57 protein-coding genes and 1 CRISPR repeat array are annotated in these 57,671 nt (G+C 30.5%); of the genes, 25 read left to right on the top strand and 32 right to left on the bottom strand.

Going from position 1 to position 57,671, the window contains the following annotated elements; all coding sequences use genetic code 11:
• Positions 1–238 precede the first annotated feature (238 nt).
• Positions 239–721, top strand: coding sequence for a prolyl-tRNA synthetase associated domain-containing protein (locus AC5LAX_RS02545; RefSeq protein WP_288908880.1), 483 nt, complete (start codon positions 239–241; stop codon positions 719–721).
• A gap of 45 nt (positions 722–766) precedes the next feature.
• On the opposite strand, the gene AC5LAX_RS02540 is transcribed toward AC5LAX_RS02545, so the two are convergent.
• Positions 767–1,987 carry a class I SAM-dependent rRNA methyltransferase gene (locus tag AC5LAX_RS02540; protein WP_008538524.1) on the bottom strand — a complete coding sequence of 407 codons (1,221 nt, stop codon included), beginning with the start codon at positions 1,985–1,987 and terminating at the stop codon, positions 767–769.
• Positions 1,988–2,118: 131 nt separating this feature from the next.
• Here AC5LAX_RS02540 and AC5LAX_RS02535 point away from each other — a divergent pair, with 131 nt between their 5' ends.
• The 8 genes from AC5LAX_RS02535 (at position 2,119) to AC5LAX_RS02500 (ending at position 9,177) form a co-directional block, all read left to right on the top strand.
• The gene (locus AC5LAX_RS02535; protein ID WP_288908879.1) at positions 2,119–2,565 is read left to right on the top strand and encodes a GNAT family N-acetyltransferase; all 447 of its coding nucleotides are present in this window, start codon (positions 2,119–2,121) and stop codon (positions 2,563–2,565) included.
• Between the two features lie 164 nt (positions 2,566–2,729).
• Entirely contained in the window at positions 2,730–3,488 is a 759-nt protein-coding gene (locus AC5LAX_RS02530) for a class I SAM-dependent methyltransferase (protein WP_288908877.1), read from the top strand.
• Between the two features lie 29 nt (positions 3,489–3,517).
• Positions 3,518–4,255: a class I SAM-dependent methyltransferase gene (locus AC5LAX_RS02525; protein ID WP_167624761.1), complete on the top strand. Its 738-nt coding sequence runs from the start codon at positions 3,518–3,520 to the stop codon at positions 4,253–4,255.
• A gap of 46 nt (positions 4,256–4,301) precedes the next feature.
• A complete protein-coding gene (locus AC5LAX_RS02520) occupies positions 4,302–5,237 on the top strand; it encodes an ABC transporter permease (RefSeq protein ID WP_117584944.1) in 936 nt (311 codons plus the stop codon).
• 1 nt (position 5,238) lies between these two features.
• Complete coding sequence (locus tag AC5LAX_RS02515) at positions 5,239–6,048, top strand: ABC transporter permease (protein ID WP_288908875.1); 810 nt, start codon at positions 5,239–5,241, stop codon at positions 6,046–6,048.
• Between the two features lie 19 nt (positions 6,049–6,067).
• On the top strand, positions 6,068–7,609 hold the full coding sequence (locus AC5LAX_RS02510; protein WP_288908874.1) for an ABC transporter substrate-binding protein: 1,542 nt from the start codon (positions 6,068–6,070) through the stop codon (positions 7,607–7,609).
• An 18-nt stretch (positions 7,610–7,627) separates the two neighbouring features.
• Positions 7,628–8,401, top strand: a complete 774-nt coding sequence (locus tag AC5LAX_RS02505) for an ATP-binding cassette domain-containing protein (RefSeq protein ID WP_288908873.1) — start codon at positions 7,628–7,630, stop codon at positions 8,399–8,401.
• A 20-nt stretch (positions 8,402–8,421) separates the two neighbouring features.
• Complete coding sequence (locus tag AC5LAX_RS02500; RefSeq protein ID WP_288908872.1) at positions 8,422–9,177, top strand: ABC transporter ATP-binding protein; 756 nt, start codon at positions 8,422–8,424, stop codon at positions 9,175–9,177.
• Positions 9,178–9,270: 93 nt separating this feature from the next.
• Here the strand turns inward: AC5LAX_RS02500 and AC5LAX_RS02495 are convergent, their stop codons facing one another.
• The 22 genes from AC5LAX_RS02495 to rnhB all read right to left on the bottom strand — a co-directional run bounded on the left by AC5LAX_RS02495 (position 9,271) and on the right by rnhB (position 30,300).
• On the bottom strand, positions 9,271–10,779 hold the full coding sequence (locus AC5LAX_RS02495; protein WP_018999146.1) for an IMP dehydrogenase: 1,509 nt from the start codon (positions 10,777–10,779) through the stop codon (positions 9,271–9,273).
• Between the two features lie 161 nt (positions 10,780–10,940).
• Positions 10,941–12,770, bottom strand: coding sequence for a glutamine--fructose-6-phosphate transaminase (isomerizing) (gene glmS, locus AC5LAX_RS02490; protein WP_008538534.1), 1,830 nt, complete (start codon positions 12,768–12,770; stop codon positions 10,941–10,943).
• A 347-nt stretch (positions 12,771–13,117) separates the two neighbouring features.
• On the bottom strand, positions 13,118–14,467 hold the full coding sequence (glmM, locus tag AC5LAX_RS02485) for a phosphoglucosamine mutase (RefSeq protein WP_008538535.1): 1,350 nt from the start codon (positions 14,465–14,467) through the stop codon (positions 13,118–13,120).
• 18 nt (positions 14,468–14,485) lie between these two features.
• Entirely contained in the window at positions 14,486–16,087 is a 1,602-nt protein-coding gene (locus AC5LAX_RS02480) for an NAD(P)/FAD-dependent oxidoreductase (protein ID WP_288908871.1), read from the bottom strand.
• A gap of 30 nt (positions 16,088–16,117) precedes the next feature.
• The gene (locus AC5LAX_RS02475; RefSeq protein WP_288908869.1) at positions 16,118–17,065 is read right to left on the bottom strand and encodes a CdaR family protein; all 948 of its coding nucleotides are present in this window, start codon (positions 17,063–17,065) and stop codon (positions 16,118–16,120) included.
• On the bottom strand, positions 17,062–17,883 hold the full coding sequence (gene cdaA / locus AC5LAX_RS02470) for a diadenylate cyclase CdaA (protein ID WP_008538539.1): 822 nt from the start codon (positions 17,881–17,883) through the stop codon (positions 17,062–17,064). The genes AC5LAX_RS02475 and cdaA overlap by 4 nt, the downstream gene beginning before the upstream one ends.
• 93 nt (positions 17,884–17,976) lie before the next feature.
• Complete coding sequence (locus tag AC5LAX_RS02465) at positions 17,977–18,498, bottom strand: type 4a pilus biogenesis protein PilO (RefSeq protein WP_278849590.1); 522 nt, start codon at positions 18,496–18,498, stop codon at positions 17,977–17,979.
• Position 18,499: 1 nt separating this feature from the next.
• The gene (locus AC5LAX_RS02460) at positions 18,500–19,720 is read right to left on the bottom strand and encodes a PilN domain-containing protein (protein ID WP_493263628.1); all 1,221 of its coding nucleotides are present in this window, start codon (positions 19,718–19,720) and stop codon (positions 18,500–18,502) included.
• A complete protein-coding gene (locus AC5LAX_RS02455) occupies positions 19,686–20,135 on the bottom strand; it encodes a hypothetical protein (RefSeq protein WP_288908867.1) in 450 nt (149 codons plus the stop codon). The genes AC5LAX_RS02460 and AC5LAX_RS02455 overlap by 35 nt, the downstream gene beginning before the upstream one ends.
• A 24-nt stretch (positions 20,136–20,159) precedes the next feature.
• Positions 20,160–20,768 carry a hypothetical protein gene (locus tag AC5LAX_RS02450; protein ID WP_278489326.1) on the bottom strand — a complete coding sequence of 203 codons (609 nt, stop codon included), beginning with the start codon at positions 20,766–20,768 and terminating at the stop codon, positions 20,160–20,162.
• Positions 20,710–21,084, bottom strand: a complete 375-nt coding sequence (locus tag AC5LAX_RS02445) for a hypothetical protein (RefSeq protein WP_288908865.1) — start codon at positions 21,082–21,084, stop codon at positions 20,710–20,712. The genes AC5LAX_RS02450 and AC5LAX_RS02445 overlap by 59 nt, the downstream gene beginning before the upstream one ends.
• Complete coding sequence (locus AC5LAX_RS02440) at positions 21,081–21,500, bottom strand: hypothetical protein (RefSeq protein WP_493263627.1); 420 nt, start codon at positions 21,498–21,500, stop codon at positions 21,081–21,083. Before AC5LAX_RS02440 ends, AC5LAX_RS02445 begins: the two co-directional genes overlap by 4 nt.
• A gap of 30 nt (positions 21,501–21,530) precedes the next feature.
• Positions 21,531–21,968, bottom strand: a complete 438-nt coding sequence (locus AC5LAX_RS02435) for a prepilin peptidase (protein WP_493263630.1) — start codon at positions 21,966–21,968, stop codon at positions 21,531–21,533.
• A 78-nt stretch (positions 21,969–22,046) separates the two neighbouring features.
• Complete coding sequence (locus AC5LAX_RS02430; RefSeq protein ID WP_181805616.1) at positions 22,047–22,451, bottom strand: prepilin-type N-terminal cleavage/methylation domain-containing protein; 405 nt, start codon at positions 22,449–22,451, stop codon at positions 22,047–22,049.
• A gap of 32 nt (positions 22,452–22,483) precedes the next feature.
• Positions 22,484–23,641 (bottom strand): type II secretion system F family protein, encoded by a 1,158-nt coding sequence (locus AC5LAX_RS02425; RefSeq protein WP_288908863.1) that lies wholly within the window; start codon positions 23,639–23,641, stop codon positions 22,484–22,486.
• 68 nt (positions 23,642–23,709) lie between these two features.
• Entirely contained in the window at positions 23,710–24,726 is a 1,017-nt protein-coding gene (locus AC5LAX_RS02420) for a type IV pilus twitching motility protein PilT (RefSeq protein ID WP_193525586.1), read from the bottom strand.
• Positions 24,686–25,987 (bottom strand): GspE/PulE family protein, encoded by a 1,302-nt coding sequence (locus AC5LAX_RS02415; RefSeq protein WP_117584929.1) that lies wholly within the window; start codon positions 25,985–25,987, stop codon positions 24,686–24,688. Before AC5LAX_RS02415 ends, AC5LAX_RS02420 begins: the two co-directional genes overlap by 41 nt.
• A gap of 94 nt (positions 25,988–26,081) precedes the next feature.
• The gene (locus AC5LAX_RS02410; protein ID WP_288908862.1) at positions 26,082–26,942 is read right to left on the bottom strand and encodes a shikimate dehydrogenase; all 861 of its coding nucleotides are present in this window, start codon (positions 26,940–26,942) and stop codon (positions 26,082–26,084) included.
• Between the two features lie 24 nt (positions 26,943–26,966).
• Positions 26,967–28,496: a YifB family Mg chelatase-like AAA ATPase gene (locus AC5LAX_RS02405; protein WP_117463485.1), complete on the bottom strand. Its 1,530-nt coding sequence runs from the start codon at positions 28,494–28,496 to the stop codon at positions 26,967–26,969.
• A gap of 83 nt (positions 28,497–28,579) precedes the next feature.
• Complete coding sequence (locus tag AC5LAX_RS02400; RefSeq protein ID WP_018999129.1) at positions 28,580–29,173, bottom strand: UbiX family flavin prenyltransferase; 594 nt, start codon at positions 29,171–29,173, stop codon at positions 28,580–28,582.
• Positions 29,170–29,523 carry a YraN family protein gene (locus tag AC5LAX_RS02395; RefSeq protein WP_288908861.1) on the bottom strand — a complete coding sequence of 118 codons (354 nt, stop codon included), beginning with the start codon at positions 29,521–29,523 and terminating at the stop codon, positions 29,170–29,172. Before AC5LAX_RS02395 ends, AC5LAX_RS02400 begins: the two co-directional genes overlap by 4 nt.
• A gap of 9 nt (positions 29,524–29,532) precedes the next feature.
• Positions 29,533–30,300, bottom strand: coding sequence for a ribonuclease HII (rnhB, locus tag AC5LAX_RS02390; RefSeq protein WP_117976361.1), 768 nt, complete (start codon positions 30,298–30,300; stop codon positions 29,533–29,535).
• Between the two features lie 199 nt (positions 30,301–30,499).
• On the opposite strand from rnhB, the gene fba reads away from it, so the two are divergent.
• Together fba and guaA are read left to right on the top strand one after the other, a co-directional pair.
• A complete protein-coding gene (gene fba / locus AC5LAX_RS02385; RefSeq protein WP_008538557.1) occupies positions 30,500–31,465 on the top strand; it encodes a class II fructose-1,6-bisphosphate aldolase in 966 nt (321 codons plus the stop codon).
• 139 nt (positions 31,466–31,604) lie between these two features.
• On the top strand, positions 31,605–33,125 hold the full coding sequence (gene guaA / locus AC5LAX_RS02380; protein WP_033405513.1) for a glutamine-hydrolyzing GMP synthase: 1,521 nt from the start codon (positions 31,605–31,607) through the stop codon (positions 33,123–33,125).
• 104 nt (positions 33,126–33,229) lie between these two features.
• Here the strand turns inward: guaA and AC5LAX_RS02375 are convergent, their stop codons facing one another.
• Entirely contained in the window at positions 33,230–34,288 is a 1,059-nt protein-coding gene (locus tag AC5LAX_RS02375) for a site-specific integrase (RefSeq protein WP_288908860.1), read from the bottom strand.
• 664 nt (positions 34,289–34,952) lie between these two features.
• Complete coding sequence (locus tag AC5LAX_RS02370) at positions 34,953–35,561, bottom strand: helix-turn-helix domain-containing protein (RefSeq protein WP_493263626.1); 609 nt, start codon at positions 35,559–35,561, stop codon at positions 34,953–34,955.
• A gap of 173 nt (positions 35,562–35,734) precedes the next feature.
• Here AC5LAX_RS02370 and AC5LAX_RS02365 point away from each other — a divergent pair, with 173 nt between their 5' ends.
• From AC5LAX_RS02365 to AC5LAX_RS02335, 7 genes are all read left to right on the top strand, one after another.
• Positions 35,735–35,938 (top strand): helix-turn-helix domain-containing protein, encoded by a 204-nt coding sequence (locus tag AC5LAX_RS02365; RefSeq protein ID WP_288908858.1) that lies wholly within the window; start codon positions 35,735–35,737, stop codon positions 35,936–35,938.
• 31 nt (positions 35,939–35,969) lie between these two features.
• Entirely contained in the window at positions 35,970–36,659 is a 690-nt protein-coding gene (locus tag AC5LAX_RS02360) for a Rha family transcriptional regulator (protein WP_288908857.1), read from the top strand.
• 104 nt (positions 36,660–36,763) lie between these two features.
• Positions 36,764–36,934, top strand: a complete 171-nt coding sequence (locus AC5LAX_RS02355) for a hypothetical protein (RefSeq protein ID WP_270381622.1) — start codon at positions 36,764–36,766, stop codon at positions 36,932–36,934.
• A gap of 196 nt (positions 36,935–37,130) precedes the next feature.
• The gene (locus AC5LAX_RS02350; RefSeq protein ID WP_288908856.1) at positions 37,131–37,331 is read left to right on the top strand and encodes a hypothetical protein; all 201 of its coding nucleotides are present in this window, start codon (positions 37,131–37,133) and stop codon (positions 37,329–37,331) included.
• Between the two features lie 63 nt (positions 37,332–37,394).
• A complete protein-coding gene (locus AC5LAX_RS02345) occupies positions 37,395–37,595 on the top strand; it encodes a DNA-binding protein (protein ID WP_118035770.1) in 201 nt (66 codons plus the stop codon).
• A 33-nt stretch (positions 37,596–37,628) separates the two neighbouring features.
• On the top strand, positions 37,629–39,872 hold the full coding sequence (locus AC5LAX_RS02340) for a phage NrS-1 polymerase family protein (RefSeq protein WP_288908855.1): 2,244 nt from the start codon (positions 37,629–37,631) through the stop codon (positions 39,870–39,872).
• 336 nt (positions 39,873–40,208) lie between these two features.
• On the top strand, positions 40,209–40,373 hold the full coding sequence (locus AC5LAX_RS02335; RefSeq protein ID WP_181972812.1) for a hypothetical protein: 165 nt from the start codon (positions 40,209–40,211) through the stop codon (positions 40,371–40,373).
• Positions 40,374–41,335: 962 nt separating this feature from the next.
• Positions 41,336–41,829: a CRISPR direct-repeat array (repeat unit 30 nt; unit sequence GATAAATATCAACAGATGCTGTACGAATAC).
• A gap of 361 nt (positions 41,830–42,190) precedes the next feature.
• On the opposite strand, the gene AC5LAX_RS02330 is transcribed toward AC5LAX_RS02335, so the two are convergent.
• Together AC5LAX_RS02330 and AC5LAX_RS02325 are read right to left on the bottom strand one after the other, a co-directional pair.
• Positions 42,191–42,463, bottom strand: coding sequence for a type II toxin-antitoxin system RelE/ParE family toxin (locus AC5LAX_RS02330; protein WP_117584923.1), 273 nt, complete (start codon positions 42,461–42,463; stop codon positions 42,191–42,193).
• Positions 42,456–42,722, bottom strand: coding sequence for a type II toxin-antitoxin system RelB/DinJ family antitoxin (locus AC5LAX_RS02325; protein WP_115151144.1), 267 nt, complete (start codon positions 42,720–42,722; stop codon positions 42,456–42,458). The genes AC5LAX_RS02330 and AC5LAX_RS02325 overlap by 8 nt, the downstream gene beginning before the upstream one ends.
• A 537-nt stretch (positions 42,723–43,259) precedes the next feature.
• Here AC5LAX_RS02325 and mscL point away from each other — a divergent pair.
• Positions 43,260–43,742, top strand: coding sequence for a large conductance mechanosensitive channel protein MscL (mscL, locus tag AC5LAX_RS02320; protein WP_493263625.1), 483 nt, complete (start codon positions 43,260–43,262; stop codon positions 43,740–43,742).
• A gap of 55 nt (positions 43,743–43,797) precedes the next feature.
• Here the strand turns inward: mscL and AC5LAX_RS02315 are convergent, their stop codons facing one another.
• Positions 43,798–45,417 (bottom strand): glycoside hydrolase family 13 protein, encoded by a 1,620-nt coding sequence (locus tag AC5LAX_RS02315; RefSeq protein WP_117584922.1) that lies wholly within the window; start codon positions 45,415–45,417, stop codon positions 43,798–43,800.
• Positions 45,418–45,495: 78 nt separating this feature from the next.
• On the opposite strand from AC5LAX_RS02315, the gene AC5LAX_RS02310 reads away from it, so the two are divergent.
• From AC5LAX_RS02310 to AC5LAX_RS02290, 5 genes are all read left to right on the top strand, one after another.
• Positions 45,496–46,356 (top strand): AraC family transcriptional regulator, encoded by an 861-nt coding sequence (locus AC5LAX_RS02310; RefSeq protein WP_008538563.1) that lies wholly within the window; start codon positions 45,496–45,498, stop codon positions 46,354–46,356.
• A 159-nt stretch (positions 46,357–46,515) separates the two neighbouring features.
• The gene (locus tag AC5LAX_RS02305) at positions 46,516–48,744 is read left to right on the top strand and encodes an alpha-galactosidase (RefSeq protein WP_117584921.1); all 2,229 of its coding nucleotides are present in this window, start codon (positions 46,516–46,518) and stop codon (positions 48,742–48,744) included.
• 509 nt (positions 48,745–49,253) lie between these two features.
• On the top strand, positions 49,254–50,102 hold the full coding sequence (locus AC5LAX_RS02300) for a MurR/RpiR family transcriptional regulator (RefSeq protein WP_117584920.1): 849 nt from the start codon (positions 49,254–49,256) through the stop codon (positions 50,100–50,102).
• Positions 50,103–50,236: 134 nt separating this feature from the next.
• A complete protein-coding gene (locus tag AC5LAX_RS02295; protein ID WP_117584919.1) occupies positions 50,237–51,223 on the top strand; it encodes a Gfo/Idh/MocA family protein in 987 nt (328 codons plus the stop codon).
• A 49-nt stretch (positions 51,224–51,272) separates the two neighbouring features.
• On the top strand, positions 51,273–51,929 hold the full coding sequence (locus AC5LAX_RS02290; protein WP_075555256.1) for a YczE/YyaS/YitT family protein: 657 nt from the start codon (positions 51,273–51,275) through the stop codon (positions 51,927–51,929).
• Positions 51,930–51,951: 22 nt separating this feature from the next.
• On the opposite strand, the gene AC5LAX_RS02285 is transcribed toward AC5LAX_RS02290, so the two are convergent.
• On the bottom strand, positions 51,952–52,863 hold the full coding sequence (locus tag AC5LAX_RS02285) for a LysR family transcriptional regulator (RefSeq protein ID WP_117584918.1): 912 nt from the start codon (positions 52,861–52,863) through the stop codon (positions 51,952–51,954).
• Between the two features lie 136 nt (positions 52,864–52,999).
• Between AC5LAX_RS02285 and AC5LAX_RS02280 the strand changes: the two genes are divergently transcribed.
• The gene (locus AC5LAX_RS02280) at positions 53,000–54,316 is read left to right on the top strand and encodes a sodium-dependent transporter (RefSeq protein WP_008538569.1); all 1,317 of its coding nucleotides are present in this window, start codon (positions 53,000–53,002) and stop codon (positions 54,314–54,316) included.
• A gap of 76 nt (positions 54,317–54,392) precedes the next feature.
• On the opposite strand, the gene AC5LAX_RS02275 is transcribed toward AC5LAX_RS02280, so the two are convergent.
• The 3 genes from AC5LAX_RS02275 to AC5LAX_RS02265 form a co-directional block, all read right to left on the bottom strand.
• Positions 54,393–55,640, bottom strand: a complete 1,248-nt coding sequence (locus AC5LAX_RS02275; RefSeq protein WP_288908854.1) for an MFS transporter — start codon at positions 55,638–55,640, stop codon at positions 54,393–54,395.
• 121 nt (positions 55,641–55,761) lie between these two features.
• Positions 55,762–56,658, bottom strand: a complete 897-nt coding sequence (locus AC5LAX_RS02270) for a LysR family transcriptional regulator (RefSeq protein ID WP_167625465.1) — start codon at positions 56,656–56,658, stop codon at positions 55,762–55,764.
• A 139-nt stretch (positions 56,659–56,797) separates the two neighbouring features.
• Positions 56,798–57,514 (bottom strand): DUF169 domain-containing protein, encoded by a 717-nt coding sequence (locus AC5LAX_RS02265; protein WP_288908853.1) that lies wholly within the window; start codon positions 57,512–57,514, stop codon positions 56,798–56,800.
• Positions 57,515–57,671: the final 157 nt, after the last annotated feature.

The following is a 57,671-nucleotide window of genomic DNA, read 5'->3' as shown; positions in this document are numbered from 1 at the left end:
AATATTTAATAATATAATCTATATTAACAAAAACATTCTATAATGTATTTGAATATCTATTTTATTTGGTATTCTAAAGTATTAACTGTAACATTTGATGTTTTCTATGTTCTAAACTATATATCCTACTAAAACTTTTAAGTTTGGCACGATATGACAAAAAAACTGTAATAATTTGAGAAAATACTCAATTATTACAGCTTTTTTATATCTAAATTCAATTAAAGGAGATTTTATTTTGAATAAGGCTGAAATCTTACAATATCTTACTGATAAACAAATACCTTTCACTAAATATGAACATGAACCTATATTTTCTGTAGAAGAAGGCGATAAATCTAATCTTCCTAATCGTGAAAAAGTCATTCGCAATCTATTTTTATGTGATGCCAAAAAGAAAAATTTCTATCTTGTTTCTTTATTTGTGCATAAAAATATCAACCTCAAAGAATTAAGTGAAAAAATTCCTAGTAAACGTCTTAGTTTTGCTAAGCAAGAAGCTATGGAACAAATGCTAGAAGTAAAACCTGGTAGCGTTACACCACTTGCCATATTAAATAACAATGATAAAAATATCTTAATGATATTTGACAGTGAATTACAAAATCAAACAATAGGTATGCACCCTATGGAAAATACAGCCACTGTATTTTTAAAATTTGAAGACTTATATAACCTATTACTACCTCATGGCAATGAAATTCGCATTATTGATTTATAACAAAAAGAGACAAATATTTTTTAATATTTGTCTCTTTTACTTTAATTATACAATCTGGAATAAATAGAATTTAAGATAATAAGTTTCTGGGATACCAAATACAATTGGGTGGTCAGGAGATTGCTGACGTGCTTCAATCTGACGAAGTGTTACTTTGGCATCACTTGCTGCTTCATTCAACATTTTTAAGAATAAATCTTCTTTCATGAAATGAGAGCAAGAACAAGTTGCTAAATATCCGCCACGTGGCAACAATTTCATTGCACGTAAATTGATATCTTTATATCCACGATAAGCATTTGTTACAGTCGCATGAGATTTTGTAAATGCTGGTGGATCTAAGATGATAAAATCATAATCTTTATTTTTTTCTTCGATAAGTTTTGTTAATAAATTAAATACATCAGCTTTAATCGCTTTAGCATTATCAAGCCCATTCATTTCAATATTTTTAGTAGTCATATCTACTGCTTCTTGAGAAATATCTACAGCTGTTACAGATAATGCACCGCCACTAGCAGCATTTAAAGCAAATGCTCCTGTATGAGTGAAGCAATCTAATACTTTTCTGCCTTTTGCCAAATGAGCTACAGCTCTACGATTGTATTTTTGGTCTAAGAAAAAGCCTGTTTTTTGTCCGTTTTCTACATCAACATTATATTTAATATTATTTTCAGTAATAACTAAAGTTGTATGTTCCTTACTTTCGTCTAATAATGGATGTTTATAAAATCCTTTGTATTCTTCCATACCTTCAAGTTTGCGGATTTTAACATCATTGCGTTCATAAAAGCAATTTATTTCTTCGCCATATTCACGCATAATTTCAATTACTTTGCTAAAAATAACATCTTTGCGAACTTCGATACCTAAAGATAAAACTTGTGCTACTAATACATCTTCAAAACGGTCAATTGTAAGCCCAGGGAAACTATCTGCTTCACCAAAAATCAAACGACAGCAGTTGAAGTCTTCACCCATTACTTGACGGCGATAATCTATAGCATAACGCACGCGACGTTCCCAAAATGCTTCATCAAATTTATCATTAGCATTTGTGGAAATAATTCTTATGCGAATTTTAGAATTATCATTGATAAAACCTGTACCTAGGTATTTGCCTTTGTTTGTAAGTACATCAACTAAATCGCCATTTTCATAAGTGCCATCGATGTCGATTACTTCATCGCCAAAAACCCATGGATGACCATGTTTTACAGAACGTTCTCCTTTTGGTGTAATTTTTATTTTTGTAAATTCTCTCATTTTCTTCGTCCTTTTCTTTAAAACTACAAATAAAATATTATGCTCTATTATATCAATTCTTATTAAAGCCTTCAAATATAATCTATAATAAATTAAAATATATTTATCACCTTAGTGAAAGGAGTTTCATTATGTATCTAAAAGAAATAGATTATTCTTTGCGAAATGAAACACTCATAGATAAATTGACAATTATTTGGCAAAAATCAGTTGAAGCTACACATTTATTTCTTTCTCCTCAAGATATAAAAGATATTTTGCCTCAAGTAGTCATAGGATTAAAACAAATTCCGATTTTACTCGTATCATTTACAGATGATGATGAGCCTATCGGTTTTGCTGGAATTGCTGATGATAAATTAGAGATGTTATTTTTAAGTCCTGATTATTTTCAACAAGGTATCGGCTATAAAATGATTTCCACTGCCATACAAGATTATCAAATTAAATATGTTGATGTAAATGAGCAAAATCCTAAAGCTCTAAAATTTTATTTGCGACAAGGTTTTACTATTTTTAAACGTTCACCTGTAGATAGTGATAACCGCCCCTTCCCCATATTACATCTAAAAAAATAAATCTAAGCTATAAAGAAAATCTTTCCTAGCCCTGTATTTTCAAGGAATAATCTTCTTTATAGCTTTTTTTATTTTTCGCTTATTTATATCCCCTAGTAGAGCTTGTGGCTGAATATTTATCGTTTTATACTAATTTACATAATCATACAATGGTGAGGATAATTATGACAAAATTATTACAAGAAATACAAACTTATTGGACAAATCGTGCCGAAGGATATTCTCAAGTCAATCAAGGCGAATTACATAGTGAACAAAAACATAAATGGCAACAAACTTTATTACAATACATTCCTTTTAAAGCTAATAAAAATATAAAAATCTTAGATATTGGCACTGGGCCAGGTTTTTTTGCCATTATTTTAGCTCAATTAGGTTTTGATATCACAGCTATTGATTACACTGAACAAATGCTTTTAGAAGCTAAACAAAATGCAGGTAAACTCAGCGAACAAATCGACTTTCAACAGATGGACGCTCAAAATTTAAATTTTCCTGATGAAAAATTTGATGTCATCGTTACACGCAATCTGACATGGAATTTAGAAAATCCACAACAAGCTTATAGTGAATGGCATCGCGTCTTAAAAAAAGATGGCGTTTTATTAAATTTTGATGCTAATTGGTACAACCATTTATTTGATGAGCAAAAAAGGCAAGCTTATGAAGAAGATAGAAAAATAGTTGCCAAAGCTCACATAGATGACCACTATACTTGCACCGATATTGATGCCATGGAAAATATCGCCAGACAAGTTCCTTTAAGCAGTATAAATCGACCTGATTGGGATAGAGAAATTTTAACTAAAATCGGTTTTACTACGATAAATATTATTCCAGACATCTGGCAACAAGTATGGAGCGATGAAGAAAAATTAAATTATGCTTCTACACCAATGTTTTTAATCAAAGCAATCAAATAATCTAAATCAACATTAAATGGGGAATTTTTATGGAAACAAAAATCAAAGATAGAATTATTAATTATTGGACAAAACGCAGTGAAAATTTTGCTCAATTGCGACAAGAAGAATTGCATAGTTATATGTCTGAATTATGGCTCACTGAAATCACTAAATATTTACCACAAAAACCTTGCAAAATCCTTGATGTCGGCACAGGTACTGGCTTTTTTGCCAATCTACTTGCCCAATATCATCACGAAGTAGAAGGCATTGATTTAACAGCTTCCATGATTGAGCAAGCTAAACAATCTTTAACTAAACTTCAACAGCATGATTATAAAATCAATTTTCAAGTGATGGACGCTGAAAATCTTTATTTTGCAGATAATACTTTTGATGTCGTTATCTCTAGAAATCTCACATGGACTTTGCCCAATCCACAAAAAGCGTATAGTGAATGGTATCGCGTATTAAAACCACAGGGAATTTTATTAAATTTTGATGCTGATTATGGCAATGAGCAATTTTATCAAACTAAAATAGAAAATCTACCTTTAAATCATGCTCACCGCCAAGTGAAACCAACACTCATGCAAGAATGTGATTTAATCAAAAATAGTTTAGAAATATCTTCAAAAATACGTCCTGATTGGGATTTACGCATTTTAAAACAACTTCAATTCAAAGATGTATTTGCTGATACAAATATCGGTCAACGTATTTACAAACATCAAGATAAATTCTACAATCCTGCTCCTGTATTTTTAATCTACGCACAAAAATAAATTAATTATTTGCTATTACTCTATTTATATTTTATATAGGAAAATCATGAAAAAATATATACTACATCGTTTACTTTATTTAATACCCATTTTATTAGGTATTACTTTATTCACTTTTATTTTATTGCATTCAACTAATGATATTGTCGATATCATGGAACTAAATCGTGGAGTCGTTTATTCAGAAGCCACTAAAACACAAATTCGTCAAGATTTAGGCTTAGACCAGCCGATATTTATTCAATATCTAAATTGGCTATTATCCATATTATCTGGCAATATGGGAACTTCTTACCTTTCTGGAAAAGATGTTTCTTCTCTGTTTTTTGATAAATTACCACAGACTTTATATCTGACACTTAGCTCTATTTTATTGACTTTATTGATATCTTTACCACTTGGTATTTTATCAGCGATTAAACAAAATAAAATAATTGATTATATAATTCGCCTATTTAGTTTTATCGGCAATTCCTTACCTGGATTTGTGGTGGCTTTAATTTTAATTTATATTTTCTCCGTACAATTAAAATTAATTCCTGTTTTAATTGATAATAATTTTATCGGTCTTATTTTGCCTTCCATAGCACTTGCCCTGCCTATGAGTGCAAAGTATATCCGCCAAATCCGTATTGTAGTCATTGAGCAACTTCATCAAGATTATGTACGCTGTGCTAAAGCTCGTGGTTTGAAATTATCTACAATTTTAATTCACAGCATTTTAAAAATGATTACACTTCCACTTTTAACGCTTATCTGTCTATCTATTGGTTCACTTTTGGGTGGCAGTGCCATCATTGAAACTATTTTCCGCTGGGACGGTGTCGGCAAATTGGCTATTGATGCTATCAACCTTCGCGATTATCCTATCGTTTTAGCATATGTATTTTATCTCTCTCTTATCTATATGTTTATCAATCTGATTGCAGATATCTTATATCATTATTTAGATCCTAGAATAAAACAACAATGGAAAGCTTAATATGAATACTAATTTTAAATTTTATTTATTAACTTGTGCTATTTGCATTTTACTATTCATCACTATCCTAGCACCATATATTGTACCGTTTGATCCTTATGAACAAAATTTAGCTAATACACTACAAGCACCTAATACCATACACTTACTCGGTACAGATAAATATGGTCGCGATATCTTTTCTCGCATCTTAATCGGTGCTCAAACAACTATTTTTTCTTCATTATTTCTCGTCATTATATCAAGTGTTTTCGGTTCTTTAATCGGTGTTATCTGTGGTTATTTTGACAAAAACTTAGACAATCTTTTAATGCGAATTACAGATATTTTTCTTGCTTTTCCGGGAATTATCTTTGCTATCGCTTTAGTTGGTATTTTAGGTGGTAGTATTTTCAATGCCATACTGGCACTTTCATTGATTTCCTGGCCCAAATTTGCCCTACTTGCTCGCAGTCAAACTTTAGTTTTAAAAAATTCTCTATTTATCAAAGCAAGCATTATCAATGGTTCTAGTGATTTCAAAATTATCTACAAACATATTTTACCCAATATATTCCCCATTTTACTCACTACGGCCACTTTAAATATCGGCACTATGATTATGGAAATTGCTGGTCTATCTTTTTTAGGCTTAGGTGCTATGCCTCCATCAGCAGAATGGGGTGCTATGATGAGCAGTGGTCGTATTTTTTTACAAATTGCTCCATGGATGATTTTAGCTCCTGCTGCTGCTATTTTTCTCACAGTATTACTATTTAATCTATTCGCTGATGTACTTAATGATAAACTAGACCCTAAACAATTATCCTAAAATAAAATAGGAGGTTTTCATGTCTTTTTCTAAAGTCCTAGCATTATGTTTATTTTTAATAAATTTTTATTTAACAGGTTGTACTTCCGATAACACTACTTCTTCCACAGAAAAAGTATTTCATTTCGGCACTACTGCCTATGGTATTGAAATGGGCAATACTGGTCTAAATCCGCACCATGATTATTCCGGCTGGTCAGCAGTCCGCTATGGTGTTGGCGAGACCTTATTTAAATTTAATGATAAAATGCAACTTGAACCATGGCTTGCTAAAAGCTATGAACAATTAGATGATTATACTGTAAAAATCACTTTAAAAGATAATATTAAATTTTCTAGTGGTAGAGCCTTAGATGGTCAAGCTGTCAAAGAATGTCTAGAAGATTTAATCAAAAATCATGACAGAGCTCCTTTTGATTTAAAAATTGCCTCAATCACAGCTGATGGTCAAGATGTCATCATTAAATCACAAGAAAAAGTCCCTGCCCTTTTAAATTATCTTAGCGATCCTTATGGTGCCATTATCGATATGCAATATGGTATTACTGCTGATAATAATGTAGCTGGCACTGGCCCCTTTGTCGCTACTAAAATATCAGATAAACAAATTGAACTTGTAAAAAATCCTAATTACTGGAACGGCAATGTAGCCATGGATAAAGTAATTATAACTGAAGTAATAGATGGCGATACGCTCACTATGGCATTACAAACTGGAGAATTTGATGCTGTCCAGGGGCTTCCTTATGCTAATTTAGATTTATTCCAAAATAATCCCGATTATCATGTGAGTTCAATAGCTACTTCTCGCTGTTTTTTTGCCCAAATAAACTATAACAATCCTATACTTCAAGATTATAATATTCGCAAAGCTATAGCTATGAGTTTAGATAAACAAGGTTTTACGCATAACCTACTCCAAGATAATGGTTCTATAGCCATTGGTGCTTTCCCAGATAATTTCACCTTTGGTGGCGATAAATTACAAACTATAAATTACAATCCAACAGAAGCTAAAGAACTATTAGCCCAAGCTGGCTGGATAGATAATGACGGTGATGGCTATGTTGATAAAAATGGACAAAAACTCATACTTCGCTGGCTGACTTATCCTGGTCGCCAAGAATTGCCCTTACTTGCAGAAATCGCTCAAGCCAATCTAAAAACCATCGGCATCGACTTAAAAATCAACAATACTATCAATCAACAAGAATTTTTAGCTAGTGGAAACTGGGATATTTATGCCAGTGCCTTTGTAACTGCACCGACTGGCGATCCAGAATATTTCTTCACTACACATTGTCTCCAAAATTCAGCCAAAAATCGTGGTAAATATTATAACGATAAATTAGAAATCTTAGCTCAAAAACTGCATAATGAATTCGATAGTCAAAAACGAGCTGACTTAGCAGTGCAGATGCAACAGATTTTATTAGATGATTATGGCTTTATCTTCGCTTCTCATTTAAAAATGTCTTTTGTCTCTAAGTCCAAGGTCATAAATTTTGTAGCTCATCCTAGTGATTATTATGAAATCACTGCCGATTTAGATTTTAAATAATAAATAGGTAGGTCAATCATGTCCTTATTAACTATTCGAGATTTAACTATTTCCCATAATAAACAAAATATCTTAAATAACATCAATCTAAAATTAAATACTGCTGAAATAATTGGTATTGCTGGCGGTTCTGGTTCTGGAAAAAGTACTTTATTAAACAGCATTTTACATCTATTGCCAAAAGATTTTAATATTCAAGGTGAAATCCATTGGCAAGATAAAAATTTATATGACTTAAAAACAAAACAATTAACTCATATCTATGGTAAAGAAATAGCCTTTATTTCGCAAAACCCGCAAACATTTTTTTGCCCTGTCCGCACTATAAAAAGTCAATTCATTGAAACCATATCAGCGCATCAAAAAATCACAGCTGATGAAATCATCGCTCAAGCATTAGATATTTTTACCAAAATAGGTTTAAATGACGGCAAAAATATTTTAAATGCCTATCCCTTTATGTTATCTGGTGGCATGAACCAACGCATTAATATCGCTCTGACAATGATGTTAAAACCTCAATTATTAATTGCTGATGAGCCTACTTCTGCTTTAGATGTCATGTCCCAAGCTAAAGTTTTACAAGAATTATTATTGATGAAACAAAAATTAAATACGAGCATTTTATTCGTATCTCACAATTTAAAAGTTTTAGCCAAAATAGCAGATAAAATCATCATCATGCACCAAGGCAAAATAATTGAACAAAATCCCACAGAAATTCTTTTAGCCAATCCCCAAGAAGATTACACTAAAAAATTATTACAAGCCGTTATCACACTAAAAAAATAAACACCTAAAGAGGTGCTTTTATGCAAGAAATTTTAAAAGTCATTAATTTGACTAAAAACTATCTAAAAAATGACCATGATTTTAAAGCTTTAGATGATATAAATTTCACCCTACAAAAAGGCGATAGCCTTGCCATTGTCGGCGAAAGTGGCTGTGGCAAATCTACATTAGCCAATATTTTAATAAGACTTGAAACGCCAACTATAGGAGAAGTATTATTTAAAGATAAAAATATCCATCAATATTCTAGACAAGAATTAAAACAATTTTATCGCCAAGTACAAATGGTCTTTCAATTACCTCAAGAATCATTTAATCCGCGTCAACGTCTAGGCGATAGTATTATTGAGCCACTAATTAATATTGGTACAAACAAAGCTCAAGCAAAACAAATTTTAGATGATTTATTAACTAAGGTAGCTTTACCCTTGGAGATAAAAAATAAATATCCTCATCAAATAAGTGGTGGTCAATGTCAGCGTTGTGCTATAGCTAGAGCAATTTCTATTAAACCCCAAGTTTTAATCTGTGATGAAATAACATCTGCATTAGATACGATAACGCAAATGGAAATTTTGAATTTACTATTAAAACTTCGCCAAGAATTAGATTTAAGCATTATTTTTATCTCTCATGATTTAGCTTTAGTCCAAAAATTATGTAATAAAATATTGATTATGTATCAAGGAAAAATCATTGAACGAGGCTTAACCTCAGAAATTCTAAAAAATCCCCAAGAAGAATACACAAAAGAATTAATCAATATTTGCAGTTAAAACAAATATATAAAACAAAAAGATTGCACTAGAAAATTTTCTAATGCAATCTTTTTTATTTACTGCAATAATATCATTTAAATTTAATTAAAATCAATCATTACCTCTAAATTTATCTTTAAGAATAACATCATGTGAACCGCCTTCAACAATACTTGTTGCGGAAACTAAAGTAAGTTTTGCTTTATCTTGGAATTCTTTGATGTTTAATGCACCACAGTTGCACATTGTAGAACGCATTTTGCTAAGAGTTAACATAACGTTATCATGTAATGGTCCTGCATATGGAACGTAGGAATCAACGCCTTCTTCGAAGGATAATTTTTTATCTCCACCGAGGTCATAACGTTGCCAGTTACGAGCACGATTAGAACCTTCGCCCCAATATTCTTTTAAGTAAGTACCATTGATACGAACTTTATTTGTTGGGCTTTCATCAAAGCGGGAGAAATAACGTCCAAGCATGAGGAAATCTGCACCCATAGCTAATGCAAGAGTCATATGATAGTCATGTACAATACCACCATCAGAACATACAGGAATATAAATACCTGTTTCTTTATAATATTCATCACGAGCTTCAACTACATCAATTAAAGCTGTAGCCTGTCCACGACCAATACCTTTTGTTTCACGAGTGATACAGATAGAACCACCACCGATACCAACTTTTACGAAGTCAGCACCTGCTTCAGCTAAGAAACGGAAGCCATCTTTATCTACTACGTTACCAGCACCAACTTTTACATCTTCGCCGAAGTTTTCATGAATATATTTTAATGTCATTCTTTGCCATTCAGAAAAACCTTCAGAAGAGTCGATACAAAGTACATCAGCACCAGCTTTTAAAAGTGCAGGAACGCGTTCTGCATAATCACGAGTGTTAATACCAGCACCTACTAAATAACGTTTATTGTTATCTGTAAGTTCTAATGCATGTTCTTTGTTATCTGTATAGTCTTTTCTAAACACCATGTAGCGTAAACGTTGATTTTTATCAACAAGAGGTAACATATTTAATTTATGTTGCCAAATGAGGTCATTTGCCATAGACAATGTAGTAGTATCTGCATCAGCATAGATTAATTTGTTAAATGGAGTCATGAAAGTTTCAACTTTTGTATCCATGCTCATACGACTAACACGATAATCACGGCTAGTAACAATACCTACTAATTTTCCTGTTGGTGTACCATCTTCAGTAACAGCCATTGTAGAATGTCCAGTTTTAGCTTTTAATGCTAATACTTCGCCTAAAGTAGTAGAAGGCATAATATTAGAATCACTACTTACAAAACCAGATTTATAATTTTTTACACGACTAACCATTGCGGCTTGGTCTTCAATGCTTTGAGAACCGTAAATAAAGGAAATACCGCCTTCTTTTGCAAGTGCAATAGCCATTGTATCATTAGATACAGCCTGCATGATAGCGGAAGTCATTGGAACATTAAGCTTTATTTTTGGTTCTTCACCTTTTCTGAATTTTACAAGTGGAGTTTCAAGAGAAACATTTGCAGGAATGCATTTTTCAGAAGAATAACCTGGAACTAATAAATATTCCCCAAAAGTATGAGATGCTTCTTTAAAATAATATGCCACGACAATACCTCTTTCCTTATTTTTTATAGTACTAGTATAACGCAAAATAAAATGTAATAAAAGTATTTTCTAGATAATAGTATTATTTTTCTTATTTGTCAACTACTATTAAACAAAATTAATAAAAACGGCTGCAGTTTCTACAGCCGTTTTACACTTTTTTATTCTACTGTTACAGATTTAGCAAGATTACGAGGTTTATCTACATCACAACCACGAGTAATTGCTGCATAATAAGCAAGTAATTGTAAAGGTACTACAGTTAAAAGTGGAATTAATAATTCATCTGTAGCTGGAACTTTGATTACATGGTCTACATATTTTTCAAGTTCATTATCATCTTCAGCCGCAATACCAATCATAACTGCATCACGAGCTTTTACTTCTTTAATATTGCTTAAAGTTTTTTCATATACACTTTTTTGAGTTGCAAGAGCAATAACAGGCACACCAGATTCAATCAATGCAAGTGTTCCATGTTTTAATTCACCAGCTGCATATGCTTCAGCATGAATATAGGAAATTTCTTTTAATTTTAAAGAACCTTCAAGTGCTACATTATAGTCTAAAGAACGACCAATGTAGAATACATCATTGTTAAATGCATAATTTTTAGCAAAAGTTTTGATTGGTTCTACATCTTCTAAAGTACGATTTATTTCATCTGGAAGTAAACGAAGCTGTGTTAAAAGTTCATGAGTTCTTTCAGTTGTAATAGTACCTTTTAAGCCAGAAACATACATAGCAAATAAGAACATTGTTACAAGCTGAGTTGTATATGCTTTCGTAGAAGCTACAGCGATTTCTGGGCCAGCCCATGTGTACATTACCTGATCAGCTTCACGAGCGATAGAAGAACCTACTACGTTTGTAATAGCTAAAGTTTTTGCACCAAGACGTTTAGATTCTTTAAGTGCTGCAAGTGTATCACTTGTTTCACCAGACTGACTGATAACAATTGTAAGTGTGTGTTCATCAATAATTGGATCACGATATCTAAATTCAGAAGCAATATCGATTTCTACTGGTATACGAGCTAATTTTTCAATGTAATATTTACCTACAAGACCAGCATGATAAGCTGTACCACAAGCTACAATATAGATTTTATTAAAGTTTTCTACATATTCTTTAGTCCATTTTAATTCATCTAAAACAACTTGTGTATTTTCTTTATTGATACGTGGAGAAATTGTATCTCTTACTGCTTTTGGCTGTTCATGAATTTCTTTCAACATGAAATGTTCATATCCGCCTTTTTCAGCAGCTTCAGCATTCCAATTTACTTCAAATACTTTTTTAGTGATAGGATTACCTTTTCTATCTGTTACCCAAATGCTATCTTTTTTAACTACTGCAATTTCGCCATCATTCATAATATAAGTACGACGAGTATAAGCAATGATAGCAGGAATATCAGAAGCTATAAAGTTTTCACCTTCACCTAAACCGATTACTAGTGGATTATCTTTTTTAGTACAAATAAGTGTATCTGGATAATCTTGGCACATGAAAGCAAGAGAATAAGAACCTTCAATTCTATTCAATACTTTATTTACAGCCTCTACAAAATCACCTTCATAAACATCTTCGATTAAATGAGCTACAACTTCAGTATCTGTTTCAGAAACAAATTTATGTCCTTTAGCTATTAATTCTTCTTTTAAAGACATAAAGTTTTCGATAATACCATTGTGTACAATAGCGAATTTGCCAGAACAATCTGTATGTGGATGAGAATTCACATCAGATGGACGTCCATGAGTTGCCCATCTAGTATGACCAATACCCATTACACCTTCAGGAGTATTATTTTTGATTTTTTCTTTTAATGCAGCTAAACGACCAACAGATTTTGCCACATTAATTTTTTCACCATCAAAAACAGCAATACCAGCAGAGTCATATCCTCTATATTCTAATTTTGTTAATCCATCAATTAAAAAATTAGCTGCCTGTTTTTCACCAACATAACCTACAATACCGCACATAAAAATATGCCTCCTAAAATTAAATTATTAAATTTTTGAAGATATATTTTCTGTATAAATCTTTTGCTGTATTGTCCTTTTAATCACTTAAAAGTTTTGCCAGCTACTATCGACTAGATTAAGCCGAGAAGCATCCGCTGATATTTTCGACGACTTCTTCCTCGTACTCTATTTCATAAATATAAAACAGAGCCAGCGCTAAAGTTTATATAAACCCTTTTATTATCTTTATATACAGAACTATATCAAAAAAGCATGCACAAAATTATTTCATCTTTGTGCATGCTCATATTTTAATTATAACTTATGATTTTGTCAATAGAAATAAAATAAATATATTTTTCTATTTATCCTTGCTGAGCTTTTACTACATCAGCAATTTTATAGCAGATTTCTTCTAATTCTTTTTGGTCAGGGCCTTCAGCCATTACACGAATTAAAGGTTCTGTACCAGATGGACGTACTAAAATACGACCATTTTCACCTAATTGTTGTTTACCTTCTTCGATAGAAGCTTTTATAGCTTCATTATCTTCCCAACCATCTTTAGTAGCTACTTTTACATTTACTAAAAGCTGTGGATAACTTGTCATGATTTTTGTAATTGCAGAAGCTTTATGTCTTGTACGTTTTAAATAAGATAATACTTGAAGTGCTGTAACAGGGCCATCACCAGTAGTAGAAAAATCTGTAAAGATAATATGACCAGATTGTTCTCCGCCTAAGTTATAACCATTAGCAAGCATATTTTCTAATACATATCTATCGCCTACAGCTGTGATTTCTGTACGTCCGCCATTTTCTTTAATAGCTTTATGGAAACCGATATTTGCCATAACTGTAGTAACTACAGTATTATCTTTTAATTTGCCTTTGCCCATCATATAAATAGCACAAGCTGCAATCATATGGTCGCCATCGATGAATTCACCATTTTCATCAATACATAAACATCTATCAGCATCACCATCATGAGCAATACCAATATCTGCTTTATGTTCTTTTACAGCTTCCATCAAAGATTCTAAATGTGTTGAACCGCAATTATCGTTGATATTGATACCGTTTGGTTTATCGTGAATTACGATTACATCTGCACCTAAACGACGTAAAATTTTTGGCATAGCTTCATAAGCTGCACCATTTGCGCAGTCTAAAACAATTTTCATACCTTCTAATTCGATATCAGTAGTTTTAGTTACAAAAGATACATATTCATCTAATAAATCATGACGATAAACTACATTACCAATTTTGTCATCTGTTGGACGATATAAATTATCATTATTTTCAATTTCATGTACTAATGCTTCGATTTCATCTTCTACGGCATCTGGTAATTTATAACCATCGCCACCAAAGAATTTAATACCATTATCATGGAATGGATTGTGAGAAGCAGAAATTACAATACCTGCATCAGCTTTATGTTTGCGAGCTAAATAAGCTACAGCTGGAGTTGGCATTACACCTGTTAATACTACATTACCACCAGCAGAACAAATCCCTGCAGATAAAGCTGCTTCATACATTGGACCAGATAAGCGAGTATCTCTACCAATATAGATTGTGCAAGCTTCGCCATCTTTCTTTGTAAAATAAATGGCAGCAGCACGTCCTAAGTTATAAGCTAATTCTGGTGTTAATTCAACATTTGCCTTACCTCTAACACCGTCAGTTCCAAACATTCTAGCCATAAAATAAACCCCTCTCAATTATTCTATAATATTTTCTATATAAGCATAAGCTGCATTTACGCCATCAACAGCAGCACTCATTATACCGCCAGCGTATCCAGCACCTTCGCCTATAGGATATAACCCTTTTATATTTTCAGACATATATGTTTGTCTGTTGCGAATAATTCTACATGGTGCAGAAGAACGCATTTCTACCCCAGTCATCACCACATGTTCACCTGCAAAACCTGGAATTTTCTTATCAAAATTAGGTAATGCTTCAGCCAACATCTGTGTTGTAAAATCTGGTAAACATTCGCGTAAATTGCAAATCTTTACTCCCGGTTTATACGTTGGTTCTACTAAAAAATTATCATCACTTACTTTATCTTTTAAGAAATCGCCAACCGTTTGCACTGGTGCATGATAATTTCTACCACCACAAATATATGCCATTTCTTCATAATGACGTTGAAAAGCAATGCCATCTAAGACATTATGACCAAAATCATCTGGCGTTACATTGACGAGCAATGCACTATTTGCAATACCAGAATTACGTTTATAATTACTCATACCATTTACAACGACTCTACCTAGTTCTGAAGCAGCAGCTACTACTTGACCACCTGGGCACATACAAAAAGAATATACACTTCTACCTTTTTGGCGATTATTATAAGTCAATGAATAATCTGCTACTGGCAATAATTCACTTTTATAATCTTCACCATATTGAGCTTTATCAATTAAATCTTGCGGATGTTCTATACGCACACCGATTGCAAAAGGTTTCGCTTCCATGGATATTCCCTTAGAATATAACAATTCATACGTATCTCTTGCACTATGACCAATACCTAAAAATACATCACTTGCTGTGAATTTTTCTTTATGGTTGATTTCAACTCCACAGATTTTATCATCTTTTATTATAAAATCTGTAACTTGTGAATTAAAGAAAATTTCTCCGCCTAAAGCTTTTATCTTCTCACGAATATTTTTTACAACAATGCGCAAAATATCTGTACCGATATGTGGTTTATGCAAATATTTTATTTCTGGTGGTGCTCCAGCTTCTACAAAAGCTTCTAACACATCTGTAATTTTACTATCATTGATACGAGTTGTTAATTTGCCATCAGAAAAAGTTCCTGCTCCACCTTCGCCAAACTGTACATTGGAATTTTCTTTTAATTGTCCACCTTGCCAAAATTTTTCAATATCTTGATGTCTAGTATCCACATCACTTCCACGTTCAAAAATAAGTGGTCTATATCCATTTTTAGCTAAAACTAACGCCGAAAACATTCCCGCAGGGCCAAAACCAATTATTATCGGTCTAAATGTTTTACTTTTTTGACAATTAATTTTATCCACTTTTTTAGTAGTTACGATTTCTACATTCTTGTCTTTTTTTAATCTAGCTAAAACTTTATTTTCTGCAATATTAACTTTCACATCTAATATATACACAAAATAAATAGGAGCTCCCTTATACCTTCTAGCATCAATCCCCTTACGAACAATTACCACCTCATCAATATGTTGAGGTGGTAACTTTAATCGTTTTGCAACTAAATCATTTATCGGAGATTGGTCATTAAATGGTACATTAAAATTTTTAATTCTTATCATTTAACAAACCTACTTCATCTTATTTTAACTTTATTTATTTGTTTTATTATCAGTTTTATTTTCTTTTGTTTCTATTTCTATCCATACAGTTACTTCCTGATTAGGAACATTTATATCTTCCGGCACAATTAAATTAACTGTTTGTTTCGTCGATTTTGTAACATTTGCCAAAGATATATTTTCTGTGGATAAATAAGTCATATTGCCAATAATATCAGGATTACCACTAACTTCTATTTTTTCAGGCTCTACCTTCACTGATTTTAAGATATAACCCATTGGCAAATCAGACATCAATGTTGGTTTTATATCGATAATTTTTTTGTTTAAACCTTTAGCCAAAATAATGGAAACATCTACTGTTTTAGGTAATAGCTTAACGCCTTCCACTTCTTTATCTTTGTCATTAACTGCAATAAGTGGCACTGTTACACTAAAGTTTTCATTATTTCCATTTACACCAATATAACCTACTGCCGCTGTTACTTTATTTAAAATGCTAACAGGGCCTTCAATTGTTATATTCTGTAAAGACTGTTCTACACTTGCTACCACTTTGCCATCACCTGGAATACCAGATAAATTCAAGCGAACAGGTACTTCTTTTTGCTCAATTTTATCAACATTTATAGATACTTTTGTTGGACCTGCTGAAATCAATTCAAAACCACGAGGTAAAACTGTCTGTATCTGTAAATCATGAATTCCATTTTCCACACCATTTAAATCTACATAAGCTCTAAAGCTAGATGTTTCTACATTTGAAAATAGCGAACGTGGTGCACGCACTTTCAATTTTACTTCTTCAACATCTTTGGATATTTGATATCCTTCTGGTGCATTAACTATTCCAATTGGCACTGTATAAGTATTTTCAATCTGCGGATTTTGGTCATTCATTACAAAAATCCAGCAACCTATGGCAACTATAAGTGCTAAACATTTTTCTGGAAGATTTTTTCTAAAAAAACTTATCATTTTTTTTGCCTCCATTTCAAGACAGCTTCTTTTAAGGTTGTCTTTCTTGGTGAAAATATTGGCATCAAATATTGTTTTAACTGTTCAGAATCTAAATGACGATATATTCTACCTGCTTCAGCCACAGAAATTGTTCCTGTCTCTTCACTGACAATAACAACTACAGCATCACATTGTTCTGATAAACCTATAGCTGCACGATGGCGAGTACCAAGCTCTGTGCTTAATGACCTATCATCAGTAAGTGGCAATAAACAACCTGCCGCAATCAAACGATTACCGCGTATAATGGCTGCTCCATCGTGTAGTGGAGTGTTTGGGATAAATACATTTAGTAAAAATTCAGCACTAACAATCCCATCAATTTTTATTCCACTTGCACAAATATCATTTAAACCCATATTGCGCTCAAGTACAATCAATGCTCCTGTTTTTGTAGATGATAATTTTGTAACAGCCTTATCCAATTCTGATACTAACGAACAAGCTTCTTCATAGTTCAACAACATCGAACGTTTGAAAAATCCACCTTCACCTATATGCTCTAAAGCACGTCGCAATTCTGGTTGAAATACAATTGGCAATGCTACAAATAACAAAGTAACAATCTTTTGTAATAACCAGTTTATAACATGCAATTCAAGCCAACTAGTAATAATCGCTAAAAGTAATAATATCAATAAACCTCTTGTCAAGGTTATCGCTCGTGTATTTTCTAACATTTTATACACTCGATATAAAATAAATGCCACAATTAAAATATCAAAGACATCTAATATGCCTATAGTTTTTATAAGACCTTCTAGCTGTATCAACATATAGATTACTACTCCCATCTATATTAAGTATAAAATTTAAATATAAAAATATTCTATTTAATTATAACAGATTTTATTTATCTTTATCTATTATTAATTATTCGCATAAATTTGTAAAGTTAATTTCGCATTTATCGTATTATTTTGTATAAAAATATTGCTATCTTGTATACTTACCAATCTACTATTTAAATTCAATTGATGTAAAAAATCAACTATAGCAAAATAATCACCTTGCAATACAAGTTCTATTTCTTCTTGCTTTAAATTATCTTGTGTACTCTTATTTTTAGGCATCATTTCTATGATATTTACTGATGAATATTTTGCCATATCATTTAATTGTAATAAAAACTTTTCTTCATCTATCTCTTGCGGTATTTTTTCTGTTAATAAATTTAAATTAAAATCTATCTTTTCTTTATAGCTATCTACGTTTTTATTTTTTGCCATAAAATCATAATAATTTATCAATTCTTCTTGTTGTTGATTTCTTTCAGTATTTAATATATCTATTTTAGAACTCACTATATTTTCTAAAAAAAATAGTATCATTATCCATAGACTAATGATACTTATACAAATAATTAAATGTTTATAATCTTTATATTTCATTTTACCTCATCACTATCTTCATCGTAAAATCCAATAAATTATCTTCCGTATTAATCTTTATCTCTCCAATTTCACTCGTTTGGAAAAATCTTATTTCCGATAATTTCTCTTTATATACAGCTATATTTTGATAATTTCTCGCTCGTCCCTTCAAAAAAATTTCTCCATCTTTTATCTTCAAATCAGTTAAAGCTACATCATCTACTGTATTTGCACCTAAATTAATTAAAATAGCATATATATTCACTGATTTTTCTTCTAAATTCTGCACTAATTTTTGTTTATCTTTAATTAAAGCTTCTTGTTGTTTTAACTGCTCTATATCATCTATATCATTTTGTACTAAAGCTATTTCTTCTTTTATATTTTGTTCCTGTTTTTCAGCTTGATAATATTTTGTAATTGCATAACCACCTAAACAACAACTACAAGATAATAAAATAGTTATCAATAATAAATATATATTTTGCCAATTTAAATAACTCAACTGTTGTCTTTTAGGCAAAAATTCTTGATATTGTCGCTGTAAAAAACATACTAAAATTTTACTTATCACATCAAAATCTTCTATTTCAGCCAATAATTCTCTATCTATTTGTAACTCACAATTAAAAATATCACTTTGTTTTTCTACTCTATATCTTTTTATATATTCATCTTCTGCTATCACATCTATTTTTACATCATTTTGACAAAATACACTATACAAATTAAGATTTTGTTCTTTTGCCAATTGTTGCCATAAATCCACTAAATTCTTATTAATTAAATTTACTTTTAAATTATAATTTTCTTTTACATCTTCTAACGTATATGTATAATAATACTCCTCTAACTTTATATCTTCCTGTAATTCCCAATACAGGGCTTTTTTTATTTCCGACAAAGGCATACGAGGAAAACTATAATGTAAAATCTGCTGTTTTTGCTCAGCAAAGTTTATCACTAAATATTTTATATTTTCTCGTTCTTGTTCTTTATAAAATCTATATAAAATCTCTTGATAAAAATTAATATCTTCATTATTTTTCTGAATTTTTCCCGCATAAAAATGAATGATTTGCCATCTATCATCAGTTATTTTCTGCACTGTCAGCAAAGAAAGTTTATCTTCTTCTATATAAGCAAATATAAACTTAGCAAAATCTCTTATATATAATTTTCTTCCTATTTTCTTTAACTCTCTTTTAACGTTCCCAACGCTGTACAATGCAATCATCATCTTTCTTTTGTAAATAAATACAATTTTGATTTGTGATATCTTCTAAACTACTTTCTACAATTAGTATATATATATCTTGATTATATATCTGCATTAAATATGCTTTTATCTTTACAGATTTTTTCATCTGTTTATCTGTTACTGTCTTTTCATCTACTATAATAGCTTTATCAAATTCATCTTTACCTTGTGCCTTCATGCAATCATCTTGCCATTTTTCTTTATCGTATTTATATATATCAATTAAATTTAAACTTTCACTTATTGTATAATTTTTAGTCTGCATATTCATTTTTAATATTTCTAAACTATCATTTTCTGTAAGACTTAATCTATAAATATACAAAGAAAAAACAGCCATTAAACTCAAAACAATCAGCATAGAAATACTTATCATACCATCTTCTTTGTCCATGATTAAAACCTCATTTTTCTTCAATTAAGGCTCTATATTATCCATTGTTTTTGCATTTCGCTGTAAAACCACTGTAGTGAGTTTAAATTCTTGATTAGTTCTATAAGTTTTACCAGTTACATCTAATTGATACAAATTATCATCAATTTTACGACAACTGTAACTTATATTATCATTACCAAAATAATTTTCACTGTTTAACGGCTGTTTTGCTCGAATAGTATATATATCATTATTCAATTTGGATATTTCACAACGATAAATAATCGCTCCTTCTTTGCGAAAGCCGATATATTTTTCCATATCATCAGAATTAGCTGTAGCCCTTCTTTTTGTCGCAATAATCAATGTTTCTTTATGTGCAAAATCTATCTGGTCTATGATTTCATCAGCATAAGTGATTTCTGTTGCCATATTCTCCAAAATATTTTTCGTCTGTTCTTGCAATATCCAATTGTCAATATAATTAAAGATACTACTGCTAATGGCTTGCACTATGATTAAAATAGCGATTATTAAACTAAAAATTAACGGTAAAATTATCAATGCATTACCTACAATAAAGCCTTGTTGTTCATTTAATAGCTTCTCTTTTAATTTCTCTTTCTTGATATTCCGTCTCTTCTTGATCATGATAGCGCCAACTTATTTCAATACTGATTTCATCTATATCATCTTGAAAAAATTCATTTTGTTTTATCATATACTTCATACCATTACATTCTATTTGATTGGGAATAATATTTGCTTTTTGTTCTTCCATGAGATTTAAATATCCTTGTGCTAAATATATTGCCGTCATTCTATAACCATTGTTTAACTGTTGATTTCTCAATATTCCCATACAAATATATATCATTGCTACACTAGATAATATAGCCATCAAAATCAATAATTCTATATGCAAAAATCCATTTTCATCTTTATTTAAATTTTGCCACATATTCATGATGAGTCCTCATAAGAATTTATTATACGTATTCTACCCACACGATTTATCACAATATATTTTGCTGTATTTCCACTATAAATTTTTATCGTTTTATTTGGCCAACTGTTGTATAAACTATTTTGACGAAAAACATAAAAATTAGCATTATCATCAAAATCTATTTTTATATCATCAGGCAAGTAATATACTTCTTCTACTGCATCTTCATTTAATTTAACTGTATATTTATCTCTATAAATAAAGCAAATTGGTCTAAAATCACTATCTTTCATATAATGGTAATTTCTTGAACGCTCCTGCACATTCATCAATATACTGACTAAATTCATTGCTTCATTATTGACCTTCTGTTCTTCACTGGCAAAATCGACAAATATTACACTCTGTGTAAACAATGCTATAATCCCTGTCATTATAATTAATTCTATATACCACATTTGCAATTAACCTATAAAACTAAGCCACAAATTTAAAATATTATCAGCTTCAAAAAAAGATATGATATTTCCTAAAATAAGCATCGGTGCAAAAGATATCTTTTCTTTTTTACTCACTTTATTTATATTCCTTAAGCAAAAATAAATGGCTACAACTCCGCCAAAAATAAAACTTATATATATCGCCACTATACATTGAGGATAATTACACCATAAAGCTAAAACTAAAGCTAATTTTAAATCTCCTGCACCCATTAATTGCTTAGGGTAAAAATATATCACACCAAAGATAATTAAATTGATTAATAATGCATAGATTACTTTTTCTAAATCCATGTTAAAAATCATTAATCGAATAGCTAAAATTAACCCTAGATATAATAAACTCTTATTTTTTATCTTCAAAGTCTTGAAATCTACCCAAGCAATTTTGCCTAAATACATACAAACAATCAAATCATAAATAAAACTTACTTCCATTTTATTACTTATCTCTTTATTATTTATCTCTAATTATGAATATTATTCACTAGTATTTTTACCAAATTCCATTCTAGTTTTTCCCATGAAAGTAGCATTTGTTTTATCCGAATTTAGACTATAATTTTCTCCTGTTTCATTAGAAGTCAAAACGCCATTTACATATACATCTCCAGTAGGTGCCTTTATATTTTCTACATCAATATATTCATCTAAATCACTTATATCTTGTGGTGCTCTATTATTTTGAACTTTATACATTGCTATTGCTGTATCTAAAGATTGTAAATCAGCTTGTACTCTAGATGTATTTGCCATTGCTAAAGATTCATTAAATTTCGGTAGGGCTATTGCTGTCAAAATAGCAATAATTGCTACAACAATCATCATTTCAATCAAAGTAAAACCATCTTCACTTAGTTTTAATTGTTCAAATTTATTCATCATTTTTATCATTCTTTCTCATAATAACTAAAAATTTATAAACCAATATTATTTACCAAATCAAATAAAGGCATAATAATAGCTATAATAAATACTCCCACAATAAAGCCCACACTTATCATCAATATCGGCTCTAATAGTTGCAAGCATATCTTTATTGTATTATCTAATTCTTTTTCCCAAAAACTAATTAAATAAGACAATATATCTTTTAACATACCTGTTTTTTCGCCAATATCTATGAATTCTTGTAAAATATTTACGCTCAACGAAACTTTAGCAAAAGCATCAGCTAATGAAAAACCTTGCTTTACTAAATTTTGCACCGTTTTTAAATTATCTTGTACTAATATATTGTGATTGCTATTTAACATAATGTTTAAAGCTTCATCTATACTGATACCACTTCCCAATAAAAAAATTAGCTGATTAACTATATTTACTAAATAAAACTTTCGCAAGAAATCACCAAATACAGGCAATTTTAATATATACTGCAAAAAAATTAATCTTAATTTATCTTTTTGCCCCACCAAAATAATAGCTATAAAAATTATCAATAAAAATGTGCATAATTTTATAAAATGAGCTTTTATATTTAAACCTATAGATAAAATAGTTGCTGTTAAATAAGGTAAATCAATATGCATACGTTGAAAAATATCTGCAAATGCTGGAATGACTAAAAAAATCATCAACATAATTACTATTGCCAGAACGCACAATAAAAAAACTGGATAAATACATATCTGCCTTAATTTTTGTTTTAATTCATATTCTTTGGCTAAAAAAATACCCGTGTCTTTCAATGCCTCTGCTAATAAACCTGTATGCTCTGCTATATTTATTGAACTTATTAAATATGCAGGTAAATTAAAATTTTTTTGCCAAATAGCAGATAAATTTTCACCTTCATTTAAGCCTATAATTGTTTTTTCTATAAAATTTTTTATATTTTTATCACGTAAATTATTCTTAACTATTTTTAAAGCCTCTATAATATCTATTCCTGACTCCAAAATAATTGACAATTGCTGGCAAAGTAAAATCACTTGTTTATTAGTAATTTTTTCATCTTTTCCTATGCTTTTTATATATTCTTTTATACTATAGATATCATTATTGTGTATAGCTATTATCAAATATTGTTCTCGCCTTAAATAATCAATCACCTCCAATTTATTATTTGCCACTAAAGAGCCCTTTATTAAATTGCCTTGTTGATAATCTCTTGCTATATAAAAAAAATTTAGTCATCATCTTAACCTATATACTTCTTTGCTATTTTTTCATCTATTAATTTAGCTTTAACTAATTTTTCTATATCATCTCGTATAAACTGCATACCATTTTGTCTATTTAATTGCATTTGCGAAATCAACTGTGATAATTGATTTTTACTGATTAAATTTTTGACTGCTGTAGTTGCCAATAAAATATCCATACAACAAACTAAATTTTCATCTATTGTCGGGATTAATTTCTGAATGATAATACTGTTTAATGAACTAGCAATCTGCATACTAATAGCTTCTATCTGTTCTTGATTAAAAAAACTTTCCATACGTATTATCGCTTCTATCACCGAAGAAGCATGTAATGTTCCTAAAACTAGATGGCCTGTTTCGGCCGCATTTAAACAAGCTTTCATCGTTTCTGTATCTCTTATTTCTCCCACCATTATCACATCTGGATCTTGTCGCATTGCCATCTTTATAGCTTCACTGAAATTTTCAAAATCTACATGGTATTCTCTTTGATGAATTAATGATTTCTTATTAGTAAATACATATTCTATAGGCTCTTCTAAAGTTATGATATGCTTAGATTTATTTTGATTTATATACTCTATCATAGAAGCTAAAGTCGTTGATTTTCCTGTTCCTGTAGCACCACAAATCAGTATTAAACCATTATCATTATGCAAAATATCTCGCAAAACTTTTTGCTGATAAAAATTCTCTATAGGCTTTACATTATCATTTATCAATCTAATAGCCATACCATAGCCTTTATAAATCATATAGATATTTATCCTAAATCTTCTATTATTAAACTCATAAGCATAATCTATCACTTTATTTTGCCTAAATAAGATTTTCTGTGTTTCATTTAATGTATTTTCTATCACTTCCCTAAAATCTTCTCTTGTAAAAAATTCATCTTCCCAAATATTTAACTTATTATTTTGGCGATAATATATATTTTTATCAGTAGTTAAATGAATATCTGACCACTTACACACTATCGCTTTTTGTAAAATTTCTAGGAACTTCATTTATTTGATATACTCCATTTAAAGTTTTCCATACTTCTTGAACTGTAGTTATTCCCTGTAAAACTTTCATCTTTCCATCATCTAATAAAGATTTAAAATCTGTTAACCTCGCCTCTCGTTTTAAATTCACATCAACATCATCTCTACTGATTAAATATCTCATTTTTTCTGTAGGTCTTAAAATCTCTTGCAGAGCTATTTGACCTAAAAAACCTGTATAATTACAATATTTACACCCCTCTCCCTTATATAAATCCATACCTAAATAAAAATCTTTTCCTAAAAAAAATGCCTCTAAAGAATTTTCACTTGGTTTATAACTAACTTTACATTTAGGGCAAATCTTTCTCACTAATCGCTGTGAGGTCATACCTAATAAAGCAATGCTAAGCATCACAGGACTGACTCCTAAATCAATTAATCTAGCTGGCACACCCAAAGCATTTTTAGTATGCAAAGTAGTTAATACTAAATGACCCGTCAATGCCGTAGTTATCGCTTGCTTAGCTACTACTTCATCTCTTATTTCTCCTATCATTACAATATCTGGGTCTTGTCTAAGTGATGCTCTCAAAGCTACAGCAAAATCCATGCCTGCTTTTTGATTTACCTGCATCTGATTTATACCTTCTAGATTTAACTCTACAGGATCTTCAATTGTAATAATATTAGTATCTAATCTATTTAAATAATTTAAACTAGCATAAAGTAAAGTAGATTTTCCAGAATTTACAGGGCCTGTTATCACAATAAGACCACTTGATGCACTTATCATATCTTTAAAATATTTTAAATTCATTTTAGAAAATCCCATTTGATTTAAATTCAACAGATTTTCTTTATTCCCCAATAGTCGCAAAACCACTTTTTCGCCAAAAAGTACAGGTATAGTAGATATCCTGATATCTATATTTTGAGCAGAAAAAATAAATTTTCCATCTTGTGGCAAACGCTTTTCTGCTATATCTAGATTGCTTATTAATTTCAAATACGATATCAAAAAATTACTAATTTTGTTTGAAGCTTTATAAATCAATATCAATTTTCCATCTATTCTATAGCGAATTTGCAAATATTTTTCCTGTGGCTCCAAATGAATATCACTAGCTTGCAGTTTATAAGCATTTTCTAACAAACAATCTATAAAATCTGCTACAGGTGATTTATTACGATAACCTTGCAATATATTATGTTTGCCCTGTAATTGCAAATTTCTCATTATTTTTAATGATAATTGCTCCAAATCCTTTTCTATTTCCATTTACTTCATCTTCGTTTCTAAAATAAAAATAGATGTACAGGCCTCATCTCAATCTCACCCATACATCTATGTTCATAGCGGTCTAAACAAACCTTTATTTATTTTTATTCAAATAATCATGTAACGTTTTCACCATAATATCTACATTTATATCTTTATCAGTCCATAAATGAAGTGCTGCTGCTCCTTGTTCAGCTAACATTCTTTCGCCATTTAATATTTTATGCCCATATTCTTTGGCTTCTTGTAAAAATTTTGTTTCAGCAGGGATATATACAATATCATAAACAAACGCAGATTTTTTTACACTTTCCCAAGCAACAGGTGGTTTACTATCGATATTGCCTTCCATTCCTAAAGGAGTAGTATTTACTAATAAATCAGCTTGAGCTAAATATTGTTTAAATTCTTCACTATGCCAATCGCACACTTTTATATCAACTAAATCATTAAAATCATTTGCTAATAATTGTGCTTTTACTGGATTTCTAACTGCTAAGATGATATTTTTTATTTCTTGTTTAATCAAGCCACAAACAACTGCTCTACAAGCTCCACCAGCTCCTAAAATCACAGCTGTTTTATCTTTTATTTCCACATTCTCCTTTAGTAATGGATTGATAAAACCAATAGCATCTGTATTATATCCATATAATTTACCATCTTTTATATGTACAGTATTTACAGCTCCTATTAATTTTGCCATCTCATCTATTTCATCTAAATACTGCATGATATTTACTTTATGCGGAATAGTTACATTAAATCCAGTAAAATTTAACGCTTTTAACCCTATTACTGCTTTTTCTAAATCCTCAGGAGCTATAGGCATAGCAATATATGCATAATCAATACCTGCTTCTTGTATAGCTGTATTTTGAATAACTGGCGATAATGAATGTTTTATAGGATAACCAATTACTCCTAAATTTTTTGTTTTTCCTGTAAATACCATAATTTCGCTTCCTTTACTTTAATTTTAGATTTTTTCTTGTAAATTAAAGTTATTACGATATTGAACGGCTTCTGCTATATGTTTATCTTCTATATATTCACTATTATCTAAATCAGCTATAGTCTGCGCCACTTTAATAATCCTATCGTAAGCTCTAGCACTCAATCTCATCTGTTCAAAAACAAGACCTAACATATCTTGTGCCTTAGCTGTTAATTTACAATATGACTTTATCATAGCATGTGACATTTGAGCATTACAAACTATTTTGGCTTGAGCAAATCTTTTTAATTGTATCTGCCTTGCTTGTTCAACGCGTTGGCGTATCTGCTCTGAAGACTCTGCTTTTTTATCTGTTACAAAGTCTTTATATTCCACTCGTGGCACTTGAATTTGTATATCAATTCTATCAAGCAGTGGCCCTGATATTTTCTTTGTATAGCGTTTTATTTCATAATCACTACAAGTACAATTGCGTGTATTATCATATTTATAACCACAAGGGCAGGGGTTCATTGAAGCCACTAATATCATTCGTGAAGGAAATTTTAAAGAAGCATTTACCCTTGTTATCATGACTTCTCCATCTTCTAATGGTTGTCTTAATGCTTCTAAACTAGCTTTACTAAATTCTGGTAATTCATCTAAAAATAAAACACCATTATGACTTAAAGTTACTTCCCCTGGTTTTGGTATAGTACCGCCACCAATGATACCAGCACTAGAAATTGTATGATGTGGACTGCGAAAAGGTCTTTTCGTTACCAATCCACTATCTCTTGATAACAATCCAGCTATACTATAAATCTTAGTTACTTCTAAAGCCTCTTGATATGTCATTTGCGGTAAAATTGTTGCTAAACGCTTGGCAAGCATTGTCTTCCCTGTTCCTGGTGCTCCCACCATCAATACATTATGACCACCTGCTGCCGCTATTTCCAAAGCTTTTTTTGCTAAAAATTGCCCTTGCACATCAGCAAAATCCTCTTTGAATTGCATATCTTGAGATAATCTCTTTTGTCTTTTTGCTGGTTTTAACTTTATCTTTCCTTGTAAAAAATCTATTAGCTCTGACAATGTAGCTATAGCATATACTTCAATACCTTCTACCAACAAAGCCTCTTGTTCATTACCTTTAGCTACAAAAAATTTTTTAAACTTAAGCTCTTTACATAAAATAGCCATAGACAAAATTCCTATTATTGTTTTTACTTGACCATCTAAAGATAATTCAGCAGCTAATAAACTATCACTACAACAATCCTTAGGTAAAAATCCATATGCTTCCAAAAGTGCTATAGCTATCGGCAAATCTAAAGATGAACCATTTTTTCGCAAATCGGCAGGAGCTAAATTTATCGTTACTTTCTTAGGCACTAAATTGACATTTGTATTTCTAATAGCAGGTCGAACTCTTTCTTTAGCTTCTTTTACTGCAACATCTGCTAGACCTACTATTTCAAATTTTGGCAATCCATTTGCTACATCAGCTTCAACTTCTATGAGTACACCATCTATACCCAATGTCGTTGCCCCATAAGTTTTTGCAAACATAAAATCACCCCATAATATTTTGGGGTGATTTATCAATATCCTTTATATGCAATTTGTTATTAATAAATTATCCCAAATAAAATTTAAACTTCACTTGGTCCTGTCCAACGTTCAAATAAATCATTATCTACATTTAAAGTATCACATATTTTACCTACCAACATATCAACTAATTCTTCAATAGTTTGTGGTCGATGATAAAAACCTGGACATGCTGGCACTATCCTTGCACCTGCATGTGATAATTTCAACATATTTTCTAAATGAATAGCATGTACAGGTGTTTCTCTTGTTACTAAAACGAGCTTACGACCTTCTTTTAAAGTTACGTCAGCTGCTCTAGTGAGTAAGTTTCCAGCAATGCCATTTGCTAAAGACCCTAAAGTCTTCATGGAACAAGGTACAATAACCATTGATTCACAAGGAAAAGAACCACTTGCTATTGCACTATCAATTCGATTTACATCATAAATTTTATGAACCATTTGTGTCAATTGAACCATAGTTAAACCACATTCATACTCTAATACTTCAAGCCCTGCTTTTGAAGCCACAAAATGTACTTCAATTCCACTATCAGCAAGGACTTGTATCAATCTATAAGCATAAATCGCACCACTTGCCCCTGATACACCAACAATAATACGTCTTTTTCGCTCAAAACCCTTTGTTTTCAAAGCTCAAACGCTCCTTTCAAATGATTAAAATTCACCTTATTATCATCATAGTGAAATACCTCTATTATATCAAATCTATAATCAAATTCTGCATTAAAATTATCATTTATATATAATTGAGCCGTTTTCATGATTTTTTGTTGTTTTTGATAATCCACAAATTCAGCAGGAAATCCAAATGCAGTATTTTTTCTAGTCTTTACTTCAACAAAAATAATCGTATTTTGCTTTCTTGCTATAATATCTATTTCACCAAATCTACTATGATAATTTCTCGCCAATATTATATAATTCTTTGCCTTTAAAAACTCTACAGCCTTATCTTCTCCCCATAAGCCCATATTTTTCATACAAATACCTTATTTCTGCATCACCATTGATTTTATTGGCTCAAATGATTTTCGATGAATTTCACATGGTCCATACTTTCTTAAAGCTTCTAAATGTTCACTTGTTCCATACCCTTTATTTTTAGCAAAACCATATTGTGGATAAATCTTATCAAATTCATTCATCATTCTATCTCTTTCCACTTTAGCAACAATAGAAGCTGCTGCAATCGAAGCAGATTTTGCATCACCTTTAATTATTGATTGATGATAGATATCCAAACTTTCTAAAGGCATAGCGTCAATTAACACTGCATCAGGTTTAGGATTTAATCCATAAATGGCCTCATACATACCATTCATTGCAGCTTGATAAATATTTACTCTATCTATAGTTTTTTCATCGATAATCGCTCTATTTACAGCTATCGCATTTTCCATGATGATATCATAAATTTTTTCACGTGTTGCCTCTGATAATTTCTTGGAATCATTTATTTTCTCAATAAAAAAATTCTCTGGCAAAATAACACTAGCTACTACTACAGGTCCTGCGAGTGGTCCTCTACCCACTTCATCTACGCCAGCTATTAATTTATAACCATTAGCTCTACATTCATTTTCAAAAGTATATAAATTAGCCACTCGCTGACGTTCTTTCATTTCTCGTTGATAACTTTTATATATACTTTGTACACCTTTACGGGCATCATTTTTTATCGCTGTCAATAATTCGTCATTACACTCTTTAACCATTAAATCTTTTATCTGTTTTATAGACAATTTTCCAATATTCATATGCTCACCTACTCAAATAAAAATTATATTTATTTTAAAATTATATCATAACGGATTTAACTATAATTTATTATAAAAAATATTTATAGATTACAAGAATTGTCTGAATTAAATAATTTTCAGATTTTGATATACAAATAAACAAATTTTATGCTATAATAGTCTTGAAATTTAAATTTTGTCTATGGAGGTTTTTTTAATGCCATTAGTAACAACAAAAGAAATGTTTAAAAAAGCGTATGAAGGCCATTATGCTATTGGTGCATTCAACGTAAATAATATGGAAATCGTTCAGGGTATCACTGAAGCTGCTAAAGAATTAAACGCTCCTTTAATTCTTCAGTGCTCCGCTGGTGCTAGAAAATATGCTAAACATCAATACCTTGTACATCTTGTACAGGCTGCTATTGAAGACACTGGTCTTCCAATCGCTTTACACCTCGACCATGGTGCAGATTTCGAAACTTGCAAATCTTGTATTGATGGCGGTTTCACTTCCGTTATGTTCGACGGTTCCCACTACAGCTTCAAAGAAAATATTGAAAAAACAAAAGAAGTTGTTGAATATGCTCACGCTCATGGCGTAGTAGTAGAAGCAGAACTTGGTCAGTTAGCTGGTATTGAAGATGATGTTAAAGTAGCTGCTCATGAAGCTCATTACACTGATCCTAACGAAGTTGAAGAATTCGTTAAAGAAACAGGTGTTGACTCCTTAGCTATCGCTATCGGAACTAGCCACGGTGCTTACAAATTCACTCCTGACCAATGCACAAGAAATGAACAAGGCATTTTAGTACCACCTCCACTTCGTTTCGACATTCTTGAAGAAGTTGCTAAACGTCTTCCTAACTTCCCAATCGTTTTACATGGTGCTTCTTCCGTTCCTCAAGATTTCGTTAAAATTATCAACGAAAATGGCGGTCATATGCCAGATGCTGTTGGTGTTCCTGAAGACCAACTTCGTAAAGCTGCTTCCATGGCTGTTTGCAAAATCAACATTGACTCCGACCTTCGTCTTGCAATGACTGCAGGTATTCGTAAACACTTCAACGATCATCCTGATCATTTTGACCCACGTCAATATGTTGCTGACGGTAGAACTAACATCAAAGCAATCGTTTCTCACAAAATTAAAGAAGTTCTTGGTTGCGACGGTAAAGCTTAATTTTAAATTAAATTTCGCTTAATAAATAGCAACAAATATAAAAGCTCTCTTTACAGAAAAACTACTGTATAGTAAACTATTTTTGTAAAGAGAGCGTTTTTTATTATTAGGAGGTAAAAAATTGAGCACAATTCATGAAATGGTTCTTGTTATTGACTTTGGCGGTCAATATAACCAATTAATTGCACGTCGTGTTAGAGAATGCGGTGTTTACTGTGAAATTGTTCCTTATGATTATACAGTAGAAAAAATTAAAGCTAAAAATCCACAAGCTATTATTTTCACTGGTGGTCCTAGCAGTGTTTACGCTGACAATACACCACAGGCTGATCCAAAAATCTTTGAACTTGGTATCCCTGTACTTGGTATTTGCTATGGTCATCAGTTCACAGCTCATAATCTCGGTGGTAGCGTAGCTCATGCTGAAGCTGGCGAATATGGTAAAATGGACATCACTCTTGATACTACTAGCGTTTTATTCGATGGTATCAATGCTGATGAAATTTGCTGGATGAGCCATCGCGACTATGTAGAAAAAGTTCCAGAAGGTTTCAAAGCTATTGCTCATACTAAGCATACTCCTGTTGCTGCTATGTGCGATGACAGTCGTAAATTATATGGTGTACAATTCCACCCAGAAGTTGAACATACTCCATTTGGTCAGCAGATGATGAAAAACTTCTTATTCAAAATCTGTGGCTTAAAAGGCGATTGGACTATGAGTTCTTTTGCTCAAAGCAAAATTGCAGAAATCAAACAAATCGTTGGCGACAAAAAAGTATTATGCGCTTTAAGTGGCGGTGTTGATTCTTCTGTTGCTGCTGTTTTAGTTCACAAAGCTGTAGGCAAACAATTAACTTGCGTATTCGTTGACCACGGTTTACTCCGTAAAGACGAAGGCGATCAAGTAGAAACTATCTTCCGTAAACAATTCGATATGAATCTTATCCGTGTTGATGCTAAAGACCGTTTCTTAGGTAAATTAGCTGGCGTTTCTGATCCTGAAAGAAAACGTAAAATCATCGGTGAAGAATTCATTCGTGTATTTGAAGCTGAAGCTAATAAACTCGGCAAAATTGATTTCCTTGTTCAAGGTACAATCTATCCAGATATTGTTGAAAGTGGTACAAAAACTTCTGCAACAATTAAGAGCCATCATAACGTTGGCGGTCTTCCTGAAGATATTCAATTCGATCTGATCGAACCACTTCGCGAACTCTTTAAAGATGAAGTTCGTGCAGTAGGTGAAGAGCTTGGCATTCCTCATGACCTCGTATGGCGTCAACCATTCCCAGGTCCTGGTCTTGCTATCCGCGTTCTTGGCGAAGTAACTGAAGAAAAACTCGCTGTTGTTCGTGAAGCAGATGCTATCTTCCGTGAAGAAGTAGCTAAAGCTGGTCTTTCCGAAAAAATTTGGCAGTATTTCGCTTGTCTTCCAAACATCCGTTCTGTAGGTGTTATGGGTGATAGCCGTACTTATTGCCACACTGTAGCACTTCGTGCTGTTACAAGTAGCGATGCTATGACTTCTGAATGGGCAAGAATTCCATATGAAGTATTAGATACAGTTTCTCGTAGAATTGTAAACGAAGTACCTGGTGTAAACAGAATAGTTTATGATATAACTTCTAAACCACCAGCTACAATTGAATGGGAATAATATACAAAAAGAGCTAACTCCTTATAAATAAAGGGCTTAGCTCTTTTCTTTTTTGTAAAGCGTACTAAAAACGTACTAATATATTTATTATTGTCATTTTCCCCTTAAATATTGTTATATAATTCATCAATTTTTTCAGCTAATTCATTTTGCTTATTTGGATATAAATGAGAATATGTTTTCAATGTTGTTTGTATGTCCTCATGACCTAACCTTTCAGCTATCATTAAAGGGCTAAAACCTTGCTCAATCAAAAAAGATGCGTGCGAATGTCTTAAATCATGTATTCTAATTAGTTTAACATTTGACTTATTAGCATACTTTTTCATTTTCCTTTTTAAATAGAACGGATTTACTTCAAACAATAATTCATTCTTTAAAATCATATTCTTTTCTATATGATTTTTCACTATGCCCATTAAGAACTTTGGCATATTTATAACTCTATTACTCTTTTCAGTTTTTGGACTGCTGATATAAGCTTGTCCATCTACATATACTAAATTTCTTCTTATAGACAAAAGATTATTGTCAAAATCAAAATCGCAAGGGCGAAGGGCTAGCAGCTCACCTCGTCTTATTCCAGTCCAAAATAAGATGCTAAATATTGTATATACCTGTTCATCATCAACCGATGATATAAATTTTTTAAACTCATCTAATGTCCAAAACTCTATTTCTTTAGATTTTTTACTGCCCATCGCTTCACATTGCTGTACTGGATTTTTACTAAGATTGTAATATCTTATTGCATAATTGAATATACATGACAACTGTGTGTTAATATATCTTAAGTATTGGTTTGAATATTGATTCGTGTTTATTATTTTTAGTTGCCACTGACGAATATGTGCAGGCGTAATTTTATTTATACTGATATCTTTAAAATAGCTTATGATGAACTTGTTTATTGTGAAATTTTTTGTGCTATATGTCGAAGTTTTTAACTTTGTTTTACAATCATTCAAATATATAGATACTAAAGAAGCAAAGCTCATATCACAAGTTCCCGCCATGCGTTCCAAAAATTCACGCTCAAAGGCTTGGGCGTCTCGTTTAGTGGTAAAGCCTTCTTTCTTCTTTTTCTTGCGTGTACCAGTCCAATCGGTATAATAAAAAGTCGTGAACCATGTTCCACGTTGTTCGTTTTTGTAAACAGGCATAAAAAAATCATTCCTTTCAAGCTAAAAAATCGTATACTTAATAAGCCTACCATTTACCAGCTTTAAAAAGAATGATATAATTTAGTTGCTAGTTAAAAGATATCATTCTAGTTAATAGCTAGAACGGTAAGAAGTAGCCTCTTGTTATGTTGGTAGCATAGCGAGGGGCTATTTTTATTTAATTTTGTATATTTAAATTTGGTGATACCCCAAAACAGGGTATCATCTACACTAAAAAGGGTAAACTTAATAAACTGCCAATACTTTATCAAATCATGACAAAATATGAGCCGTTTTAAGCCGTTTTCTTTTATTAGTACTTATGATTGTACCTGTGGTTATATTATGACCTTCACAGTATGAATACCATAATCAATAATTCAAAATATCGCCCCATTTACGTTTACTCAACGCACTTCTGCGTTCAGCTAATAAGCAAAGGCTTTCTAAGCACTTTTTTAAGTCGAATTATATTATGACCTTCATAGTGTAATACCATAACCAATAATTCAAACTCAAAATATCGCCCCAATATCTTTATTGGTGGCGGTTTTTTTATTTAACTGACCAGGTATTCATAAAATTAAATACATATTTTAATAATCAATTGCCCGAGCAAAGCAATCAATTATTTGATACATAAATAGGTACTTGCCCGATGTATCTATTTATTATTTTTATTGTAAAAATATTTTTCTCTATAGGCCCGTTTAATTGGCAAAACATCTACAAGGTTAAAATCTAAACGTGGTGTTAAATTACGTCTACGTTCAACATATTCTTTAGATGTTATTTGACCATTTTCAAATATTTCGTTTAATTTATCATAGAGAGCAATTGTTTCATTATCAAAGACTTTATCAAATAATAGATAGCCTTCGTTTATTGCTGATTGTGTTTTCATATCATTAATAATTGATATTAACTCATTCTTATTTATAGCAAATTCAAATTTATCTTCAGATGATAAGTTAGCAAAAACAATATTTGTATCATTAATTTTAATAGCTTTATAATCTATACCTAGTTTTTTATTAACTAATACTAATAAATCGTTAATAGTTTTCTTTAGTCGCTCATCTTCATCTGCTGGCGTTCGTCCTACTAAATCATCTAACGATACATTAAGCAAATCAGCAATTTTAATTAACATGTCAATCTTAGGTTCACTAGAACCAACTTCATAATTATTATAGGTACTATATGAGTCAATCCCTAACTTACGACTAAATTCAGCTTTAGTCATTCCGCTTTTTAAGCGATATGACTTCAAAATATCCTTAAATTCCATATATTTCACCTCTCTAATAATATAATATTCTTTTTTTTAGCAAAAATCAATATAAAAATTTCTTGACTTTAGAAAAATATAAGCATATATTATTTATATAAAGAAAAACATAAAAAATAATTTTCTTAAATAACGTAAATAAAGGTGGGAGATATATGATAATTGACCGTAAAAAATTTGATTTAGCAATGGCTAAAAAATGTATAAATCTTAAAGAATTAAAAGATTTAGCACATATTAGCAACAGTACAATTACAAAAGTTTTAGCAGGTAAGATACCATTACAGCCTAAAACATTAGGTAAAATCGCAAAGGCTTTAGATGTTGAACCAGCAGATTTATTAAAAGATGAGGAATAACCGCCAAAAGGCAAAGAAAGGAAGATATATAATGATTAACAACAATTTAGTAGAGATAAAAAATAATACTATAGTAGTTAGTAGTGTACAACTTGCAGAGCATTTTGACAAACGTCATTGTGATGTTTTACGTTTAACCAACGCACTTCTGCGTTCGTTCAATAGTGGCAGGCTTTCCAAGCACTTTTTTAAATCAAATTATACTGATAATAAAGGTGAAAGACGTCCAATGTATCTAATGGATAGGGACGGATTTAGTCTGCTTGTCATGAGTTTTAAGGGTGAAAAAGCTTTAAAGTGGAAGTTAGATTTTATTGACGCCTTCAATGCTATGGAGCAAGAGATTCAGCATAAAGAATATCAAGCATCATTAGCTAAAAGTAGTGAAAATGAACTATTAAGAAAGAAAGTAGAACAATTAAAAAAAGATAAATTTGATATTAGTATTCAAGTTGATCTTGCGATAAGAGAAAGAAGAAATTTAGAAACTGAATTGGAAATACAAGAAAAAGTTATAAATAATATTAAAAAAGCTTATATCGAAAAATTTGAGAAAGATAAAAACAATATTACTAATACAGAAATGGATGAATGGAACAAAATGAGATTAGCACAGTTAGAGGTTTATATAAAATCTGTGATTGAAGCCGTTAAAATTAGAGGTTCAATCGGAATGAAAGATATTCAAAGAATTAATAAATTTGTTGATGATTTAATCTAATATATTTTAATCACTAACCTTAAAATTAAGGGGAGCTAATGGCGATAGGCTTTCTAAGCCTGCGGAATAATAATTTGTGAAAATAGAGAAAAGAGATAACTTACATGATAAAAATATTAATCTATGATACTGATAAAAAGATTGTAGCATTTGCACAAGAAGATAATGCATTAAACGCAAAAGAATTTTTTAACGAATTATATAAGTTTACAAACGAAAATAAATTAAAACTTATCAAATTAGCATTTAGTGAAGTGCTAAAAATCCTAAAGTAGAGGTTAATGCCAATGACAAATCTATCACAAGATGAAATTGAGTTGATTTTACTTTATCGTAGGCTTACCAATTTCGAGAAAGTTTGCACTAAACAAAATATAAAAAGGTATATCGCTTATAACATGAAAATACCCGCCAAAAATATTCAGATTGACGCTGACAGGCTGTTTATTAAATTTTAGGAGGAATTTATGTATGGATAATCTAATAACGCTTAAAATCAAAGCTACGAGTTTTGACAGGCTCATAAATGAAGTAAAGAGCTTAAAAGATATGTATTTAGACTTTAGTAATAATACAGATAACATTATAACTGGATCATCTTTTCATATTGTGGCCAAAGACTTAGAAACTTTAATAGCTAAATATGAATATAAAAAAAGCCCCTCGCACTAAGACAAGGAGCATACAAAATTTAAAAGCAAATAAATTTTATCATGAAAGGACTGAATTGAAAATATGGAAACTGTAAAAAGTCGATTTATAACCGCCAAAGAGATTGCCGAAGATTGCAATATATCTATATCAAAAGCTTATGAACTTATTAGAGAAATGAATAAAGAAGTAGAAGCAATGGGCAAAATCACACTAAAAGGCAAGATAAACCGCCATTTTTATGAGAAAAAAATAAATCCTACTGATATTGAGGATATTAAATAATGAAATAAGCCCCTTATTGGGGCTTTAATTTTAATGAAAGTGGGTGATGATGTTTATATGACTAATTATAACAATATTCCTAAAGAAATGAAAGAATTTAATAATTGGGTTTTATATAAAATACAATCTAAAAAGGATAGTAAAGGGAATATTAAAAATACTAAAATACCATATCAGCCTATTAATAAAATGGCAAAAGTAAATGATTGCAATACCTGGTCATCATTTTCTACTGTGAGAGATAAAGCAGAAAATGAAGCCAATCGATATGACGGTATAGGGTTTGTATTTACTAATAGTACTATTATGGGTATAGATATAGACCATTGTGTAATTGATAATAAGTTATCAGATATCGCCACAGATATATTAAAAACTGTTAATTCATATGCAGAATATAGCCCTTCTGGTGAAGGAATTCATATTTATATTAATGGGGATATTAATCTGCATAATGGTTTTAAATTACCTAGATTGGGATTAGAAATTTATGATAAAGATAGATATTTTACTGTTACAGGTAATGTTATTAAAGGATATGAGAAATTATCTAGCGATGTTACAGGTGTTGAAAAAATTTATAGTAAATATTTTGATGCTAAGCTAAATTCTCAACAAAAAGAAATTATACATCATCAATTTGTGGAGATTGATGATAATAAATTATTAGATAAAATTTGTAGTAGTAAACAAGCTGAAGCTTTTAAAAATTTATATTATGAGGGAATAGCTTCAGATAATAGTTCTGCTGATTTATCATTATGTAATATGTTAGCTTTTTGGACTTGTAAGAATTTTGCTCAAATGGATAGACTTTTTAGAAATTCAGCTTTATATCGTAAGAAATGGGACGAAATTCATTATAATAATGGTGAAACGTATGGAATGCATACATTAAATAAAGCTATAAAAAATTGTCCAAATATTTATGATCCTAATAATCCAGCAAATGATTTTGAAGTTCTTGCTGATGAACTGATATCTATTGAAGATTTACAATATCCATTTACGACAAAAAAGGGGAAACCACTAACTAATATATGGCAAAATACAAATTATTTATTGAATCGACTAGGCTATGAAATTAAATACAATATTCTAAGAAAAAATATTGAAGTATTTGAACGTGGAATATTAAAAAAAATGGCATTTGATAATATAGTTACTTATCTTTTGAGTTTGTGTAATCAATGTCATTTGACTATATCAAGTAATATGTTAGCTCAGCATCTAGCTTATATTGCTGAAGAACATAAATATAGTCCTGTTCGTGAATATTTAAAGAAATGTAAAAACAAATGGGATAAAAAAAGCAGAATTAAAGATTTATTTAATTGCCTAGAATTAGAAACAAATCAAGATAATGAATTTTGTTATATATTATTTAAAAAATGGCTCTTATCGTGTGCTGTAATGGCTTTTAATGAAGGAGATAAATCAGCCCATGGTATTTTGATTCTTTGTGGCGGTCAAGGAATAGGAAAAACAAGATTTTTATATGATATATTACCTGATGAAGGCAAAGATTGGGGTGCTGATGGTTTAGCTCTAAATCCTACAAATAAAGATGATGTCTTGCGAATTGCTATGTATTGGATTGTAGAATTAGGCGAAATAAATGACACTATAAAATCTGAACGATTAGAAAGGTTAAAAGCATTTATTACCGCCAAAAAAGACATTTTGCGAAAGCCATATGCTCGTGGCACTGATGAAATGGCACGTACAACAGCACTTTATGGTACAGTAAACACTAAAGAATTTTTGCGAGATAGTACAGGTGAGCGTAGATATTGGGTTATTAGCGTTGAAAATATTCACAGTGAGAGAATAAAAAATATCGATATCGACCAACTTTGGGGAGAAGTAGCACATTTAGCACTAGAAGAAAAAGCACCTTATTGGCTCACTAAAGATGAAACTATAAAGATTAATATCCAAAATGAACATTATAAAAATTTAACTGAAGCTGAAAGAACGATTATTGATTGTCTTGATTGGGGTGCTGAATTAAATAAATGGAAGCTAATTACGGCTACAGAATTATGTTTTGCTATCCAACAAGAATATAATACTCGTCAATGCAGTAATAGACAGTTAGCAAAAGCTATTAGAAGCTTAAAAAAATCATCTATTTTGGGTGATAGTGCTAAATACATTAAATTACCAACTAATCATCATGTTAAAAATTATTATTTACCGCCAGTAAAAAAAGTAAATAATAATGAATTTGATGTTGTTGATATGCAAGATGATGAGGAAGATATTTTCAGTTAACGTCCTATATGGGCGTTGGAGGTCGTTTATGTAAAATTAAATGACGCTTAGAAAAATAAGGCTTTAGGACATTGGGACGTTATATACTTATATATGTAATATGATATTTATATAGTATATAGTAGTATATAAGAGAGAAGTGTATATATATATATAATGTTATGACGACTTAACGTCCTAACGACCCAAAGCTGAAAACCCTTGATATTAAAGGAATTTTAAAGATAAAGTATAAAAAAATTTAATGTACTAAACGCCCAATGGGACGCTTGAACAGCTTTTTTTATTATTTGTGAGTATAATAACAGCAAAAAGTTTGAAAAAGAAGGAAATACAATGGCTAATAAATTTCATCAACAAACATATTTAGGACGCTTCAGAAAAAATTACAAAAGAAATTCGGCAAAATATGCTAAAGCACAATTAGAGTTAGAGGAGTGGTTAAATAGTCGTCCTTTGTTTATGCTTAATAGAAAAACGCGTCGTAGATATGACAAATAACTTATAAAATATAGGCATTGGCTCGCTATATATGGCGGTGCTAGTGCCTTTTTATTATAGATTTTATAGAATAGTTCGAGGGTATGCTCAAAATTATGCAACCCCATTTCTTTGACAAGATGCTTAATATCATGTAACTTGTTTATAAAAAAGTTGCAATCAAAACAAAGGTTGCAAAAAGGTTACAACTAAAACCATTGAAAATAAGACGTTTTTTATAATTTGATAGCCTAGAAAAACCTAGAATAATGAACATATAAACAGGCTTATTGGTGGTCAAAGAATGATACTAAAACCATACTAAAAACCAGTTGAAACAAAACGAAAAAGGTTCAAAAAAAGGTACTGAAACAAAACAACCTAAAACGAATATAAAACCGCCATAAGTCTTGATAGTAAAGGCTTTATACGTATTGGAAAAGGTTCAAAAATCATATAAAAATGTCCAGAAAAAATGTCCAAAACAAAACGAAAAATGCACCCCAAAAGTGCACCCTAAACAAAACGAAAATTGAACCTTTTTTCAACTAAAATCTGACCTTTCGGACTCCCTAAAAAGGTATATAAAAAAATCTGCTGGCGCTTCATCAGCGTGAGTCTATTTAGATATTACAAAAGCCAAAGATGATGACTATTTCTGTGAAATAAAAAAAGCTGCTGCAGTCATTTAAAACTACATCAGCTTTTAAGATAATGAGATTATTTATAGTATATATCGTATCATTTTAACTTTGGTATCAATCAATGAAAAATTTAAATTAATGGCAGATAATATTACTATGTTAATTGATGATGCACATATTTTACCAGCTAATTTTTTATAGAATCTTAATAACTACTGTGATTACTAACTTTATAGATTTATAACCAATATTTGCTCTTTGCTGGTAAATCTTTTTAAAGTCTTGCAATATTAATAGTTTATAACTATAATGTAATTAATGAAGCCTAATATTACTAGGGATAAATATCAACAGATGCTGTACGAATACTATACCCCGAAACACTTGGCCAATATACAGGAAAACAGATAAATATCAACAGATGCTGTACGAATACAATATGAAGCAAGCTTTTTGTATTCCCCACTGTAATCGATAAATATCAACAGATGCTGTACGAATACTAAATCTAGTTGTAGCTATGTAAATAAAATAAAATCGATAAATATCAACAGATGCTGTACGAATACATTAAATCTTGTATTTTTTCTCTTTCTTCCCAAATTCGATAAATATCAACAGATGCTGTACGAATACTGAAAATAACATCTTTTTATCATTCCATTTTTAGAGATAAATATCAACAGGTGCTGTACGAATACTCAATATCAGCGTCTTTTACTGGTTCAAATGGAGAGGATAAATATCAACAGGTGCTGTACGAATACTTATTCCTCCCACAAATTAATAATTGTATTTTTATTGATAAATATCAACAGATACTGTATAAAGAAAATTGAATATGTATTATTTGAAGTATGGCGGTTATTAATAAAAATACCGCCATATTTTGATATATAACTATTAGTCAAAACTAATTGACATCTTGTTATATATTTATATATGGCGGTTAAAATTAACGTACTGAAAACGTACTATAAAAATAAATAAACAAACAAATTTAAGTTAATTTATATAAAATATCCTATATAATGCAGGCAAAAAACCAATAAAAAATACTAGAAAAAATATATTGCATTGAATGGGAATAAGATAAAAAATATAGCTAAGTCCTTATTTGAGGACTTAGCTTTTTTTATTTATCATATTATATTTATTAACAATAAAAAATAAAGACATTCTAAAGCAATCTTTCTAAAATAGATCACTATGTGTGCCTGTTCTAGAAAGTACTAAAGTCAATATATCTTTAGCTATGCGATATATTAATAACCAATCAGGCAAAATATGACATTCTCTAAAATCTTGATAAATTCCAGTTAAAGAATGATCTTTATATTTGGCAGGTAAAGTTTTTTCTTCAGCTAATATTTCAATAACTTTTTGTAGCTTTGATAAATCATAGTTACGCTTTTTTATTGTCTTTATATCTTTCTTAAATTTAGAGTGATATTTTATTTTAAGCATCTAAATCGTCCATTAAATCTCTTACATTATCAAAAGTTCTACTTAAATTTTTGCCTGCTTTTACTTCATCAAGAACTTGCTTTGTTTCATTATTAGGATTTAATGTTAAAGCAAAAGGAATGCCATTATTTCTAACAACAGCATTTAAAAACATATTTACAGCTGTAGAAGTATTTAATCCCAATAAAGATAAAATTGCTTCAGATTGTTTTTTCAAATCTTTATTAACTCTTATATTTAACGTTGTAGTTTCAGACATATATATCACACCTCTCAATATTATTATATATAAATTTGACAAAAAAATATATAATAAAGACAAAAATTGACAAAATTCATAGATTTTTAATCATATATTTATAAATATTCTTTAAAATAAAATTTACCAACCTAAAATTTATAAAATCCTCATAAAGCTTGATTTTATTGACCTACTCAAATCTAATATATTATCTATCATTTACTGGTAAAAATTATAAAAGTCTTGCAATATCAATAGTTTATAACTATAATGTAATTAATAAATCCTAATAACATTAGGGATAAATATCAACAGGTGCTGTACGAATACTCATTATAAGATGTCCCCTTTATCTAAATTGTGTGATAAATATCAACAGATGCTGTACGAATACTTCTGTTTTCTTATTGCTAAATAAGTTTCCGTATCGATAAATATCAACAGATGCTGTATTAAAAAAAGTCCTCTTTTCTAATAAAGAGGACTTTTATTTATTCCAAATTAATTAATTTTTCTTTTCAATACTCACCTTTATAGGTTATAATTATATACATTATGCTTAGAAAGGTTTTTATCATTATGAAAAATTTCTTTATTGAGTTTAAAAAATTTGCTTTTAAAGGTAATATGCTTGATTTAGCAGTTGGTATGATTATTGGTACTGCTTTTACAGGGCTTGTAAATTCCATTGTAAAAAATTTAATCATGCCTATAATCAGTATTTTTACTGGCGGTATTGATTTTAATAATATGTATCTGCCACTTAGTAAGGCGACTTTTATACTCGCTGAAAAAGGTGCTGACCTTGAAACAGCAAAAAAAGCTGGTGCAGTTTTTGCTTATGGTGCCTTTTTAACAGATTTTCTCCAATTTTTAATTTTGGCTTTCGTAGTCTTTTGTTTAATTAGACAGCTAAACAAATTAATTCCTATTCCTAAAGAACCGCCAAAAACAAAAATCTGCCCATTTTGTAAATCTGAAATTCCTCATGAAGCCACTAAATGCGCTCATTGTACCTCTGACTTACCAACAACTTAAAAATATACAAAAAGAAAGCATAGTCTAATCAAAACGATTAAACTATGCTTTTTTATTATTTCTGCCACTGATAAATTACAGCTTCATATGGTCTTAAATGACCTTTTGTCAAATCTGTTATCGTATCTTCATAATTACTGATTAAGATTTTTCCTGTGCCTTCTAAGTTAAAATCGACTTCTTTATCATAAAAATTACATATTATAAGCCAAGTTTTATCTTCGTATTTTCTTGTATAAGCAAAAATATTTTTATCTTCGGCTAATAATAAATCATATTCACCATAAATCATAATAGGATTTTCTTTACGCATCTTAATCAATTTTTGATAACAATAAAAAATTGAATTCTTATCGGCTAAAGCTTTTTCTACATTTACGTCTATATAATTGCGATTTACTCTATACCATGGTTTAACTTTGCTAAAACCAGCATTTACATCACTATTCCACTGCATAGGAGTTCTTGCATTATCTCTAGCTTTAGCACGCAAAGATTTTAAGATTTCTTCTTTAAGTATATTATTAGCCATTCTTTCTTTATATGCATTCACAGATTCAATATCGGCAAAATCAGCTAAATCATTAAACTCAATATTGGTCATGCCGATTTCTTCGCCTTGATAAATATATGGTGTTCCCTGCATACCATGAAGTAATATTGCCAACATTTTCGCAGACTGCACGTGATATTCTTTGTCATTACCCCAACGAGATACAATTCTTGGTAAATCATGATTATTCCAAAATAAACTATTCCAACCTTTGCCATTTAATTCTTTTTGCCACTTAGTAAATACTTTTTTCAACTCAATTAAATCAAGCTTTTTCAAATTCCATTTATCCGAGCCTTCTTGGTCAAGCATAATATGTTCAAATTGAAATACCATACTCAATTCATGTCTATCTGGACTGGAAAATAACTGTGCTATCTGCGGATTTGCACCCCAACATTCACCCACAGTCAATAAATCTTTGTCTTGCAAAGTTTCTCTATGCATTTCTTGAATATATTCATGTAATTTAGGTCCATTCTCTTTGATTTTTAAATCTGGAACTTTGCCAATCATATCGATGACGTCCATTCTAAAACCACCAACACCTAAATCAATCCAAAAATTCGTCATCTGCCAAATATCTTTGCGCATATCTTTATTTTCCCAATTTAAATCTGGCTGTTTCTTACTAAAAAAATGCAAATAATACTCTTGAGAAGCTTCATCATATTCCCACGCCGAACCACCAAAACAAGATAATAAATCATTTGGTGGATTATTTTTTTCACCTTTTCGCCAAATATAATAATCACGATATTTGCTATTTTTATTTGTTTTTGCTTCTATAAACCATTTATGTTCATCTGAAGTATGATTTACCACTAAATCCATGATTATTTTTATATTATGTGCTTTAGCTTCTTTCAATAAAGCTTTCATCTCGTCTAATGTCCCAAATTCTGGAGAAATATCATAATAATCGGAGATATCATAACCATTATCATCATTAGGTGAACAATATACAGGGCTTAACCAAATCACTTCTATACCTAATTTTTCCAAATAATCCAATTTAGAGCGAATACCATTGATATCACCAATGCCATCATTATTGCTATCACAAAAACTACGAGGATAAATTTGATAAACAACAGATTTTTGCCACCATTTTGTTTCCATAAAAATCACCTTTTATTATTTATTTGTTTTATTATATTATAATATTATAAGACTAAATTAAATTTGAGGTTAATTATTATGGAAAATTCTCATGTACTCCAAATAACAGAACGCCATTTTTCTGATTTATACTTATGTTTTTGTGGCTTAGCTAAATGTGAACCTAATCACAGCTTTGGCCCTGGTATCCGCGATAATTATATCATTCACTATATAACTAAAGGCAAAGGAAAATATTATGTAAATAACGCTTGCTATGAATTATCTCAAGGTCAAGGATTTTTAGTTGAACCTCATTTGCAAGTATTTTATCAAGCTGATAAAGATGACCCATGGCAATATCTTTGGATTGGTTTTAATGGCACTAAAGCTATTCAATATTTAAATGATATTGGTCTTAGTTCCAATCATCTAACATTTCAATGTAATTATAGTGAAGAATTAAAACAAATTGTGCATAATATGTTAAAAAATAATAACTTTGCCACAAGCAATCAATTTTTGCTCGAAAGTCTATTATATTCTTTCTTCTCTATCTTAAGTAAAGATATAAAAACCATATTGCCGACTAATGACAACAATAATCTATATGTAAAAAAAGCCATTGAATTTATCGAAAATAACTACACTAATAATTTAAAAATCACTGATATTGCTAAATATGTTTGCATCACTAGAAATTACCTCTATTTATTATTTCGCAAACATTTAAATATTTCTCCCCAAGAATATTTAGCTAATTATCGCATAACTCGTGCTGAACAATTATTAAATACAACTACGCTATCCATTGAAACTATTTCTAATTCTTGTGGCTATCAAGACCCTTTAGTATTTGCTAAAGCCTTTAAAGCCAAAAAAGGTTTTACACCTTCACAGTATCGCAAAAGTTTTTCTCCTAAAATATCTTTTAATAAACCTGTAAATAGAATGAAATAAAAACTATAAGTATTACTCTTATAGTTTTTATTTAACATTTAAACTGATTTACTTAACAACGCCATCTTTATTTTCATAAAATTCTCATATATAATAATTTATAGATATTAATTACGAAAAGCCATAAATTCATATATTTATAAAGGAGCGTTTTTTAAGATGCAAATTTTATTTAATGAACAAAGCCGTACTTTTCATTTAACTAATGATAAAATTAGTTACATTATGACTGTACTTCCTAATGGTCATCTAAGCCAAGTATATTTTGGTAAAAAAGTACATGACAAAGCAGATTTTTCCTATTTAATTCAATCTTGTGCTCGTCCAACAACTTCCTATATTTCTGAAGAATTCCATAATATTATATCTTTGAGCCATATTCGTCAAGAATATCCTGTTTATGGTACTTCTGATTATCGTCAGCCTGCTATTGAAATTTGCCAGACAAACGGTAGTAAAATTTCTGACTTCCATTATCAAAGTCATTCTATCAGCAAAGGTAAACCAAAACTTGAAAATTTACCTGCTACTTACACAGAAAATGATGATGAAGCTCTCACTTTAACTATTCATTTACAAGACCCTGTAACTTTAGTTGAAATAGATTTACTCTATACTATTTTTGCTCAAAATGGCATTATCGCTCGCAGTGCTAAAATCTATAATCAGGGTAAAGATGATGTTCATTTAACAACAGCTATGAGCCTTTGTCTTGATTTACCTGATTGCGATTATGAATGGCTTCAATTCTCTGGTACATGGTCTAGAGAACGTCATTTAAAAGTGCGTAAATTAGAACAGGGTATCACTGCTATTAATTCCACTCGTGGTCATTCTTCCCATGAACATAATCCATTTATTATTTTAAAACGACCTACTACAGATGAGAATAAAGGGGAAGCTATTGGCTTTAGCTTAATCTATAGCGGTAACTTCTTAGCTCAAGCAGAAGTTGATACTCATGATGTTACACGCGTTTTAATGGGTATTAATCCAACTACATTTGATTGGAAATTAGAACCAAACACATCTTTCCAAACTCCAGAAGCAGTAATGATTTATACTGATGATGGCTTAAATAATTTAAGTCAATCTTTCCATAAATTATTCCAAAAACGCCTTGCTCGTGGCTATTGGAGAGATAAAGCTAGACCTATTTTAATCAATAACTGGGAAGCTACTTATTTCGATTTCAACGAAGATAAACTCGTAACTATCGCTAGCAAAGCTAAAGAATGTGGCGTAGAATTATTCGTATTAGATGATGGCTGGTTTGGCAAACGTACTTCCGATTATGCAGGTCTTGGCGATTGGTATCCAAATACTGACCGCTTACCAAATGGCATCAAAGGTCTTGCAGAAAGAATTGAAAATCTCGGCATGAAATTCGGTCTTTGGATTGAACCAGAAATGACTAATATGGACTCTGACCTCTATCGCAATCATCCAGATTGGATTTTACATGTACCTGGCAGACACTCTTCTGAATGTCGTCATCAATATGTTCTCGATTATTCTCGTAAAGAAGTAGTAGATTATATTTATAATTTACTTGCTAAAATCTTACGTGAAGCTAAAATTTCCTATATTAAATGGGATATGAACCGCAGTATTACAGAATGTTACTCTGTAGCTTATCCTGCTGATAGACAAGGAGAAATCTTCCATCGTCATATCTTAGGTGTTTACGATTTATATGAACGCTTAACTTCTGAATTCCCTCATATTCTCTTTGAATCTTGTGCTAGTGGTGGTGCTAGATTTGATCCAGGTCTTTTATATTATGCTCCACAAGGCTGGGCAAGTGATGACTCTGATGCTATAGAACGTTTAAAAATCCAATATGGTACATCTTTTGCTTACCCTATCAGCTCTATCGGCAGTCATGTTTCTGTTACTCCTAACCATCAAGTATATCGCTTAACACCTCTTCATACTAGAGCAAACGTTGCTTACTTTGGTACTTTTGGCTATGAGCTTGATTTAAATAAATTAACTCCAGCTGAACAAGAAGAAGTAAAAGAACAAATTAAATTCATGAAAGAATATCGTGAAGTTTTCCAATTTGGCACATTCTATCGTTTGAGCAGTCCTTTTGAAAATAATGTAACTGCTTGGATGGTAGTAAGCGAAGATAAAGAAACTGCTATTGTTGGTTGGTATCGTGTATTAAATGGTATAAATTTACCATATAGCAGAATTTATCTCCAAGGTTTAAATCCAGATTTCTGCTATCAGCAAAGCATTGATGGTAAATCTTATTTCGGTGATGAACTCATGAATATTGGTCTTGTAATTGATGACCCAAGCGCAGGTCAACCATATGGCGATATGGCTACAAGCTGTGATTTCGATTCTAAAATCTATGTATTAAAAGCTATAAAATAATAATTTAAATTTAGGCTAATTAGTGAATATAATTTATTCCTAATTAGCCTTTTTACATAAAAAAATGAATTTATGTTATACTAAAAATAATTATTTGTCTGTTCATTTTTCTTTTATGCAAAGCTACTTATTTACTGTTCTTTAATGGGCAAAGAACAGTAAATAAAGAAAGTCTACCGCAAATAAAATTACTGGATATTATTCGAGTAAATTATAAAATTACTGATAACAACTATTAATTTATTATTGACTCCAATAATAATAAAATTCCCCACATTTTAGCATCTTTTTACGGTAGCCGTAGGTTATTGGTAAAGAGCAAATTGTGGCTACGTTTTTAATTTAGCGGTTTGAGCATAGCGAGTTTAAAAATTGTAGACATTTTTTGCTTTTTGCCAAAGTAAAAAGTGCGGTAGCAGGTAGTGCTTTCTTTTTGGTTCATTTTTCTTTACACCAGTAAAGAAAAATGAATGTAAAACAATAATTTAAAGGATTAAAGGATTTATATTATGGATAAAAATACTATTATTAATCAATTATTTGCTAACTATCCTCATTTTTTTGCTTCTGAAAAAAAAATAGCTGATTATATCATAAAATACCATACAAAAGTCGTTAATATGACTATCAAGGAATTAGCTAAAGCCTGTGGTGCTAGTGAAGCTACTATTTCTAGATTTTGTCGTAAATGTGATGTTAAAAGTTTTCATCATCTAAAAATTGAATTGGCTAGAGAACGTATAGAAACTGATACATCTATAAAAGTTTCTAATAATATTACTAGAGATAATATTTCACAATCTCTACAAAATATTTTAGCTAATAAAATTGCTGAAATATCGGCAACTATCAATATGATTGATACTAATACCTTAGATAAAATTATTTCAGCTATACAATCTGCTAAAAGAGTACAAATTATAGCTGTCGGCAATACTATACCAGTTGCGTTAGATGGTGCTTTCAAATTTAATGAAATCGGCATTCCCACTGTAGCTGGTTCTATTTGGGAAACACAAGCTTCTTATAGTTTAAATCTAACTAAAAAAGATGTCCTAATTGCTATCTCTAATTCTGGTGAGTCAAGTAAGATATATACTATTGTAGATTTAGCTAATAAACGGAAAGTAACTACTATTGGCATTACTAATAATAAAAACTCTGCTATTGGTAAGATAGTAAAATATCATTTGCAAACTGCTACTCGTGAAAAACTTTTTCTTGATGAATTTTATTTTTCTCGTATTTCAGCTTCTACTATAATTGAAATTCTCTATCTATTTTTGACTTTAGAACAAAAAGACTGTTATAAACGACTTAGTCAATGTGAAGAAATTTTCGCTGATGAAAAACTTTAAAGAAAATATTTTTCATATAAATATTATTGACAAAATAAAATCATCATGATATATTCAACTCAATAAAGAAAATATTTTTCATTATATTGTTTTATTAAGAAAATAAATTTATATAAATTAAGGAGATGTTTTTTATGTCTAAAGAAAAAAACTTAAATTGGGCAGTTCTTGGTACTGGTGTAATTGCCAATGAAATGGCTCAAGCGCTACAAAACATGGGCAAAAAATTATATGCTGTTGGCAATCGTACACATAGTAAAGCCATCGATTTTGCTAAAAAATATGACATCGAAAAAGTTTACGATGATTTTCAAGATATCTTCACTGACCCTGATGTAGATATTATTTATTTGACAACTCCACATAATACACATTATCCATTCATGAAAAAAGCTTTAGAAAATCACAAACATTTATTTGTAGAAAAGTCCATTACTTTAAATAGTCGTGAATTAAATGAATGTGTTAAACTCGCTCAAGAAAATAATTTAATTTTAGCTGAAGCTATGACTATTTGGCATATGCCTATTTATAAACAATTATGGGAAATGATACATAATAATGAATTTGGTAAAGTACAGATGATTACTGTAAACTTTGGTAGTTTCAAAGATTATGATATGACTAATAGATTTTTCAATAAAAATTTAGCTGGTGGTGCTTTGCTTGATATCGGTGTATACGCTCTTAGTCTCACACGCAGTTTTATGCAAAGTAAACCAACAAAAATTTTAAGTCAAATGCTTCCTGCACCTACTGGCGTTGATGAGCAAGCTACTATTTTATTGATGAATGAAGATAATCAGATGGCAACAATCGCTTTATCACTTCATTCTAAACAACCAAAACGAGCTATGATTAGCTGTGAAAAAGCTTATATTGAAATCATGGAATTCCCTCGTGCTAATAAAGCAGTAATTACAGATGCTGTTACAGGCGAAAAACAAGAAATCATCGTAGGTGATACGAAGAAAGCACTTCAATATGAAATGGAAGATATGGAAAAAGCCATTTTAGAAGAAGAAACTGATCTTTTACAATTTACTTATACTCAAGATGTTATGGATATCATGACTAAATTGCGCCGTGAATGGAATTTAGTTTATCCAGAAGAAATGTAATATTTTTATCAAAAAGTCTTAAATATTTCATCAAAATAAAAGAGGTTCTATGTCTACATTTGCTAGTGATACATCAAAACGCAGTTTAAAAAACTGGATTATTGCACTTAGTATTTTATTACTTGGTTTAATCATTGCCCATTTGGGGATTTCTTTATTTTTATTATCCGAGCTTGGTACTGATACCTTCACTGTATTTATTCAAGGACTTGCTCGAACATTTAATCTATCTGTTGGTACTTTTCACGTCATTGTCTTATGTATCTTATTGGTCGTTATGCTTCTAACTACTAAAGGATATGTAAAACCTGGTACTATTTTATGTGCTTTTTGTGGTGGCCCAATCATTGATTTTTTCACATGGCTTTTAGGTGATTTTATCAATGCTGATTCCACTTTGCCATGGCGTATTTTAGGTATGATTTTAGGATGCGTTATCTTATCTATCGGCATGTCCATAGTCATCAAAAGCAACGCTGGTACTGGCCCTAATGATTTAATAGCCATTATCTTAACTGATAAATTACAAAAATTTCAATTCCGTTGGGTACGTATGACTTGTGATTTATTTTTTGTTATTTTAGGCTATATCTTAGGTGGTACTGTTGGTATAGGTACAGTCATAGCTGCTTTTTTAACTGGCCCACTTGTGCAATTTTGGCTTCCTAAAAGCGAATTTTTAATTAAACAAGTTCTAAAAGAATAAAATTTAAAGTCTATAGCTTTTGCTATAGACTTTTATTTTGGCTAAAATTCTTTTTATCATATTCATAATCTCTAATTAAATCTATCATTACTTTCATCGAAGCAGTAACCCATTTATGTTTATGATAAATTAATTGTCGCCAGACCTTAAAAACTTCTGGAATATTGATTTTCACTAATCGCTGTTCTTCTAACTGTCTTTTTATCGTAAATTCTGGCAAAAAAGAAATGCCTGCATTTTTCTCTACCAAAGATTTTAAAATCTCTACATTTCCCAATTCCAAGAAAGGATTTATCTCCAAAGATTTAGAAGCTAAATATTCTTCTAAATGTCTACGATAACTCATATCTTTTTCTGTGAGTAAAAAATCTTCGCCTAATAAATCTTCTATTAAGCAATTTTTTCCTGCTAATCTATGTTTAGGACTAGCTACAAAAAATACTTCTTCTTTTTTCTCCATCACAGTAACTATTTCTGAGGAATAAATTCTTTTATCTAAAGTATAAACCAAGTCTGCTTCATTATGCCTTAATTTATGAAATAAACTATCTGTACCAGCTGTATATAAAGTTACCTTTATCTTAGGGTATAGTTGATGAAATCGTTCTAATATCTCAGGGAAAAAAGTATTAGCGATAGATTCTGCCATAGCTATTCTGAGTTCACCTGTTTCTATCGGTAAATTTTTCAATGTTTTTTTGGCATCTTCACTAGTTCTGATGATTTCATGAGCGTATTTTAAAAATTCTTGACCTGCATTAGTCAAGCGCACTGTTTTATTAATTCTTTCAAATAATAAAATATCTAATTCTTCTTCTAATTTTTGAATTTGTGCTGTAACAGTTGATTGTGAATAATTTAATAAAATTGCTGCTTTAGAAAAACTGCATTGTTCTGCTACGTATAAAAAAGTTTTTAAATTTCTTAATTCCATTATTATATTTATTGCTCCTTATTATCTATCGAAAAAACTGAATTATATTATAGAAATTATCGTTTTTACAAATATTATGTGCACAAGTTATAATTATAAATGATTTTTCTTAATAATTCTATAAAGGAGTTTTTTTATGGATAATATACATCAAAATGGAGGATTTAAAAGTAGTACAGGTTTTATCCTCGCTTGTATCGGTTCAGCTGTAGGTATGGGAACAATTTGGATGTTTCCTTATCGCTTAGGCGAATATGGTGGCGGTGCTTTTTTAATTCCTTATATTTTATTTTCTATCTTATTTGGACTTGTTGGTTTATCCGCTGAATTTGCTATTGGTCGCCGTGCTAAAACAGGTACATTAGGTGCTTATGAATATTGCTGGAGCAAAATCAAACAATCAAAATTAGGCTATTGCCTCGGCTGGATACCTCTTTTAGGCTCACTTGGTATAGCTATCGGATATGCAATCATCATCGGTTGGGTACTCAGAGCTTTATGGTGGTCTATCACTGGTGAAATGCTATCTGGTCATCATGAAGTATTCTTACAAGAAGTTACTGGAGAATTCGGCAGTGTATTTTGGCATACTCTCGTTATTGTAATGACAGCTTTAATTTTAATGTTTGGTTCTACATCAGGAATTGAAAAAGTAAATAAAATTTTAATGCCTTTATTCTTTATTTTATTTTTAATTTTAGCTATTCGCGTATACTTTTTACCTAATTCCGGTGCAGGATATGAGTTTTTATTTACGCCAAATTGGGAACAATTAGGACATATTGAAACATGGGTTATGGCAATGGGACAAGCTTTCTTCTCTCTATCAATCACAGGTTCAGGTATGATTGTCTATGGTACATACTTACCAAAAACTGAAGATATTCCTAAAGCTTCCATTCGCACAACTTTCTTTAATACTATAGCTGCTCTACTTGCTGCTTTTGCTATCATTCCTGCCGTTTTTGCTTTCAATATTGCACCAAATGCAGGTCCAACACTTATGTTTATCACCCTTCCAAATATTTTTGCCCAAATGCCATTTGGTCAATTATTTGCTATATTATTCTTCGTTTCTGTAGCTTTCGCAGGTATTACAAGTCTATTAAATATGTTTGAAGCAGTAAGTGAATCATGGCAAACAAGATTTAATCTTTCTCGCAAAACAGCCGTTACACTTTGTTCTATCATTGCTTTATTTATCGGCGTATTCATTGAAGCTGAACCAAAATTCGGCCCTTGGATGGATATTGTAACTATCTATATTGTTCCATTTGGAGCTGTTTTAGGTGCATTTTCTATTTATTATATTTTAGGTTACAAAGAAATCCGCCAAGAATTAGAACTTGCTAGAAAGCCTCTCGGTGCTTACTTTGGAATTACAGCTAAATATATCTATGTACCATTAACAATTATAATTTTTGTCCTCGGAATTATTTACGGTGGTATCTAAAATAAAAGAGTCAATAAGCAAAAAACTTATTGACTCTTTTTTATGGATAAAATTATTAAAATGAAGGGTAGCTACTTTATTTTTCATCAATTGCTATTTTAGCATTTGCATGAAATTCTTCTGTTATTTCTTCTTTATCTGCATAATTTTGTTTTCTTGAACCATACATGACAAAATACATAACTAGACAAATAACAGACATCACACCAGTTAACATATATAAACCTTCAAAGCCAAGCATTGGTCTTAATACACCGAGAATATAAGGGCTAACGCCAAGGCCTAAATCCAAAGCTACAAAATATGTGGAAATAGCGACACCTACACGATGATTTGGTGTTAATTTTATACAAACGGCTTGACCATTAGACATAAATGTACCATATCCTAAACCTACAAATACACCAGCTAATAATAACATCCAAGCAGTTTGTGTACCACTTAATAAGAATAAACCTATTGCTAAGCAGACAAAGCAAGGATACATAACATAATTTTCACCTTTGGCATCAAAAATAATACCAGTTATAGGGCGAGATATAGTGATTACTACAGCATAGACAACAAAGAAGAAAGTACCTGCTTCTACTAAATGAATTTCTTGTGAATAAGCTGCTAAAAAGCTCAATACACTTGCATAACAAAAAGCAACCCAAAAACCTATGAAGGAAATTACAGATACTTTGCTTTCTACAAAATTATTTATAGAGATTTTGCGAAGTTTAGCTTTTTCATCTGGAGAAAGTTCAAGCTCTTTGATATTGAGGAAGAAACAACCTATTACACATAAAACAATTAAACCTACACATAATTCAATGATAGCTGCAAAAGAAGTTCGTGTCATCATGAACATGCCAATAAATGGGCCAACAGCGGCAGCTACACTTGTAGATAAACCATAATAATTTATGCCTTCACCTTTACGTGAAAGAGGTATACAGCTAGCAATAATTGTGCTTGTCGCTGTGGAAACTACACCATAGGCAAAGCCATTTGCTAAACGAATAATATACATTATCATTAAATTTGGTATATAAAAATAAAAAATAGTAGTTATCAAATATAAAGCCATACCAGTATACAGCATTTTCTTTCTACCAAATAATTCAATTTGTTGTCCTGCCAATAATCTAGCAATCAAAGTACCGACAATATAGATACCAGAAGCAAGACCTGCTTCAGCTAGACTAGCATTTAAATCATTTTTAGCAATGACAGCAATTATTACCATCAATAAATAATAAATCAAATAAACTAAAAAATTAATACCAGTGTCCAAAAGAAAATCCTTTGTCCACAAACGTTCTTTAGAAGAACTACTCATGCTCTCATCTCCAAAATCTTAATTAAAGGATAGTTCATATTGTATACATGTGTTTTACATTTGTATAGCTTAAGATATTAATGAGAGTCATCAATTATTTTTATCTAAAATTAATCAAAATTTATCTATTTTGCTGATATAAATCCAAAATATAATCCACAAAAATCTCCATACTTTTAATTTTAGGATTTTCATGTTTATACAATAAATACGAAGAAAAATTAAGTGGTTCTAATAACTCATAATAGTCATTTGTAATCCCTATTTCCTGTAAAAGACGCTTTGATATCAATGTTGCTACTTTGTTATGCTTACAATAATGAATGATAGCGTATGGTGTAGATAATCTAGCATCAATATGTGGATGTATTTTTAATTTGACAAAATAATCCTCTAAGGCATTTGTCATAAAATAATCTGGCGAATGTGTAACTAATGGATATCTTTGTATAATATCAGCTGTTATTTTATCTTGCGTAAAATCCAAACATGGTGCATAATAAACAAACTCATCTTTGCAGAATAATTTCTTTTCACAGCCATCTACATGCATTTGAGGCAATAAAAAAGTAGAAGCAATATCAATTTGACCACTATCTAATTTTTTTAACATGGATTTTGCTTCTAGATTATATACATTAAAGCAGATATTATTATCATTATGTTGTTTAAAATAGCTGATATGTCTATTCATTAAAATATCTCCCATAGACATCAAAGCACCTATATTAATATATACTGCTTTTCCTGCAAATTTTTGTAATTCATCAATAGCTTCATCTAATTCATCAATTATCGGTATGATTTTTTGCAGAAAAAATTCGCCTTCTCTAGTTAAATCACTGCCACGATTAGAGCGAGTTATCAACTGTATATTGAGCATTTCCTCTAATTTTTTCATTTGAAAACTAAATGCTGATTGAGTTATATTTGCTCTATGTGCTGCAGTTGCAAAATTGCGCACTTTTCCATAGATAATAAAATTTTCTAATTGTTGAATGCTAGGTCTTTCCTGCATATTGCCACCTCACGTTAAAATTTTATCTTCTATTATATACTATATTGGTATAACATCAAATAAGAAACTAAAAAAAGCAAAGTGATACTATTGTTTATATTATCCTTTGCTTTTTTTATTAAATTTTATTTATTTTTCATTATATACGTTTAGATAAATTTTTCCATGTAGTTTTAGTTAAAAAACTTTCTTCTACCTGTGCTTCTAATTGTAAATAGCGATAATATGGCATACTAAATGACAAAATATCTTTATCTATACATTTTCTAGCTGACGGGTCAGTCAATCCAATCGTACACTTTATACTATTTTCTTCAAAATGTTTTAAAGCAAATAAAATGGATTGTGCGCAACCTGCTCCAAATCTTAACTCCACATTATCCTGAGTATCTTGGTCATAATTTGCTAAGACTGTAAGTGCTGATAATTGGTCAGCATTTACTAAAAACACAATAATTTCTGGTTGATTTTCATCTGTTACCAATTCTAATGGCTTGAAAACTACATATTTTTTAGAATTTATTTTTGGTACATTCACAATAAAATTTCTTGCAAGTTCAGGATTTTTCTTATAACATTCTCCTTCTCTGCCATCATTTGCTCCTGTAGATAAAAAATATTCTATATATCCTAAATCATATGCCTTTAATCCAAGACCTGCTCTACCACCCATACAAGCAGTTGTAGCTTGTGAAAAAATCGCTGTTTTGCCTTTAGAAGCTGCATTTAACATAGCTATCACACAGCCCCAAACACCTTCTTTAAATTGCAGTGCATTATTTTCTTTTATATCCGTTCTATATACTGCAATCGGTTGATTTTTTAATTTTATCGCTTTCGCTATTTTACTATCCATTATTTTTCACCTCGCTAAAATTTATCTTCTATCTAAAATTATACTATGAATAATAGAAAAAATAATAAAAAAAGCAGTTTTTTTATGACTAAATACTCAAATGAATTTAAAGTTAAAGCAATTAAAATGGTTTTAAAAGGAAATTCTATTTCTCATG

It is taken from the genome of Megamonas sp., from assembly GCF_986095205.1.
Note: the sequence above shows the minus strand (reverse complement) of the source record. Positions and strands in the feature narration are given on the sequence as shown.

Coding starts and splice junctions, on each gene's coding strand:
- AC5LAX_RS02450 (WP_278489326.1), bottom strand. CDS start 20,768: ATGATCAAGAAGAGACGGAATATCAAGAAAGAGAAATTAAAAGAGAAG.
- AC5LAX_RS02365 (WP_288908858.1), top strand. CDS start 35,735: ATGATAATTGACCGTAAAAAATTTGATTTAGCAATGGCTAAAAAATGT.
- AC5LAX_RS02355 (WP_270381622.1), top strand. CDS start 36,764: ATGATAAAAATATTAATCTATGATACTGATAAAAAGATTGTAGCATTT.
- AC5LAX_RS02475 (WP_288908869.1), bottom strand. CDS start 17,065: ATGATAAGTTTTTTTAGAAAAAATCTTCCAGAAAAATGTTTAGCACTT.
- mscL (WP_493263625.1), top strand. CDS start 43,260: ATGCTTAGAAAGGTTTTTATCATTATGAAAAATTTCTTTATTGAGTTT.
- AC5LAX_RS02540 (WP_008538524.1), bottom strand. CDS start 1,987: ATGAGAGAATTTACAAAAATAAAAATTACACCAAAAGGAGAACGTTCT.
- AC5LAX_RS02415 (WP_117584929.1), bottom strand. CDS start 25,987: ATGGAAATAGAAAAGGATTTGGAGCAATTATCATTAAAAATAATGAGA.
- AC5LAX_RS02375 (WP_288908860.1), bottom strand. CDS start 34,288: ATGCCTGTTTACAAAAACGAACAACGTGGAACATGGTTCACGACTTTT.
- AC5LAX_RS02345 (WP_118035770.1), top strand. CDS start 37,395: ATGGAAACTGTAAAAAGTCGATTTATAACCGCCAAAGAGATTGCCGAA.
- AC5LAX_RS02265 (WP_288908853.1), bottom strand. CDS start 57,514: ATGGATAGTAAAATAGCGAAAGCGATAAAATTAAAAAATCAACCGATT.
- AC5LAX_RS02290 (WP_075555256.1), top strand. CDS start 51,273: ATGTCTACATTTGCTAGTGATACATCAAAACGCAGTTTAAAAAACTGG.
- AC5LAX_RS02460 (WP_493263628.1), bottom strand. CDS start 19,720: ATGATGATTGCATTGTACAGCGTTGGGAACGTTAAAAGAGAGTTAAAG.
- AC5LAX_RS02445 (WP_288908865.1), bottom strand. CDS start 21,084: ATGAATATGTGGCAAAATTTAAATAAAGATGAAAATGGATTTTTGCAT.
- AC5LAX_RS02315 (WP_117584922.1), bottom strand. CDS start 45,417: ATGGAAACAAAATGGTGGCAAAAATCTGTTGTTTATCAAATTTATCCT.
- fba (WP_008538557.1), top strand. CDS start 30,500: ATGCCATTAGTAACAACAAAAGAAATGTTTAAAAAAGCGTATGAAGGC.
- AC5LAX_RS02500 (WP_288908872.1), top strand. CDS start 8,422: ATGCAAGAAATTTTAAAAGTCATTAATTTGACTAAAAACTATCTAAAA.
- AC5LAX_RS02510 (WP_288908874.1), top strand. CDS start 6,068: ATGTCTTTTTCTAAAGTCCTAGCATTATGTTTATTTTTAATAAATTTT.
- AC5LAX_RS02285 (WP_117584918.1), bottom strand. CDS start 52,863: ATGGAATTAAGAAATTTAAAAACTTTTTTATACGTAGCAGAACAATGC.
- AC5LAX_RS02480 (WP_288908871.1), bottom strand. CDS start 16,087: ATGATAAGAATTAAAAATTTTAATGTACCATTTAATGACCAATCTCCG.
- AC5LAX_RS02410 (WP_288908862.1), bottom strand. CDS start 26,942: ATGGTATTTACAGGAAAAACAAAAAATTTAGGAGTAATTGGTTATCCT.
- AC5LAX_RS02530 (WP_288908877.1), top strand. CDS start 2,730: ATGACAAAATTATTACAAGAAATACAAACTTATTGGACAAATCGTGCC.
- AC5LAX_RS02275 (WP_288908854.1), bottom strand. CDS start 55,640: ATGAGTAGTTCTTCTAAAGAACGTTTGTGGACAAAGGATTTTCTTTTG.
- AC5LAX_RS02435 (WP_493263630.1), bottom strand. CDS start 21,968: ATGTATTTAGGCAAAATTGCTTGGGTAGATTTCAAGACTTTGAAGATA.
- AC5LAX_RS02515 (WP_288908875.1), top strand. CDS start 5,239: ATGAATACTAATTTTAAATTTTATTTATTAACTTGTGCTATTTGCATT.
- AC5LAX_RS02430 (WP_181805616.1), bottom strand. CDS start 22,451: ATGATGAATAAATTTGAACAATTAAAACTAAGTGAAGATGGTTTTACT.
- AC5LAX_RS02350 (WP_288908856.1), top strand. CDS start 37,131: ATGGATAATCTAATAACGCTTAAAATCAAAGCTACGAGTTTTGACAGG.
- glmS (WP_008538534.1), bottom strand. CDS start 12,770: ATGTGCGGTATTGTAGGTTATGTTGGTGAAAAACAGGCAGCTAATTTT.
- AC5LAX_RS02300 (WP_117584920.1), top strand. CDS start 49,254: ATGGATAAAAATACTATTATTAATCAATTATTTGCTAACTATCCTCAT.
- AC5LAX_RS02340 (WP_288908855.1), top strand. CDS start 37,629: ATGAAAGTGGGTGATGATGTTTATATGACTAATTATAACAATATTCCT.
- AC5LAX_RS02280 (WP_008538569.1), top strand. CDS start 53,000: ATGGATAATATACATCAAAATGGAGGATTTAAAAGTAGTACAGGTTTT.
- AC5LAX_RS02325 (WP_115151144.1), bottom strand. CDS start 42,722: ATGTCTGAAACTACAACGTTAAATATAAGAGTTAATAAAGATTTGAAA.
- AC5LAX_RS02440 (WP_493263627.1), bottom strand. CDS start 21,500: ATGACAGGGATTATAGCATTGTTTACACAGAGTGTAATATTTGTCGAT.
- AC5LAX_RS02335 (WP_181972812.1), top strand. CDS start 40,209: ATGGCTAATAAATTTCATCAACAAACATATTTAGGACGCTTCAGAAAA.
- AC5LAX_RS02535 (WP_288908879.1), top strand. CDS start 2,119: ATGTATCTAAAAGAAATAGATTATTCTTTGCGAAATGAAACACTCATA.
- AC5LAX_RS02520 (WP_117584944.1), top strand. CDS start 4,302: ATGAAAAAATATATACTACATCGTTTACTTTATTTAATACCCATTTTA.
- AC5LAX_RS02420 (WP_193525586.1), bottom strand. CDS start 24,726: ATGAAGTTCCTAGAAATTTTACAAAAAGCGATAGTGTGTAAGTGGTCA.
- AC5LAX_RS02465 (WP_278849590.1), bottom strand. CDS start 18,498: ATGAAATATAAAGATTATAAACATTTAATTATTTGTATAAGTATCATT.
- AC5LAX_RS02405 (WP_117463485.1), bottom strand. CDS start 28,496: ATGTTTGCAAAAACTTATGGGGCAACGACATTGGGTATAGATGGTGTA.
- AC5LAX_RS02295 (WP_117584919.1), top strand. CDS start 50,237: ATGTCTAAAGAAAAAAACTTAAATTGGGCAGTTCTTGGTACTGGTGTA.
- AC5LAX_RS02455 (WP_288908867.1), bottom strand. CDS start 20,135: ATGGACAAAGAAGATGGTATGATAAGTATTTCTATGCTGATTGTTTTG.
- AC5LAX_RS02505 (WP_288908873.1), top strand. CDS start 7,628: ATGTCCTTATTAACTATTCGAGATTTAACTATTTCCCATAATAAACAA.
- AC5LAX_RS02395 (WP_288908861.1), bottom strand. CDS start 29,523: ATGAAAAATATGGGCTTATGGGGAGAAGATAAGGCTGTAGAGTTTTTA.
- AC5LAX_RS02360 (WP_288908857.1), top strand. CDS start 35,970: ATGATTAACAACAATTTAGTAGAGATAAAAAATAATACTATAGTAGTT.
- glmM (WP_008538535.1), bottom strand. CDS start 14,467: ATGGCTAGAATGTTTGGAACTGACGGTGTTAGAGGTAAGGCAAATGTT.
- cdaA (WP_008538539.1), bottom strand. CDS start 17,883: ATGTTGATACAGCTAGAAGGTCTTATAAAAACTATAGGCATATTAGAT.
- guaA (WP_033405513.1), top strand. CDS start 31,605: ATGGTTCTTGTTATTGACTTTGGCGGTCAATATAACCAATTAATTGCA.
- AC5LAX_RS02330 (WP_117584923.1), bottom strand. CDS start 42,463: ATGCTTAAAATAAAATATCACTCTAAATTTAAGAAAGATATAAAGACA.
- AC5LAX_RS02525 (WP_167624761.1), top strand. CDS start 3,518: ATGGAAACAAAAATCAAAGATAGAATTATTAATTATTGGACAAAACGC.
- AC5LAX_RS02310 (WP_008538563.1), top strand. CDS start 45,496: ATGGAAAATTCTCATGTACTCCAAATAACAGAACGCCATTTTTCTGAT.
- AC5LAX_RS02270 (WP_167625465.1), bottom strand. CDS start 56,658: ATGCAGGAAAGACCTAGCATTCAACAATTAGAAAATTTTATTATCTAT.
- rnhB (WP_117976361.1), bottom strand. CDS start 30,300: ATGAATATTGGAAAATTGTCTATAAAACAGATAAAAGATTTAATGGTT.
- AC5LAX_RS02305 (WP_117584921.1), top strand. CDS start 46,516: ATGCAAATTTTATTTAATGAACAAAGCCGTACTTTTCATTTAACTAAT.